This window comes from Cytophagaceae bacterium ABcell3 (assembly GCA_030913385.1).
In the GTDB taxonomy this organism is placed as follows: domain Bacteria; phylum Bacteroidota; class Bacteroidia; order Cytophagales; family Cytophagaceae; genus ABcell3.
In genome coordinates this window covers 1,848,601-1,906,271 of sequence record CP133159.1, presented here as the reverse complement: position 1 = coordinate 1,906,271, position 57,671 = coordinate 1,848,601, and the positions used below count along the sequence as shown (strand labels likewise).

The window sequence follows — 57,671 nt, the reverse complement described above, 5'->3', positions numbered from 1 at the left end:
TATTGCTTATAAAAAGATTAAAGTTTTCTCTTGTAAGATTATCATAAACAATAATCTGGGACACATCCTCTTTCTGGGACAGTTGATAAACCAACTCTGAGCCTATATAACCAGCTCCACCTGTTATCAGTACTTTCATTTTTTTGAGACTAATTCTGTATTAAGACCACATTCTGTTTTCTTGAGGCCAAACCAGCGACCTTCCCTGGCATTCCACTCAAGGTCAAATTTACGGGTACACGGCTCACATCCAATGCTAAAATACCCTTTTTCTTCTAATGGATGTCTAGGCAACTTATGTTCTTTAATATACATTTCCACCATTTTGGTGTTCCAGTCCAACATTGGGTGAAAACGAATGACATCATGAGGCGCTTTTTCTTCGATCTTAAAAGATTTACGAACCGAGCTCTGATCTGCACGCACCCCATTGATCCATACATCATGGTCTGCAAGTATAGGGTCCAACGGTTGAACTTTGTTAAGATAGCAGCAAAAATCAGGGTCGCTGGTAAACAACAACCTACCTTCAGCGTCTTTTTGCATATGCCTAGGTGTAGCGCTAAACACTTCCTTAATGTTTAACTTAAACATATCAGCTATTTGGTCCCGAAAACTAATCGTTTCCGGGAAATGGTAACCAGTATTAATAAAGTATACAGGAATAGTATTGTCTATCCTACTCAAAATGTGGAGCAGAACAATACTATGCGTCTGAAAAGAAGATGTCGTAAAGATCTTCTGATACTTTTGATTATAGCCGTTAATCTTATATTTTATTCCTTCGAAATCCACGTATCAAAATTTTATTTTACAAATATACAATTTTATATAGTTTTTAAGAACAAAAAGAGCCTTTTTATTATTTTTTCAAAATATTATTCTAAACTATTTTACGAGCAAGCGCAAAAAAACATGAGTTTTTTATGCACCGGATTGTCCTACTGCTTATTTTTGCGTAAATTTAAAAATTACCTGCATTGCAAAAGGAAAACAAAACATAAAAATTGTTTGTTCATAGCCTTAAATGAAAGTAGCAGTTTATAGAAAAGAACATTTTAATGCCGCACATCGGCTATACAATCCATCGTGGAGCAAGCAAAAAAACGATGAGGTTTTTGGCTTGTGCAACAATGAAAATTTTCATGGACACAATTACGAGCTAGTAGTAAAGGTGGTTGGCGAAACCAATCCAGAGACTGGCTATGTTATAGACATGAAATTTCTAAGTCGTTTAATTAAAGAAAATATCATAAACAGGCTTGACCATAAAAACCTTAACCTTGATGTTGTTGAGTTTAAAGACTTAAATCCTACAGCAGAAAATATTGCAGTAGTAATTTACGATATCCTGAAACCGAAACTAGGGCCAGACTACACCCTGAAAATAACGCTTTATGAAACCGAAAGAAACTTTGTTGAATACCCAGCTTCTTAAAAACTTATCTGTAGACGAAGTCGGAGACGAACACCTGCCAGGTTCTAAAGACACTCCTTTAAGGGCAGATGCTTTTGACATGGACGACGACGTAAAAATGGCGCTTATTGCAAAGCATTTCAGGGAAATCATGCATATATTAGGACTGGACCTAAACGACGACAGTTTACAAGGCACACCACAAAGGGTTGCAAAAATGTATGTCAAAGAGATTTTCAGTGGCTTAAACCCTGAAAACAAACCTGATGTAAAGCTATTTGAGAACAAATACAGGTACAATGAAATGTTGGTAGAAAAGGATATCACCTTTTACTCTAACTGCGAGCACCATTTTGTACCTATTTTTGGAAAAGCACATGTAGCTTATGTGTCCAACGGACATGTGATCGGTTTATCTAAGATCAATCGCATTGTGCAGTACTATGCTAAACGTCCTCAAGTTCAGGAAAGACTTACAGAACAAATAGCACAAGAACTCCGCGAAGTTCTTTGCACAGAAGATGTAGCTGTAGTGCTTGATGCTGCCCACCTTTGTGTGTCATCTCGCGGAGTCAATGATATAAACAGCAGAACGGTAACCTCCCATTACAGTGGCAAATTCCAAGAAGAAGCCGTCAAAAAAGAGTTCCTGAATTATATTTCATTATAATGATTCAGGCCCTTTCTTATTTGGGTCATCTTTTTTCTCTTTTTCATCATCCTCAGTTTCATCTTTTTGAGTGCCCTCAGGATATGCTACTCCGGGATAATATTGATAGTTCTCTTCTGATTCCGGAGTAGGATCATCTTTTTCAGGTTGCTCCTGCTTTGCTTCATCTGGATAATGAGGCAAATGAGGTTTATCCTTATTCCCTTTCTTATAATCTGCCATAGTCTTTTTTAATAAAAAACAAGGCCAACAGGGTAATGTTTTATGCGCCAAGCATAAACCTGATATATGCAATAGAACTTTCTATTACGTAGCAAAATAAATCAAATCAGTCGCTTCGCTAACGTTTGCGTCTAACCATAGCGCTGCTATGCTTTGCGATCCAAATGTGCTGATTTATTGTCATTTTACTCCTCATGACGAAACCTATCGCATAATTTAGGATAAAAAAAAGCGGAACTGCAAAAACAGATCCGCTTCATCGCTGTGCCCACGGGGAGATTCGAACTCCCACACCAGTTAAGGCACCACCCCCTCAAGATGGCGTGTCTACCAATTCCACCACATGGGCTCGCAAAAGGTCTGCAAATATAGTCCTAAATCTGATTTCTAAAAAATAAACCCATTCAAATTCTCTCATTGAATCAATAATTTTTCAAAAAAAATAAAAGCAGGAGAAATCAAAAAAATGAGCCTAAAAAGCTAACTATATGCCTAAGTGTCTGTTAACTTAGTAGTGGGTAAGAAAGAGGAGGAGATAGCAATGAAGATATATATGATATTTGTAGCATTTATGGCTACCACACATCTGATCAATGCTCAAAATATAGATTATTCTAAAATAAACCTGAAAGACTCAGGAAACAAACCATTATTTCAAGACAGCTCTTTAACTTCAGACAGCAAGGAGCTAGAAAAATGGCGCAAGAACACACCAGAAAGGTGTAGTCTGTTAAAGGATAAAGAGGGAAACTACATTAAAAAAACCAATAACTACTACAATGTAGTCAATTCAAAAGAACAGATAGAGGTCAGAAACACCAGCAAAAAGCTAGTAATTACTTACAAGACAGCATTAGAAAATTTTAAGTACGTAGAGAAAAACAACGGGCAGTACAAATACTCATACAAAATGAACAATGAAGGTGAGTACATAACCCTTAAAAGGTCTTACTCAGGCAAAATAAAATTTAAGGAGAATGCCCCTATAAAACCAACTAAAGCACAGGAAAAACTGGAAGCGAAAATCAATGAAGCAATAAGGTCGTGCCGGATAAACTGATTTCTCAGGAGTGCTCCATTACAGGTGCGCTTGAAAATAAGGCGCACCTTAACCACTTGTGTTTTTTTCAGCAAGCCAAGCGATACCCCTAAAAAATGATCGATTTATACCCTCTATAACTTAAATTATGTAACTTCACACCCAAATTTGACTAATCAATACGTTATCCCATAACGACTATAACTTTTATATCAAAACATGAAAAAATTTTATATTCTTTCATTAATACTGCTCTTTACAATTAATTATGGATATACCTCAGACTCCATAAACATATCTACCCCCTATCATTCAATACATAATCACTTAAAATACCTTCAAGACGAAACATTTCACCCAGAGTTAGCAGCAAAATCTTTGGACACAAAAAATTTACCGGATGAAGAAGCAGAAAACCTTGCAATAAAACTTAAACATATATTTGATGGAAGAGGGCACTATATCGAGTTAGAGGAGGTACCTAGGGAAGAAAAGTATATAGACACAACCACCAACAAAGCGAGGTTTTATCCTATACAGGAAGATAAAGACATTTATCTGATCAAAACAAAAGACGGTTGGAAATACTCTGCCCAAACAGTTAAGCTCATTCCTAAAAAACATAAGGAGCTACACCCTTTTGGCACAGAGCTCATTGTAGATTTGCTTCCCAAAAAAGGTCATAGAAAAATCATGGGACTTTACCTGTGGCAACATTTGGGAGTTTTTGTCCTTATACTTTTTGCTATTTTGACAAATTGGGCACTGCCACCGCTATTGCGAAAGTTCCTTTTCAAGATATTAAGAAAAACAGCAGATGATTCTCTAGACCTTAAGAAATATGGCCCTGTGGCCAAAATGGCTAGCTTATTTGTCACCACTTTGCTTCTTTCAATTTTATTTCCCGTACTACAACTTCCTATTACAATTTCAAAGAATGTAGTACTTCTGTTTAAAGGACTGGTACCATTTTTTGCGATGTTGATTGTCTATAGGCTCGTAGACTTACTGGGCATCTATATGCAAAAGATGGCCGAACGTACAGAAGGCACTTTGGACGACCAACTGGTGCCTTTGGTCAGAAAGTCGTTAAAAATATTTGTAGTTGTAACCGGTATTTTATTTACGCTACAAAACCTAAATTTCAATGTAACAGCACTTTTGGCCGGTCTGTCCATAGGTGGTGTTGCTATAGCATTGGCCGCTCAAGACACCATCAAGAACCTCTTTGGTTCATTGATGATTTTTTTAGACAAGCCTTTTCAGGCAGGAGACTGGATAACAAGCGGTGATATTGACGGTACAGTAGAGGAAGTAGGGTTCCGCTCTACCAGGGTGCGTACTTTTGGAAATTCTGTCATTTATATACCTAACGGTAAACTTGCAGACTCAACCATCAACAACCATGGACTCAGAAACTTCAGGAGGTTCAAAACTACCATAGGGGTAACTTATGACACCCCTCCAAAACTTATTGAGATATATGTAGAAGGAATAAGGAAAATAATTTTAGACCATCCGGAAACCAACAATAAAGTAGTAAGGATTTTCCTAAACGATTTTGACGATTCAAGCCTAAATATTTTGTTAGACACCTTTTTGGCCGTACCAGACTATATGTCCGAACTTCGTGTCAGGCAAGAACTGATGGTTGCCATTATAACTCTTGCAGACAAACTCGGCGTTAGATTTGCCTTCCCTACTCAAACACTTCATATAGAAGAGTTTCCAGGCAAACCTTCCCTAACGCCCGAATATGATTTAGAAGGGAAGATAATTAAAAAAGAAAAAGAGGAGAATAAGGCCGGAACCGTTTAGGTTTCCGGCACTTTTAACATGTCAGTATAATAATACAGTTGATGATATTAGCGCACCAGCTCTGTAAAATTATAACTTAAACCTACTCTTGCCCCTACTAAAACCCTATTTCGGGCGCTTATTTCATGATTGATCAAAGCGAAGAAAGGTTCTGCATACATATTCTCATCACGGGGATAATTTAACCAAACCGCAGAAAGCCCTGTTGACACTTGAAACCTAGGACTAAGGCTATACCTTACATTAGCAGCAAAAGTGGTCACGTTATTGGCACTGATCGCCAAAGGAGACACATTTCCTAACTCCGGGTTAAAGTAAAAGTTATTCCCCAGTGAAATCAGCGAGCCGAAACCAAAGGCTAACGCAAAAGGGTCTTCGTAACTAGCATTATAACTTCCTTGAAAAAATGAGTAAAACCGAGGAACCCCTAACTTAAAGGCCATATTTAAAGGGTATAATTCATTGGCTGACATCTCCACGGCCCGATACCCTCCTCGTTTCACTATTGATAAAAAACCAATAGGAGTTCCCCCAGACACCGTATCGGCCACATTGACAAAACCGATTTGCGCACCTTTCATCTCTTGACGTGCAATGTTTACAAAACCAAGCTGAAGGCCTTCTGAGTTGCCCAAAGTAGTGTTTACAAAACCAAACTTGGCCCCCAAGGCATTTCCCAATGTGGTATTTACATAGCCCACCCGAAGACCTTTTCCATCTTCCAGCGAAGTGTTTACAAAACCTATTTTTCCTCCCTCCGAATTTCCAGAAACAGTATTCACAAAGCCGACATTAAAGCCAGAAAAATCTCTGAGAATTGTATTTACAAAACCGACTTTTAAACCTGTAAAACCTTGGAGGGTCGTATTTACAAAACCTAACTGAAAACCTTTGTGGTTCCCTCTTGCCACATTTACAAACCCAAACAATGGATAGTTAAAATGGTCAGGTACTGAATTAAACGCCAAAGTGTATGCCACATACTCTCTTTTGACCACTGTATCATTTTGGGCTATGACATTGATGCTTTTGTGTAAAAACACCATAATAATCAAAACTGCAATTTTAATTTTCATATATGTTATGTAATGCTTGAGCCAAATTATGGAAACCTTTTCATAACCTAGCTAGAATAAACTTGATAAGCCAATTTTAGTAACTTTATATAAAAAATCCCCTTAGGTTTTAAACATTAACTTACATTGTCCATGGGAGCAAATTTCCATCTGTATACCAAACCATACAATGACACTCATCATATAAGAGGCATCTAAAAAACATAGGACATGTGCAAGCTGAAAAAATCTTAACCTAAAGTTCTAAAGTTTGCACATTTACGGCATAAAAGTTTAACTTAAATCAATATGGAATGAATAAGCATATCATCAAGCAACTACAAACTCTACATGTTAGCTTGATCTACCTTTTTATAAAAGTCTACCAGTTTTTTTGCTTCATTTTGCCAATTCCATTCTTTACGGGCCAATAATGTGTTGCTGGCCAGTTTGTCATAAAGCTCCTTATCGTCTAAAAGCCTTTTAACATTTTTGGCTATTTCAGAAGGATCTAGAGGGGTCAAAAGAGCTACCTCATGTTTTGCGTTTAAAATACGGTATTCAGGAAAGCCTACTGTCAGTTGAGGAATACCGGCATGTATATAGTCAAAAAACTTATTTGCCAATGAATAGTAATAACTTAAGCCTTTATTTTCTAACAATAGCACGCCTAACCAAGCATTGTTAATTTTTTTTGTTAATTCTTTAGGTGTTAAATATCCCGTAAAAACCACCTTTTCACTTAAAGAAAGTGCTTGAACCTTATCCCTTAAGCGTTCCATAATATCCCCATCACCACAGATCATTAGCTTACAGTCGAGAAACTGCATTGCTTCTATACATTCGTCAAGTCCCCTACCTTCATTGACCGCACCTGCATATACAATATAAGGATCCTCGATATCTTTAGCGACCTCTTTTTCACGCAGCGAGGACATATTCCGAATTACTTCAAACGAAACGTCATACTCTTTTTCGTAAAGCTGCTTTAAACTTTCATTTACAGTATAAGCAAATGTCAACTTAGGGACGATGGAGCGTTCCAGCAATTTCCACATCTTCTTTACCATAGGTCGCCCTACAACTTCTATTACCTCCGTAAAATACTCATGGGCATCATAGACCTGTTTTTTCCTTCTTAACTTAGCTACCCAATAACAGGGAAGTATCGTATCTAGGTCTATGGCACAAATAATATCTGTTCTAGTAAAAAGAAGCTTAAAAAATAAGCGAAAGTTATATTCCAAATAAAAAAGCTTGCCTTCAGAAAAAAACATGGGCATTCGCGCTTGCTTATATGGGCGTTTTTCAAGGGAAATGGACTTTTTTCTACGCCGACCAACCAGTAAAACATCGAACCCGTTCAAAGCCAGTGTTGAACAAATCCGATCCATCCGCTGGTCATAAGATAAATCATTCGTTACAGTAAAGACAATTCGCGACATTTCAGTGCAAATATGTCATTTTTTATACAATTCATCTTCATCAAATTACCAACATTTATTTTATATTTGTTGTAGACCGCAACAAACAATTCCTTAATGGAACTAATGGACAAATCAAAAGAAGAGTTGCTGCAAGAAATAGAAGCACTGCAACAGAGAAATAAACAGCTTGAATTTCTAAACAAGCACAAAGAGGAACTAGCCAAAGATTCGGAAACACAATTCCAGCAAGCAGTTGAAAACATGGACTTGTTGGCAATTACTTTTGACAGCAAAGGTCGTATATCGTTCTGCAACAAAGCCTTCTTAAAATTTACCGGTAAGAGAAAGGGTGAAATACTAGGGCGAAACTGGAGCGATATTTTAAACAAAGATATTGACAGTGAAAATGAGAAAGAGGAAATTTTTCATATTCTTGAAAAGGGCAATATTCTCAAAAAAATAAAAAGAACCATTTTTTCCAGTGACGGCTCATTGCGCACCGTCCGTTTTCATGTGGTTTACAAAGACGACCAAAACCCTGGCGTAACAGGCACTACCCTAGTTGGCGAAGACATTACAGAGAAGAAAAAGATTATCAAGTCTCTAAAAGAGGGCAACGAGCAACTTCAAGACCTCTTTGAAAATGCCAATGACCTTATTCAACTATTTAAGTTAGATGGAAAGATCATGCTGGTCAACAATGCCTGGAAAAACACCCTAGAATACACAGATGAAGAACTGAACAAGCTAAATTTCAGGGATATTCTTCATAAAGATTATAAAGAACAAACCTTAAAAATATTAGACAAAATACTGGACAAAGAACAGGATGATAAATTTGAAACTGTTTTAACCAGTAAAACAGGCCGAAATATCCATGTTATAGGCAGTGTAACTGTTAAATATGAAAATGACCAACCGGTTTCCTTTAGGGGTATTTTTCATGACAGTACCCATAGAATCAGGGCGGAGCGGGCTCAAAACCTATACTACAAAATATCAAACCTCACTATCAATAGTGATGACTTAAACTCCCTCCTATTTAACATACATCAGGAGCTTAAAACCATGATTGCGGTAAACAACTTTCATGTAGCCCTGTATGACAAGAAAAAACAGATCCTAAACTTCCCCTACTATGTCGATGAAAACCTAGGCGATAGACTTATGCCTACCCACCGTGCAGTAGGAAAAGGGTTAACAGAGTATTCCTTGTTCAGCGAAAAGGCCATATTCCTTTATGAAGAGGACATACTCAGGCTAGCTGATGAAAACATAGTTGAGCTCATGGGACCTGTGCCTAAAATCTGGCTGGGCGTACCGCTAAGGCTAGAAAATAGAACTATTGGAATCATTGCGGTAAAAAGCCACAGCGATAGGAACAAATACAAAAGACGGCATTTAGAGCTGCTGGACTTCATTTCAGGACAGATTGCCATTGCCATTGAACGTAAAAAAAATGAAGAAAAGATCATTGAGCAAACGGCAAGGCTAAATTCCATCTTCCAAAGTTCGTCGCACCTTATTTGGTCGGTAAACCGAAGCCGGGGGCTTACTTCCTTTAACCAAAACTACGCCGATGCCATTTATGAAAAATATGGCGAATACCCAGAAATAAACTTATCTTCTGATGAACCAAAAATCATGATGCTGTCTAACGACAATTATCATCAGTTCGTCAACCAAAGATATACGGAAGCATTTAAAGGGAACCCACAGCACTTTGAAACGCGCAGCATTGACAATTCGGGAAAGGAAATATGGCGAGAGACTTACCTAAACCCTATATTTTTACCAGACGGCCGTATTGAAGAAGTTTCTGGCATATCGCATGATATTACAGAAAAGAAAAACTGGGAACTCGCCATTCAAGAAAGCGAAGAAAAATTCAGGACTATTTTTGAATCATTCCAGGACATCTACTACAGAACAGATGTTTATGGACGCATTACCATGATAAGCCCCTCGGGATGCCAACTAAGTGGTTATGCGGAGGAGGACATTATAGGAAAACATATATCCAACTTTTACGTAAGCCCTAAAAAACAAACAGTACTGATAAGAGAATTGCTAAAGACAGGGACAGTAAAGAATTACGAAAACAACCTACTGATGAGAGATGGTTCGCTTGTCGAATTTATCTCTAACATCAGGCTAATCTATAATAAAGAAGGCAAACCAATTGCGGTAGAAGGTGTTTCCAGAGATATCACCTACCTAAAAAAAGCTTCGGACGAACTTTTGAAAGCAAAAGAAATAGCCGAAAGGTCGCTCAAAGTAAAAGAAAACTTCTTGGCCAACATGAGCCACGAGATCCGAACTCCTATGAACGGGATTATAGGAATGATTGACTTGCTTATAGAAACTAGCCTGGATCCAGAACAAAAACGCTTTGTTCAAACCATCAAAAAATCATCGGAAACCCTGTTGTCTATTTTAAATGACATACTTGATTTAAGTAAAATAGAAGCAGGAAAAATGCAGTTGCGCATTACCTCCGTAGCTATAGAGTCAACGATAGACAAATTGCACTCCATGTTTTACCAGCAGGCCAACTCCAAAGGCATAGACCTGACTGTAAAAATAGACGAGGATATACCAAAGTTTATTCTTGCTGATGAAACACGACTGTTGCAGATTCTCTCCAACCTTACTTCCAATTCAATTAAGTTTACAGACAATGGAAGCGTGGACATTTCCCTAAAGCTCAACGGTCACAAAGAAGGCACCTATACCATTAAGGCTGAAATTTCCGATACAGGTATTGGCATATCCGAAGAAAACCAGAAACTGCTTTTTGAGCATTTCAGCCAAATAGACAATTCGTCTACAAAGGCCTACGGAGGGACTGGCCTAGGGCTAGCAATTTCAAAAGAGCTTTGCCGAATGATGAACGGCCAAATTGGAGTAGTTTCCAAACAAGGAGAAGGTAGCACCTTCTGGTTTACATTCGAAGCTAAAGAAAGCAAACGCGTCATCACAGACAATGCCTCAACAGATGACTCTGTCGTTATCGCAAACAGGTTTGCCAACAATCAACCATATATCCTGCTTGTAGACGACAATCAGGTAAACCAACTTGTTGCTTCTGAAATATTAAACAAAGCCGGATGCTTGGTAGAGTTGGCACACAATGGTTTGGAGGCCATAGATAAAGTCAAGGCCAATGATTATGACTTGATTTTCATGGACATTCAAATGCCAAGAATGGATGGGATTACGGCAACGCAAGAAATCAGGAAAATGCTGAAAAAACGTCCCCCAATAGTGGCTATGACTGCTTATTCGATGCAAGAAGACAGGGAAAAGTTCCTTTCGAGCGGCATGGATGATTACATTATCAAACCTATTAAGGGTGAAAACCTCCTAGATAAAGTGTCTGAGTGGCTTCACACTGGATACCCAAACAAACCTGCCGACCAAACACAACAAGCTTACGAAGACGAAATACTCAACAAAGAGATATTCAACAAACTCAAAGCCTATGCCGATGCTCAAACTTTGTTCAAAATTTACAAACAGTTTGAAGATGACACTTATGAGCAACTTTGTGAGTGTAAAATCTCTGTTGAAACAGAAGATTTCAGTAAAATATTAAATATATTGCACACGCTCAAAGGAACCTCGGGTACTTTAGGCGTAAACAAGATAGAATCAATAGCAAAAAAATTAGAAAGCGACCTCAAAGCAGGCAACAACGAAAACTGCCACCATGATTTTGAAAAGCTTAGGTCAGCATTCGATGAATTTAAAAGTAATTATAAGAAGATAATTAACACATAATTTTTATGGCTACTAAAAAAGTACTTATAGCTGAAGACAGTTCTGTTATCCAAAACCTAACAAAGAAAATACTAGAGTTTCAGAACTTTAAGATTTATTCTGTAAAAAATGGCAAAGACGTTTTAAAAGCACTTGAAAAAGACAACTTTGATGTAATACTACTTGACATCAACATGCCTCAAATGGATGGTATGACCTGTGCAAGGGAAGTAAGACAAATGCCCGATGAACGTAAAAACATCCCTATAATTGCCATTACCGGAAATGCGAGAAACTATTCAGAGCAAGATTTTAAAGATGCTGGGATAAACGAATATTTACCAAAGCCTTTGGACTTTGATAAGCTGGTAGATGCTGTCAAAAAATGGGCTGGCATATAAAACATTACTATGGAAATAAAATACACTGCACATTTCCTTCATAAACTTGAGGACATTTTTGCAGAGTCAGAATACATCCTTAGATATGAGCGTGGAAATTTTCACTCTGGATATTGTATCCTAAAAGATACCAATATTGCCATTATCAATAAATTTTTAACTACAGAAGGAAAAATAAACTGCCTGATAGAGATTCTAAAATCTATCAGGCTAGACGCAGGAAAGTTAAGCGATAAAAACAAAAAGTTTTACTACGAGTTAACTCAGACCAAACTAGAACTTTGAAAGTAACCTTTTTAGGCACCGGGACATCTCAGGGCATACCTGTAATAGCATGTGATTGTGAAGTTTGTAAATCATTAGACTACAGAGACAAGCGTCTAAGAACTTCTATACATATCGAAGTTGATGGCAAAAGCTTTGTCGTTGACACAGGGCCAGATTTTAGACAGCAGGTTTTACGTGAAAGGATCAACAAGTTACATGCTGTCCTATTTACCCATGAACACAAAGACCATTTAGCTGGACTTGACGATATTCGTGCTTTTAACTACCACCAAAAAACGGACATTCCCGTGTTTGCTAGCAAGCGTGTTGCAGAACGGATTAAAGTTGAGTTTGCCTACGCTTTTTCTGAAATCAAATATCCTGGCGTGCCACAAATTTCCCTTAACGAGTTAAAGAACAAGCCCTTTGACCTATGTGGCGTTGACATAACCCCCATTGAGGTTCTTCATTACAAATTACCTGTTTTTGGTTTCCGCATAAAAGACTTTACCTACATTACCGATGCCAATTACATCGCCCCTGAAGAACTTGAAAAGATAAAAGGCTCAAAAGTAATTGTATTAAATGCTCTTCAAAAGCAAGAACATATATCCCATTATAACCTTGAGCAAGCAATAGAAGTGCTTACGCAATTGGAGCCAGAAAAAGCGTACCTTACCCACATTGCGCACAAGATGGGGCTGCACAAAGACATCAGCAAAGAACTCCCAGACTTCATTGAACTGGCTTGGGATGGCTTGAAAATTAACCTATAAATGATGTTTTGACAGATCTGCTTCTGTGACTCTTTACCAAGAAATGGGGGTACCCCTAAGCTCCCAAAAGAGCGTAATGGTAAACCCTTAGTTGGACTATAATGAAATATTACGCCCCCGTTGGGGCTTTCGGTATATAGACTACTACAAAGGGCTACCGCCCATTGTTATTTATTGCGCACCGTTGGCGCTAAAACATGTTCGTCTCCGTGGTTGCGTGATCAATATTCAATACTAATGCAAAAAGCTCCAAACGGAGCGAAATCAACAACTCAGGGGTGTGGCCCTGAGAAAATGGAATCACAAATTCATCCAAACCCCGAAGGCAGCGTAATAAGATTCTACGCTCACTATAGTTTGCAACTACATCTACATTTTAAGAAACAAAATCTTATCACCAACAGTAGCCGGCGCTAACTTTTTAAACATCAAACGAAGATGTCGCTGATCTAAAATAACGCAATTAAATTATCCTCTTTTTCAAATAACAAAGACTCTGGAAGAAGGTATAATTTAACGTAACTATTGAAAAAATAGATCAAACACCATTAGCTTCCCAAATCTCTTCAGAGAGTTTACAGAGGCACTAATAGTCATAAGAAATAAGTAACATCACATGTCAGGAAAAGGCCCACAAAAAAGCCGGTTTACAAGAAGTTTAAGCCTCACGGGAGCCTTGTCCATAGGGTTGGGCACCATGATTGGGGCCGGCTTGTTTGTCTTATCCGGGCCAGCCGCAGAGCAAACAGGCCCTGCCGTTACCCTCTCCTATCTGATTGCCGGATTAATCTGCCTGCCTATAGCAATGATAGTATCGGAACTGGCAACAGCCATGCCACAAGCCGGAGGAAGTTATCACCTGGTGATGAATACCATTGGCCCTATAGCAGGCACTATTGTAGGATTAGCCAATTGGCTAGGGCTCATGTTTGCCGGCGGGTTTTACCTGATCGGAATTGCTCAGTACCTCTCCGAATATATAAACATACCACTGTGGATCATAGTAGCAGCAACAGGAGGCTTATTTACAATTTTAAACGTTTTTGGAGCTCATTACACCGGAAGGGCGCAACAAATTATTGTGTTTGTTCTTCTGCTCATCCTCGCCTACTATATCATTTTTGGCTGGCAACAGGCTGACGCCTCCTTACGCGAACCTTTTATGCCGGAAGGCTTCACAAGTGTTTTAGGAACAGTAGGACTTATCATAGTTTCTTTCACAGGTTTTGAAAAAATTTCAACCACAGCCGGGGAAATTAAAAAGCCATCACGCAATCTCCCCATTGCCATTATCGGCTCTGTAGCAATTGCAACCATTTTCTATTTTCTTATTATGCATGTAACTACCAGCGTAGTTCCACACCATGAATTTGCAGCCTTCAAGGCTCCCCTTGTCGATACCGCCAGCAGGTTTCTGGACAGTCCTGCCGGTATCTTTATAATCTGGGCAGGAGCTTTATTAGCTATGGCATCATCATCCAATGCTGCTATTACAACCGCCACCCGCATCAACTTTGCCATGAGCCGGGACAGAGTGCTACCCCACTACTTTGACATCATACACCAGAAATTTGGCACACCTTACCGCTCGGTAATTATTACCGGCATCACTTCCATCGTACTTGCAGAAGTGGGCAACATAGAAGAGCTGGCCAAAATCTCTAGTGCTATGTTCATGGTTTCTTATGCCCTCATAGCATGGGGACTCATCCGAATGCGACGCTTACAACCTGACTGGTACAAGCCAGACTTCCGCGTCCCCTGGGTTCCGGTGCTTCCTGCCCTGGCTGGGTTAACAGCTCTTGCCGTCATAGGGTTTATGGACTTTATACCCCAAATTGCAGGAATAGCATTTGCTATTTTTGGTATTGGTTGGTACTACCTCTGGGTGCGCAAACACCACAAGAGGTAATAAGCTGTATGCTTGATATTGCAATTTCTTATATTTCAGACCTCTCCCCTTTCAGCAAGCAAACCTTTGTTTTATCCATTAATTATCGAAAACCTTAATGGGGTATAAATAAAATATTACGCCTCCATTGGGGCGTAGTAAGTTCGGTCATCTACTACAAAGGGCTACCGCCCATTGTTATTTATTGCGCACCGTTGGCGCTAAAACATGCCGTCCCCATGGTTGCGTGATTAATATTCAACTAATGCAAAAAGCTCAAACGGAGCGAAATGAACAACTCAGGGGTGTGGCCCTGAGAAAAAAAATGCAAGCTTAAACAAGCCCCGAAGGCGGTGCAATAGAAAATCTCTTGATTGGCAAAAAATGAGACATTGCTCCCAAGTTACGGCTTTATCAAGTTCAGTCATCCATTACAAAGGACTGTCGCCCATTGTTATTTACTGCGCACCTTTAGCGCTAAAACATGCCGTCCCCATGGTTGCTTTTCATGATTAATATTCAATACTAATGCAAAAAGCTCCAACGGAGCGGAATCAACAACTCAGGGACATGGTCCTGAGAAAGAGAATGCAAGCTCAAACAAGCCCCGAAGGCGGCGTAATAGAAAATCTCTTGACTGGCAAAAAATGAGATATTGCGCCCCCGTTGGGGCTTTAGCAAGTTCGATCATCCATTACAAAGGGCTGTCGCCCATTGGTATTTACTGCGCACATTTGGTGCTAAAACATACCGTCTTCGTGATTTGCGTTCCATTATTAATATTCAATACTAAACACAAAAAGCTCCAACGGAGCGAAATCAACAACTCAGGGGTGTGGCACTGAGAAAGAGAATGCAAGCTCAATCAAGCCCCGAAGGCGGCGCAATAGCTTATTAGCTAGGCAGTAATTTGCGCCTTTTTAATATTTTACGGTACCTAGAAAAAACAAAAACCCCAAAGCGCCGAAAGCCATAGAAAAAACTACTTTATCGTACCTCCTGACGTATTTACCTTTAATTTTCCTTTTTTCAGATAACAAATCTTCTTATTTTTACTTTCTACGCTTTATTTACTATGCAGGGGGTATGAGGAAAATACAATTCATTATTATAGCAGCACTTTGTTTATGGGCTACAGCTGTAGTAGCTCAGGAGTCGGAGGTTGACTCTGTCCGGAGTCAACTACATTATGATTCTGCACAGGTAAATTACAATAATGAGAATTATGAAGAAGCTATTCACCATTATGAAAAAGCCATAGAATATGATCCTCATTACGCTACGGCTTATTTAAAAAAAGCTGAAATACTATATAATTACAAAGAATTAAAAAGAGAGGCAAGTGAGATTTTTGATCTGGTACTTCGGTCGGATAGCAACAATGTAGGAGCACGTATTTATCGGGCAGAACATAATTACAATATTGATAATTATGAGCTGTCTTTGAGCGATATCAAATATGCGTTAAATCTGGATAGTACAAATTCCCGCTTATATGAGTTGGCTGCCTATAACTATTTCTTATTAAAAGAAGAAAAAGAGAAGGCTATCTATTACGGTTTAAAAGCTCAGGAACATGGATCAAGGGATCCTCACACATTTTATATTTTAGGTGCTAGCAGTTATATCTTGGATGAATATGAGAATGCAACCCTCTACTCTTTAAAAGCACTGGAGTTTGGTGCTACAAATGTTCGTTTATATTACATATTAGCATATAGCAATTTTACTCTAAAAAATTACAAACAGGCCATATCCTTTTTCACAAAATATATACAATCACAAGACGATGCTTTTTTAGGTCAAGCTTTATTATTAAAGGGGAAAGCATATGTTCTTTCTGGCCACTACGATTCAGGTATTGAAGACCTTCAATATGCTTTTAAGGAGTATTGGAAAGATAGCGATAGTGATAATGACAAAGTTGATATTTTTACATGTTTGGGAGATGCATACAAAGGAAAGCAGGAGTATGAAAAGGCTATTGAAAATTATATTAATGCTCTTGATTATTTGAACCGGATAGATAAAATCCAATTCATCAAGAGACGTGTTGTCCCTTTAGTAAATACTGCTGAGCTGTCAAAAGATACTTATGAGGAGCTAATCGTTATTAACGATCAATGGATAGATGAGACGTTGTCTGGCGAAATGGACTTCGTCGATTCCGCATATGTCAATGATACCTATTTTGTTAATTCAATGATTTGCTCCAAAATGGAAGCGTTTGAAAGGGCTTTGGTTTACATGGACAAATCGGTTGATTCTCAAAAACAGTCTGGTGATCCAAATGCGTATATACAAAGCTTATATGACAGGGTAAGGATAATGGTTTTCTACAGACCAGAAAATGAAGAAGAACACCTGCGTCCTGAGTATAAAGAATCTTTGTTAGGTGATCTTAAAGAAATTAGTCAATTGTATGGAGAAACACCGCCTGACGTATATATATTTAGGAGCATTATTCATTGGTTTTACTCAGACTATATAGCAGCTTTTGAAAACGTCAATAATTTTGTTAACCGGTTTCCGGACCAAACGAATGGTTACCTCCTTAGGGGTGGGTATAATATATATTTTGATTCACCACGTTACAATATGGTGGAAAAAGATATTGAAGCACTTAAAAAATTAGCTGATCGAGGTATAGATCTCGAGGAAGCTAACAATGCTATTAATTTGTTGAAACTTTGCTACCTGTCATGGAAAGGGGAGATGGATAAAGCATGTCAGTTAAACAAGGCTCATAACATATTGCCAAAGGAGGCACGTGAACCTTTATGTAATGGGAGCATTTCGAAGGAGGTGATTAGAGATCTGTTTTACATAACATGTCTTAAAATAATTTTGGATGCCACTATAAGTCATTAACATGCTACGTTATTCACTATTAATATTTTTTTCGTTTCTGTTTTTTGCTTCCAGTGCACAAACATTGGAAGTGGAAGGGATTGATATACGTCCATTTATATCAGATTTTCAATCCCAGCCAGAAATTATGCGTGAAAAATTCAAGAACGACACAATGCCTGACCCCGCAAGACACTATATGCAATGGGCATTGTTGGAGTACAATACAGGACACTATAAAAAAGCTATACCTCTTTTAAAAAAGGTGTACCAAAGCAACCCGGATATCTTTTTTGAACAGGCGATAGCATTGGCTTACTTTTATTCTGAAGATTATGAAACTGCCGTGTCATATATTTTGGATAGTATAGATACAGGCAATGAAATGTTGCCGCCTGACTCATATGGAATTATAGCCCTAAGTTATTTAAATATGGAGGAATATGAAAAAGCAGAGGATTACTTTTCAGAAGGCATAGAAAATCACCCGGACAACTTGGATTTACGCTTTGCGAGAGGGGAATACTATAATGTTATAGATAACTACGAAGCTTGCTTTGAAGAAATGAACTATTATTGGGACAACGGGGGAGAAAGATTGTACTCTATGATGCAAATGAGAGCTCGTTGCGCATTAGGTATGGAAGATGAAATCACAGTAGCCATAAGAGATCTTGAAAACTGTCTGAAATATAAAGATTCAAACGAAGACCGCTATTTTTTAGCTGTAGCATATGCCATGAACAATGATACAGAAGGCTTTTACAAACACTTTCATAAACTCCTTTATGCTAAAAACGCAGAAGTTTTTATGGAATTGTTTTTAAATGTTATACCTAACCACTTCAATGACAAGCCTGATTTTCTACTAAAGATAATAAACGAAATAGAATCCTTTGGAAAGCTTAATTTTAGTGGAGGCACGGTTATGGCCTGTCAGCTTCGAGCAAAATTATATGCAGAAAAAGGTGATACATTGAAAGCTGTTAAAGTTATTGACAGAGAGCTGGACAATGTACGTGGAGAACAGGAAATGTTACTTTATGGCAGCCGTTTATCATTGCTTATGGGCAGCGAAAATTATGAGAGCACCTTTTTAAAGGATTTTGATACACTACTAGAGCTAACTGATGATGATTGTGACAAAGCAAATTTATATGTTTTTAAAGCTAACCACTACCATCAGCGCAAAAATAAAACACTTTCCCTAGAGGCTATTAACGAGGCTATAGATTTATGTCCGGCAGATCCAAATTTATATTTTGCACGGTTGATGTTTCGGGCAGATGAGAATAGTGCTGAATCGGCATCCGACTTGAAGCATATAATGGGCTTAATGAAAAACAAGGACAGTTGGGAATATCATTTATTGAAAGCAGCATTGCTGGATATAGAGGGAGAAGACGGTATGGCATATTTTAAAGAACAGGTAAAGTCAGAAGATGTAAACCTTCCCGAACATGTCAAAGAATTCATACTAAGTGAAGGAGCGTCAGAAGTTGATAAAGACGCCGATTATATGCTGGATTTGCTTTTCGGAAAAGAGAGCGCTTTGCAGTAGAATACGCCACGAAACACACGCAATTTCATAGATGTTCCCCAGTGCTTTAATCCCGTAACTGGGCATATTGGAATTGCAACAAAAAACCGTACAAATAATTAAGCCCTTTTTTTGATTAATTAATGCCTGCCGCAGGGCTCCTCAAATCCTCCTATGATTTAGAAGAAAAATCATAGGAGGATTTCGAGGTTTATGCTTCTTTTACGCAGCACTTTTTCTATGAATATTATAAAATTCTTCAGGAGAAAGATATCCAAGAGAGGAATGTCTTCTGGTCCTGTTGTACCATATCTCAATGTATTCAAACAATCCCTTTTTTGCCTGCTTTATTGATTCATATTTCCGGTAACCAGTTTCAGATTTCAGGGTTTTGAAGAAGCTTTCAGCCACTGCATTGTCCCAGCAATTCCCTTTTCTGCTCATGCTCTGAGTAACATTTAGCTTACCAAGCTCATCCCTGAACTCTTTGCATGCATACTGCACGCCTCTGTCTGAATGAAAAACCAGCTCTTGAAAAACAGGTCTGTTTATCAGTGCCATCCTCCATGCAGGCACTACTGTTTCATATGCATGCATCGAAGTGGACATAGACCATCCTATTATTTTCCTATCATATAAGTCCATAATCATGGTCAGGTATAACCATGCCTCATTTGTCCGGATATAAGTTATGTCTGATACCCATGATTTTGAAGGGCTTTCAGGTTTAAAAGATCTATCAAGAACGTTAGGACTGATGCTAAATCCATGGTTTGAATCAGTTGTGCAGACTTTAAATTTTTTACTTACAACACTCCTGATTCCGTGGTCTTTCATGATCCTGGCAACCCTTGGCCTGGATACTGCAAAACCCTTTTTTCTAAGATCTAATGTAATTCTAGGACTTCCATAGGTACCATTGCTTAACTCATGCACTGTTTTGATTTCCTTTAGCAATATCGCTCTTTGTTGAGCCAGTTTGAGTTGTTTCTCCTTCTTCCACTCATAAAAGCTGTTCCTGGCAACATTAAATGTCCTACACATCTTTTCAACAGCATACTCTTTTCTATGATCCATTATGAATTGGTATATTTGCTGTCTCCCCTGGAAAAGATGCTTACCGCCTTTTTTAGGATTTCCCTTTCAAGCTCAGATTCCTTTAAGGCTTTCCTCAAGGCATGAATTTCTTTTTGTTCTTCTGAAAGGTTCTGTTTCCCATTTCCTGGAAAACTGGCAGCGCCATTCGTCTTCATTTCACGTGACCATCTCCTTACTAAATCAGGACCAATGCCTAATTCTTTCCCAACAGCGGTACTGGTCTTCCCGCTTAAATGCAGCTCTACAGCCATTGTTTTAAATTCGTGGTCATATGACCTTCTTTCTCTTTTACTCATCGTTCCAAATTTAAGAAAAAGAGCTTAACTTACTGTCCTATCAAATATATACATTCCATATCCTGACAATCCTCCCTCTCCCCTTTTACACTCACTATATACAGCAGATCATAAATATTACGCCCCCGTTGGGGCTTAGTAAGTTCGGTCATCCATTACAAAGGGCTGTCGCCCATTGTTATTTATTACGCACCTTTGGCGCTAAAACATGTCGTCTCCGTGGTTGCGTGATCAATATTCATACTAGTGCAAAAAAGCTCCAACGGAGCGAAATCAACAACTCAGGGGTGTGGCCCTGAGAAAGAGAATGCAAACTCAAACAAGCCCCGAAGGCGGCGCAATAGAAGGTTCCTCACTGGCAAAAATGAGATATTGCGCCCCGTTGGGGCTTTCGGTATATTGTCATCCATTACAAAGGGCTGTCGCCCATTGTTATTTATTGCGCACCTTTGGCGCTAAAACATGTCGTCTCCATGGTTTGCGTAATCAATATTCATACTAGTGCAAAAAAGCTCCAACGGAGCGAAATCAACAACTCAGGGGTGTGGCCCTGAGAAAGAAAATGCAAGCTCAAACAAGCCCCGAAGGCGGTGCAATAGAAAATCTCTTGATTGGCAAAAAATGAGACATTGCTCCCAAGTTACGGCTTTATCAAGTTCAGTCATCCATTACAAAGGACTGTCGCCCATTGTTATTTACTGCGCACATTTGGTGCCAAAACATGCCGCCCCCATGGTTGCTTTTCAAGATTAATATTCAATACTAATGCAAAAAGCTCCAACGGAGCGAAATCAACAACTCAGGGGTGTAGCCCTGAGAAAGAGAATGCAAGCTCAAATAAGCCCCGAAGGCGGCGCAATAGAAAATCTCTTGATTGGCAAAAAAAATGAGACATTACCAGGTTGGGCAAAAGAAACAACTTCCACATATTCTTTTTGAAAAACCTTTCACCCGAATGGTCTAAGCTTCTTTTTAATTAAATCTGAAACAACAGAGCCACTTAAATAAGCAATTACATTTTCATCTGCTTTATAAAAATGGTCATTGCTCCCTAAAATAGCCCTTTGAAGCACAGGAAAAACTTGTTCCATAAGCTTTTTTTCCTGATCGCGCAACATGGCGGAATATTCGTAATCCTGAGCCTTTACCGCCTTATTTTTTTCCTCAGAAATTTGTTGCATCTGCTTTACCAAAGGTGCGGTTTCTTCAGGAACTTTATCAGGGTCAATATCTTTCAGGTCAAGGGAAAATTCTTTAAAATGAAGCTCCTAATCCAAGCATTTATTGACTAGAGCACCTAGCTCTTTATAAACTTGAGAAGATGCACTTTTTTGATATTCGTCAAATAGCTTATTTAACTGATATACATAATTTTCTGTCATAACATAATATTAATGCAAAGACTTCAATTAGATAATTTATGAAAAACCCTTAAAAACAACTTCATAAAACTGTTTTCCGGAAACATCTACAAAAGGCCTGAACCCCTGTATATCATCTGCCAACTGAACCAACTGTTCGAGGTTAGGGATCGTAATCGCCTACTTTTAGCCTATTTTTTACCAACCTAGAGGGAACAGACCTAATTGGCAGCTTTGCAGTATTTACAAGAATTCTACTGTCATTAACGGCATTATTAAACTCATATCCATTAGGGAAAGACTCATGAATAACGCTATAAATACTATTGTTACTGCTATTCCTCACCAAAGCATTATAAAAATCATCTCCCCCTTGTATCAGCGATTTATACTCAGGCTTTTGAACCACCCTCAGATGCTCGACAGATTTATCCGGTTTTCCATAAGCAACAACAGCAAAATGGATATTCTCCCATGGAGCGGCACACTTCTCCACATAGGCAATTTCTGCCTCCGGGATTAAAATACCAGCATCCATCAAGTTGCTTAAGGCTTTATTCTGCACCCTGGCCACATAACCAATCTTCTTCCCCGCATAATAAATCGCAATAGCATGAGCGTCGTATTGGTTTTGAGGTTCGCGTTGCAACTCCAATGGTTCACCCGGCTGCATGACTTCTAGCAAGTCATCCGCTTTTTGATACTGAAAACCCTTTACAAAACCACTAAGGACATAGAGTTTCTTTCCTTTCTGATCCAGTGCGTCAGGACTGTCATACGCTTTGCTTCCGGCAGATACTCCCAACAGGCCTAAAAAGCCCATTAATTTCTTTAAAAATTCGCTTCGCTGCATAAACGTTTCTTTTCTCATAAAGAAAACATTTTGCCACGCACTGTATTTGCGTAGTAGGGATAAAATATGTTTTGCCCCTACTACAACAAAAAAATACCCAAAAAACTGAATTGTAATTATTTTGCATTTCCTAACAAACAGTCAGGATAAAACTGCATTCAACGATCTGCCACAATACCTTCCATCAATCTTCTTTGTTCCTGATACGCTTAAGCAAGCGTCTGCGCTTCTTTTCTTCTTCCTTAAACATCATGTTTTCAGCAAAATTTGTATATACTTCGATGGCGTCTGACATAGACCTGATCTGGATTCGCTCATTAACATTATGAATACTGTTCAACTCGTCCTGTTCACATATTGCAGGGAACAAGCCCATGACCGGAATATTTTTTGCCCTAAAAAAGTTATTATCTGTTGTGGCTGGGAAAAGCATTTCCACCACCAATGCATCAGGATATACCTCTTCTATCGCTTCTGCAAGGTTACCGAAGAGGTCCGGCGCATCTATTTGAGGAATAGCCTCTATTTCATAAAGTGTTTCAACTTCTATGCGTGAGTCTTTTAGGCTCCTTTTAATTTGTCTTATAAAGGCATTGGGATTCGTTCCAGGCATAAGACGGCAGTCCAAGGTAGCCCTTATTTCCTGAATGACTTGATTATGCTCAGGTTCAGGAACGTGAATATCCGTCAATGTAATGGTATTCGTAAAGAAAGACATAAGTTCAGGGTCTTTCCTTATTTCTTTTTTGATCAAAGGCCTAAAACAGAAAAAAGTCGCATTTCGCTGTACAAAACCTTTAAGTCCTTTTTCATACTTACCTAATTTTTTTAACCCCTTAGCGTTGAGAGGAGAAAATTTTATCTCTGGCTCTTCTTTCAACAAACGTTGCAGCGCAAAAATCATTTCCTTACCAGCATATTCATCAGGCGTGACTGAACCATGACCGGAGGCCTTCATGTTCATGGTCAGGTTCAAAGTAAGCTTAGTTTTTTCAATGGTTGAGATACCGAAAACAGGCTTCTCAGGCTGGCTTTTAATAACTCCTTTAAGCCCTCCCCCGCCTTCACCAAGCATAACCACAGGGTTCAATTTTCCTACAAATTGCTCAGAGATAGGTTTGGCCCCTGTAAAACCATCGGTTTCCTCGCCAGTAACCGGCAGCAAAGTAACATTAAAAGGTAAGTCTAAAGTATCCGCCCACTCCTTAATGTTGATCATGGAAAACAACTGCGAAATGGTCATTCCTTTACAATCAATCGCACCTCGCCCCCAAACCAGTCCATCGTGAATAGTACCTGAGTATGGAGGAAACTTCCAAGCGGACAAATCACCAGGAGGAACAACATCGATATGACTAAAGAATATTATATTAGGCTTCCCTGAAGACAAAGGATAAATAGAAGCTGCAAAATTATAGGCCGTATCCTCATCGATTAGTACCTCTGTAACAAAACCCTTTTGCTCACAAAAATCTTTTAGAAACAAAGCGGCCTCTTTTTCTTTATAGGTTTCAGAAGGATATTGAATAAACTTGCTCAACACTGTTGCATACTCAGGAATTTCATCCTGCCCTTGAGCATAGGTATTCCAAGGGAACAAAAAGAGCATGCAAGCAATTACAAAAGGTATTTTATTGGTATATGCTATCATTATTCAATTTTAACGGAAAGTTGTTTTGTAAAATTATGAAACATTAAAGTCCTGTGAAAATACGAAAGAGGCAAATCTCCTGTTTCCTGCTTTTAAAGTCTTATAAACAAAAAGTACCTTAAAAAGATTCAACCTATAACTAATTAATAATAAGCAACAACACAACCTGAAATATATTTTTGTTTCTAACAAACAACTTCTATCTTTAATTATGTAATAATAAAAAAAGCGTAAAAAGCTGTTTAAAGAGGTATCTCTATGCGACTTGAAGACGAAATAAACCAAAAAGCCTTTAAGAATCAAAGCGACAAAGCCTTAGTCAATATTATTTATACTTTTAACAATATTGATTACCAGCTCAAACGCTTTTTCAAAAAATTTGACTTAACGCCTCAGCAATATAATATACTTAGAATTTTACGCGGTTCCCACCCAGACCCCTGCTGCCTGTATGTCCTAAAAGATAGGATGCTTGACAAAATGTCGGATGCATCCAGAATAGTAGAACGGTTGCGCATCAAACAATTGGCCATGAGGTACAGGTGCGAAAACGACAAACGAATAGTCAATGTTAAAATCACCCCAAAAGGTACTGAGCTTTTGGCCGCAATTGATGAAAAACTTGATTTAATTATACAAGGACTCACTGAAAATTTGAGCAATGAAGAACTTAAACTCTTAAATCAGCTTTTGGATAAACTAAGAGGATAGTAAAATGAAGCACCTTTACACCCTAATTATATACATTTTATTTTTAACTCCTGCCTTTGGACAAAAAAGCCCCGACATTATTTATGGAGCGTTGTTTCACGAGGTGCAAATGCGGTCTCTTTTTGAAGATTCAAAAACTTTTGCCGATTGCATTCCTGTCCGTGACCCGAAAGCCATTGTTGAAGATTATAAAGAAAACAAGGAAAATAAAGATCTCAACCTCCATAGTTTTGTAAAGCAAAACTTCCGTTTGCCAGTAGCTGTAGAAGTAACCTACGAAGCCGATACTGCCCATACAGTTAAAGAACATATAGAGCAACTTTGGCAAGTATTGAAAAGAAAACCTGATATTGAAGACGGATCTAGCCTTATTCCACTTCCCTATTCTTATATAGTCCCTGGAGGTCGGTTTAGAGAAATTTATTATTGGGATTCCTACTTCACTATGCTTGGGCTGGAAGAGTCAGGAGAAGACAGCCTCTACTTTTCGATGCTCAATAATTTCAAGCACCTTATTGACCAATATGGTTTTGTGCCCAATGGCAACCGCACCTATTACCTTACAAGGGGACAGCCCCCTTTTTATGCACTGATGGTAGGCCATACCGCTGATAATTATGGAGACCAATATCTATTGAAACATCTTGAAACCCTCGAAAAAGAGTATAACTTTTGGATGAGTGGATCAGAAGGCATAGACACTATTGAGAGCGCATATAGAAGAATTATAAAAATGCCTGACGGTGAGATATTAAACCGTTATTGGGACGATACAACCAGCCCACGACCAGAGTCGTATAGAGAAGACGTCATATTGGCACAACAGTCAGAAAGAGATCCTAAAGACCTGCTCCGGAACATCAGGGCTGCATGTGAATCAGGCTGGGATTTTAGTAGCCGTTGGTTTGCAGATGGCAAAAACCTCTCCTCTATTCATATTACAGAACTTGTCCCCATAGACCTAAACTCGCTACTATATTATTCAGAAACTTTGCTTAGCAGAGGCTATGGTCTGGCAGAAAATACCGAGAAAAGCCGGTTTTACCATAACAGGTCTCAAAACAGAAAAGCAGCAATTAACAAATATTGCTTAGATACACTTTCAGGCATCTACCTTGATTACAACTTTGTAAGCAAAGCGCTTTCTGACAAAAAGACCTTGGCTTCTGCGGTTCCGCTCTTTTTGAACATAGCAGATACAATGACTGCAGAAAACACCTCTGTTTTTATTAAGGAACACTTACTGCATAAAGGCGGAGCTGTAACTACAACACTAGAAACAGAAGAGCAATGGGACAAACCCAATGGCTGGGCACCCTTGCATTATATGACTATAGAAGGTTTAAAAAATTATGGGCTTCATGAAAATGCCGAAGAAATAGCCAACCGCTGGATAGAAACAAACATGACTATTTTCAACCAAAGCCACAAATTGACAGAAAAATACAATGTTGTAAAACCCAATATAAAAGGAGGCGGCGGCGAATACCCCTTACAAGATGGTTTTGGCTGGACCAATGCAGTCCTATTAAAGTTACTTTCTAAAGAAAACTAGTCAACTCTAATTGGCAACCTAATCATACTACCTCATAAGCGTCACATTACTGGTCCGAGAGAACTCTTTACCATCGTGAAACTTGCCTTTGACAACATAGGTATATACGCCCATTGGATGGTTTTGCCCAGTCCACCCATTGCCACTTGCCTCATCAAAATCAGTAGTAAAATACACCCGCTCTCCCCACCTGTTGAATACTTCAAAAACGAACCCTTCTGAAGATATGTTTTCTCCAAATACTTTTAATGTCCTATTGTCTGGATTACTCGAAGCAGGAGCAAAAACATTAGGAACAAATAGTACACTTTTGGCTTCAATAGGCTTAAATCCCCGCACCAGCATCGTAGTGTCTACCTTTCCACATATATTCTCGGCTGTAACAGACATAGCAATTTGCCCGATATCATCATCCGAAGGCACATACACAACTGCATGATCATCATGATCAGTAAAAATACCGCCTCCGGTAGAACTCCACGAATAGACCAAATCATCCCCTACAGCTATGGCCTGCAATCGGTAATCTTGCTCTACATTGAACAAGGTATCAGCAGAAATATAAACGCCCAAAGGCGTTTCGATGTACCTAACATTCTTTTCAACTGTCGCAAAGCAATTGTTTACCGGTTCTGTAACAGTAAGCTGATACACCCCAGGTTCTGAAACCTCTTCACTATTGTCGTTGCCAAGAGCGGAATTAGTAGTAAGATTCATCCATTGAAATGATAAATCACCTACTTCATATTGAGCTTCAAGCACCACGGAACTACCTGTACAAGAAGAAGTGTCTGCGCCTCCCAAACTAACGAAAGGGGCGGGTATTAACTCTACCCAAGTAGTGTCAAAATAGCTACTGCAGTTATTGGCATCAATGGCCTGAAGGAAAAAATTGCCAGACACCTTAGGACGCAGCTCCTGCTCTAAGCCTTCATAAACAGTAGAATCATAAGCTGAAACCCAACGGTAGCTATATGGAGATACCGTTTCCTGAACAACAGTACCTGTTAGATCAACTGCCGTCCCTTCACAAATGGTATCATTAGCCCCAGCTTGAACGACAGGAGCAGGTATTAAACTTATATTGATAGAGTCTTCCGCTTCGCAGCCACGGCCGTCCACTGTACGCACACTAACATACCCTTCGTCTACAGGATTTAAATAAGCCACCCTGCTTTCAGTGGCAGAAAAATATGCTTCCGGCTCCCAATAATAGGAGTATGGAGATTGCCCTGCAGACGCAATGGCACTTAACTGAATACTATCATTTTCACACACATCAGCCTCACTTCCATTTTCGACTATAACCATAAGGTTAGAGACCTGAACACGGATTCCAGCTGAATCTTTGCAACCCAAAGCATCGAAAGCCCGTGCGTAAATGGTTCTTCCTGAAGTAAGGCTTACCGTTGGCGTCCTGCTTTCAGGGTCACTAACACCTTCAGCAGGCATCCAACTAAAAGTATAGTCTGAAGGGCTTTCAGGATCTTCACCTTTAACATTGGCCCCTAAGGTAATTTCCTGATTACGGCAAACTAGCGTATCGGAAAAAGCTACCTCTACTTTAATTTCAGGCCTGACACTCACATTTATTATCGAAGAGTCAGCACAACCTGAAGCACTACCACTATCTCTCACAACAACTTTATAAGCTGTACTAGAGTCAGGTCTTGCCAAAGGCTCAGCAATATCAGCTTGATCCAGAGATTCCGAAGGAGTCCATGAAAAATAATAAGGTTCTGTTCCTTCCGAAACGATGGTTGCGCTGAGCTGAACTTCACTACCAAAGCAAATGGTTGTGTCATTCCCAACATCTACTTTAGGAGCAGGGTTTACATTAACCTTAACGGTATCTGTAGCAGCACATGGAAAAGGGAATGGCCCTTGAGCGCGAAACCAGTATTCACCTGGGGAATCAACTGTAATACTTTCTGTATTAGCCCCTGTACTCCACATATACTGATACATACCTCCCTGAGTAGCCAAAGAAGTAAGAGTAACAGATTCGCCTTCACATATATCAATATCAGGCCCCAAATCAACCGGAGGAGATTCTAACTCCCACACATATATGGTATCAGAAACACTGCAACCATAAGAATCCTCTGCGACAGCTATATATTCAGCAGCGCCATCAGGAATATCACCTAAAGACAAAGTAGGTTCTGTACCTACAGATGGAGTAGAAATATCATTGATATACCAGTTATAGTTTGACAATGAAGGATCATCAGTGGCTTGTAATACCAAAGGGTCTTTCTTGCATTTAAAAATTAGATCCGGGTCATTATGAATGGCAAAAGGAGTTGACGGGTGATACCTCACATGTACAGTATCAAAATCCGTATTGCCTAACTGGTCCCTCACCCGCAACACCCACATTCCTGAATCAGTAGTGGGCAGGTTTCTAACATTAAGTGTAGGAGGTGGGTTGTAGGAAACATTTTGCCACTGGTAACCCACATTGGTAGCAGTCCCACAGTTGCTTCCATTAAGGTTGAACACAGTCCCCTTACAAATAGTAACACTTTTGTCGGTAATGGTATGGTCAGGAATGTCAATACATGCTTTAACAGCTTGCGCATAAGAACTTACCGAAGCCAAAAATAGCATCAGAAAAGCTGTTAAACCCCATATTTTCCTTAACATATCCATCCTAGAGTAAAAATAATTTATATCTTTAATATTCAATAATTCTGGAAATATACGAATTATTGTCTATAATAAGGCTAACTAAGTATACGCCTTTTGGCAGCCCAAGTTCTTCAGCGCTAAATGTGTAATTATGTTGCCCCGGGAATTGGTAACCATTTTCAAACTGTTTGACTGTTTGACCCAAGCTATTCCGAACTTCCAAAACAACATTAGCAGAACGTTCAAGCATGTAATTTATGTTAGTTTGCCCCTGGTAAGGATTGGGATATGCCTTAAAATTTAATGTTTCCGACAGCTCACTAGCAGTACTAGTACACAATTCCACCTTTATAGGTTGAGCGGCAGAAGCAGAACATCCATTTTCCGCAGTATAAGTATAAACAACTTCATGGCTACCTACCCCGGCACTATCCGGGTCAAACTTTTCTTCATCAATAACCCCTACACCTTTATAATAACCTCCCGTAGGTGTACCATGGGTCAAAATTACCAGTTCGTCATCATGACATACTTCATCCCATTCCTTCAAATAGTAAACTTCTGGGGAAGGGACAATATTAAAAGGTTCACTAATAAACCCACTCATTTGAGGACTGGTGGTATTAACCCTAGCGAGATAGTCTTCTCCTGGAGGATAATCGCTTGGATCTAGCCATACAATGGCCGTATCACTAGTTGTTCCTTGTATAGAAGCGACTGTCTGAAAGCCCCCCATATGATTTGTTACCTGAACAAAAAAGCGGTTTCCTTCCATAATATCACCGGTAACATTATAAGGAATCCTGACAGGCTGGCCACTACAAACCGGCCCTTCAATTTCTCCTACAGTGATAGTAACAGGGGTTAATCCTGGGTGATATTCATAGAAATCACCTCTTACTGCTTGGTCAGCAGAAGTACCCGTTCCAACATAACCTTTGTCCCCTATTGCAAAAGCTACAGCGCTCTTTACCGCTCCTCCTTTATAGTCGGCCTTATCCACCCACTCATTTTTCACAGGGTCAAATTCATAAAAGTCTTCTAAGTCACCTTCACTGTTATAACCTGTCCCCACATATCCCAAGTTACCAATAGCCATTCCAATAGCGCCTGCTCTTTCTACACCTAACAAGTCTGCTTTTTGCGTCCATGCGTCGGCTTCAGGATCATATTCCCACATATCTTTCAAGAAAACCTCACCATCAAAACCAGTTCCCACATATCCTTTATCACCTATAGAGAAGCCAACCGCATGCTCTCTAGCCACACCGGCAAAATTATTTTTAGCATTCCATGAGTTGTCAGTAGCATCAAATTCTATCAAATCATTACGTCTTTGGTTTCCATTGGTACCCGTTGCCACATAACCTTTATTCCCAACAGCAAAACCTACAGAGTAAAACCTTCTTAGGTTGTTTCCTCCAATATTTCCACTTCCAGCCCAGGTATTGGTACTTTGATCGTACACAAAGAAATCCCTGTTTCCGGTAGCACCAGAAGCCCCTGTTCCTACATACCCTTTATTTTCTATTACAAAAGCCGCTGCCAGACTTCTTGCAGATCCAGAGAACTCAGCTTTCTGGGTCCAAGTGTTGGTAGCAGGGTCATACTCCCAAAAATCGGTTCTGTCCACTGCACCATCAAAACCTGTTCCGATATAGCCTTTATCACCGATAGCAAAACCAACAGCCCCAAACCTGGAAGCCCCGGCAAAGTCCGCTTTTCTATCCCAGTAGTTCTGTCCCAATACCACAGTACAGGTGGCAAACATCAACAGATGAACAAGTAAGAACCTTCGTATGCAAGCCCATCCTTTATACGGATTTAAAACTGCCATAATATTCTCCCTTAGTTTATATTTTTTTTCTATAGCCTTCAAAAGGTTATCTTATCAAAGTTACTTTACCCTGCTCAGTTCTACCCAAATGCCTAAACTCCTCATATTTCGACTCGAACTTTACGATATAAGGGTAAACGCCAGGTGGCATTTCTTCACCTCTAAATGTACCATCCCAACCTTCTTCAGGGTCTTCTGTATAGAAGATTATTTCGCCCCACCTATTGAAAATAGTCAATGAGAAATGTCCAATATGGGCGCTATATAACCTAAACTCCCTATCTCTGGAATCCCCACCAGGAGCAAAAGCATTTGGCGAGACCATTCTCGGTGGACATTTGTCTTCCACCACCACACTATCTTCGGTTCCACAGCCATATTGGTTAAATACGGTTACGTAATATGTTCCATGTCCCAAGACCTCATTTTCCCTGGCAGTATTATCGTTAATCTCCCACAGGTATCTATGGCCTGGTCCCGCATCAAGGGTAAGTGCCCCATCTGTTTCAAAGCAATGCTTCTCCAAATTGCTCATATCCGGTTCAGGATACTCATGGAAGTCCACTCTTGCGGTATCGTGTGTAATACACTCTCCCTCCCCTAAACTATATATTACGGAATACCTACCAGGTTCGGTTACAGGTAAAGTTCCATCTCTTTGACTTAAAGGCTCTCCATTTCTGTACCACTCATACATAGACTGGTCACTTTGGAAATTTTGAGGTTGTGCGTTTAACCTGACTATATCACCTAAACAGGCATCAGTATCATCAACGTTGATTCTAGGAGGCGGATATGTAACAACCTCAATGTTTCTCGTTGATGCACAACCAAGGTTGTCAGTAGCTGTTACAGCATAGGTATCAATATGCCCTGGTGCATCACCTCCAACCACATTCACCGAGTGAGAATCTTCACCTGGCAACAAACTTCCATTTAATAGCCACCTATATTCGAAATCAGGATCTTCAGTAGTACTTATTGAAGAGTTAGACCCAACACAGAGCAGTTTATCTTCCGCCTCAAGTGCCGGTGGTGCTGTAACATCGCTAAAAGCAATCCTCATACATTCATTATGCGAAAACACTACCATATGCTCACCTGGTTTTTCAACCTCCAGAATCCTATCTACTTCCCTGAACAATAAAGTATCGTTTCGAAACCATTGATAACTACCGCTCAAACTGAAAGACGGGTTAGCGTCTATCTCCAAGCCTTCTTCCAGACAAGCATGAGCAGGAGGAGCTAGGTTTGGCGGGTCTACCACATTAACATCAACAGTATCATACACACTACACCCTTGCCCATCAGTTACCGACAAGACAAATGAGGTATCTTGACTAACGGTCACAACCACAATTCCAGATGTTCCAATAATCTCACCAGACATACTGTACCATCTATAGGTAGCATTAGGAACAGGTTGTGCCAATAAAAACGTTTGTTCACCACGGCAAATGGTCTGAGAACGTCCTGCGTCTGCCACAGGCAACTCAGTCACCACTACCGTCATTTCTTCACTCACAGGGTTACAAGTACCGTTACCCTCTGAAGTCAAGGTAATCTTTGCCTCTCCAGCAGCCATGTCTTCTTCTGAAGGATAATACACAGCATCTAAAGCGAATTCATTTGGAGCAAAGTAGCCACTTCCTGCAGTACTCCACCTACCACCAGTTGCATTATGCACAGAACCACTTATAGGTGCGCCGGAAAAGTCTGCACAAACCCTTCCCTCCCCAGTAGAAACTACCGGTGCAGGATTAATACTGACGGTGGTGGTAGTATAATACGTTTGACATGTACCATTTCCAGTAGTAGTAAGCGTAAATGTCACCTCCCGACGAGCAGTATCAGCTTCAGACGGCACATACGTAGTATTTAGGTGATTCTGTCCAGGGGCAAAACTTCCAGTACCATCCTCCGTTGTCCAGCGTCCTCCTGTGGACACAGTCACAGCGCCATTCAATTCAAATGCTTCCACATCTGCACAAACTGTTAATGGAGGCCCTGCATCTACAGTAGGCCTCGGCGTAAAGCGGATAAACACATCATCGCTATAAATTTGACAGCTACCAGTACCAGTAGTAGTTAGAGTCAGTCTTACTACACCTGCATCCTTATCTGCCTGAGATGGAATATACTCAGCTCTTCTGGTCATTGGATCAGGAGCAAAGGTTCCACTTCCAGATGTAGTCCAAAAGGCGCCAGTAGCTACTGTAGTACTTCCTTCAAGCTGAATACTATCTGCATCATAACATATACTTATGTCTTCACCAGCATCAACTGTAGGTGCCGGTGTAATTCTCACACGCATAGAAGCATTAACTTCATAACAAGATCCTGAACCAGTAGTGGTCAAAACAAGCCCCACCTGTCCAGCAGCAATATCCTCTTCCGATGGGATATATCTTGCATCAAGGGTTTGGGCATTAGGAACAAACCGACCTGACCCCGACGAGGTCCATTCTCCTCCGGTAGCCACAGTCACTGCGCCATTCAATTGCACAAATCCAGCATCCGCACATATGGTTTGGTTATTCCCCGCATCAACTGTAGGCGCAGGAGTAATAGTAATATCAACAGTTGAGGTTTCTGCATTACAATCACCATTGCCAGTTGAAGTCAACCTCAATGTAACAGTACCAGCAGCGATCTCTGCAGCAGAAGGCCTATAAACAGGGTTAAGAACATTTCTAGAAGGAATAAAAATACCAGTACCGCCAGTCCATCTACCACCTGTGGCCACTGTAACAGTTCCTGAAAGTTGTACATCAGCATTATTACCGCATACAGTCCTATTTCGTCCTGCATCTACTGTAGGCGCTGGCGTAATGGTAATTCTCATGTTATCCCTAACCGCATTACAAGTACCATTTCCAGTAGTAGTAAGGCTCAAGTTTACTTGGCCAGCAGCAATTTCTGAAGCAGATGGCGTGTAAACAGCGTCCAATGTTTCATTGTTAGGGCTAAAAGTGCCATTTCCGCCAGTCCATCTACCGCCAGTAGCAACCGTAACGGCACCGTCCAAAGCAACTTCAGCATTGTTGCCACACACCGTTACATTGCTTCCTGCATCAACTGTAGGCGCAGGAGTTATAGTAATAGTTTTCTGGTCTACCACTGGGTTACAAGTACCGTTTCCTGTTGTGGTAAGCGTAAGCACAACACTACCATTGGCCCTATCTTGAGAAGATGGGATATAGGCTCCATTCAGCGAATATGTATCTGGTGTAAATGAACCAGATCCGCTTGAGGTCCAAGCTCCGCCAGTGGCAACTGTAACATCTCCATTTAAAGCTACTTCATCTATATCAGCACAAACCGTTACATCATCGCCTGGATCAACGGTAGGCGCCGGTGTAATGGTTACGTTAATTGATGATGAGACAGGGTTACATATACCATTGCCTGTAGTAGTCAATGTCAATGTTACACCAGTAGAATTACGATCATCATCAGATGGTATATAAACTGCATTTAAATCATCTTCGCTAGGCGAGAAAGTTCCAGACCCTGTAGAAGACCAAACACCGCCAGTAGCCACAGTAACAGATCCGCCCAGTTGAACACCTGCAATATCAGCACATACTGTTCTGTTTTGACCAGCATTGACAGTAGGAGCTGGAGTAAAGTCAATTCTCATATTTCTAGAAACAGGGTTACAAAGCCCATTTCCTGTAGAAACCAATGTAAGTATGACCTGTCCCGAAGCTTTATCCGCATCAGAAGGGAAGTAAATAGCATTAAGATCTGTAGGGTCTGAGAATGTACCACTGCCATTGGTAGACCATTGTCCACCTGTAGCCACTTCTACATTTCCACTTAATTGAATTTCATCTCTATCACGACATATCACCATATTTTCTCCTGGGTCGACTTCAGGGATAGGCGTTATGGTCAAATCCATAACATCAGAAACAGCGCTACAAGTACCATTGCCTGTACTGGTTAATACCAATTCAACACTCCCGGCTTCTATATCTAATTGAGATGGATAGTAAGAGGCATTTAAGGCATTGGAACCAGGCGCAAAACTACCAGAACCTGAAGAAGTCCAAGAAGCACCAGATGCTACGGTTACATTACCATTCAATGCTACACTACCCACATCCCCACACACCGTTTGAGGGTCGCCAGCAAAAATGGTAGGCGCATCAGTGATGGTAATAACCACCTCATCATATACAGGCTGGCATAGGTCATTATCAATAGTAGTCAACCTCAGCGTTACAGAACCTGCCAGACTATCATCAGACGAAAGGTAATAAGTAGCAGCTAAGTCATTGACGTCTGAAAAAGTTCCATTACCTGAAACGACAGACCATTCACCACCACCGGCTACTTTTACAGAACCATTTAATGGCACACCACCAGCGTCTGCACATACAGTGACATTACGCCCAGCATTTACTTCTGGCGCAGGGTCAATGGTCACCCGCACATTGTCAAACACCTCATCACAGGCCACATTACCAGTAGTAAACAAGGTCAATATAACAAAGCCATCATCTTTATCGTCTTCACTAGGAATGTATGATGTGGCAGGATTTTCTGGGTCAGAGAAATATCCAGAACCAGAGGTAGACCACATAGCTCCAGGAGCATTTTCTGTTTCCCCATCCAACTGAATTTCATCAAAATCAGCACACACACTAAAATCATCCCCGGCATTTGCTCTTGGTCTAGGTAGATAAGTAACTACCATCGTATCTGTAACAGGAATACAATCTCCATTACCCGTAGTCCTCAACACCAATTCTATTTCACCATTATCAATGTCTTCTTCCGAAGGGATATAAGTTGCCTCCATGCTGTACTGGTTAGGCGTAAAGAAACCAGTTCCATTAGTTGTTTCCCACATACCGCCAGTAGCCACCGAAATAAATCCTTGTAACGGCACCTCTGGGTTAGTAAAACACAAGGTAGTATCTTCTCCGGCATTAACAACAGCAATAGGCGCAGGAGTAAAGCTCAAAGTCATTTCGTCATAAGCAGGAATACAAGGTTCCATTCCGGCGGTAGTCAACCTCAGCACCACAGAGCCCGCAATTGTATCAGCACCAGAAGGCACATAAAAAGCATCAAGATCTGTCTCTGAAGGATCGAAAGTTCCTGAACCACTGGTCGTCCATACACCACCTGGCGCATTGGCCACAGCACCACTCAACTGTACGCCACCACTATTGGCGCAAATCTCTACATCTGGCCCAGCATCTGCAGCAGGTGTAGGGCTTATATAAAGCGTAAGGTTATCTGAGTAAGCCTGACACCTTCCATTTTGAGTAGAGGTGATGGTCAACTCTACAGACCCATTAGCCCGATCATCATCAGAAGGAATATAAATTGGGTCTATCCTTGAAGCGTTAGGTGCAAAGCTTCCAGTTCCGGTAGTGGTCCAAACAGCACCGCCAGCATTTTCCACCATCCCATTTAACTGTACACCAGTATTGTCAGAACAAATCGACTCCGCACCTGCGTCCACTACAGGAACAGGCAAGATGGTCAATACCATTGCGTCAGACACAGGCTTACAGTCACCTTGTTCCAGTGTCTCAAGAGTCAATGTCACACTTCCAGCTTCCTTATCTTCCTCAGAGGGCTGGTATTCCGAAAGCACATTGTTAGCATCCGTAAAGGTACCAGTTCCAGAAGTTGTCCACCTCACCTGGCTTGCCACTGTCACAGACCCTGTCAAAGAAAGTATATCTTCATCGGCACAGGCTGTTTTATCAGGACCTGCACTAATAACTGGGGCTGGCGTAATGATTACTTCTATTGAATCATGTACGGCATTACAATTGCCATTATCAATAGTAGAAAGGGTTAATACTACCCTACCTGAGGCTGTATCCTCTGCGGAAGGAATGTAAGCAGTTGTCAAGTCATTAACATTTCCAAAAGTACCAGTACCGGAACTCGACCACTCGCCACCACCGGCACCACCAATAAAGCCATCAAGCTCAATCTGAGCGGTATCAGCACAAACAGTCAGATCAAGACCTGCCTCTGCCACAGGAGGATCTGCTATATATAGTGTAATCTCATCTGAAACAGCCTTACAGTCGCCGTTTCCTGTGGTAGTTATTGTTATGGTAATAAACTCTTCATTTACGTCACCACTACCTAAAGTATATGTAGTAATGGCATCTGCAGGATTTCCAAAATCACCATCTCCTGTAGTAGTCCATATCACACCACTTGCCACAGTAAAAGTACCTTCCAAATCAATTGTACCATTATTGGCACAAACGATAGCAGGCCCGGCATCTACAGTAGGCGCAGGCGTCAATATCAGTTCAAGAGAATCACTGACAGGAAAACAGTTACCATTTCCTGTAGTAGTTAAGGTAAGGGTCACCATTCCAGAGGTTGTATCTTCAGCAGATGGGTGATAAACAGCATCTAAAAGATCCCCATCGTCAAAAGCACCCGAACCTGATGTTGTCCACGTGCCACCATCAGCACCAGAAACCACTCCTGCCAATTGTACACCATCTGTATCCGCACATACCACTTGGTCATCACCAGCATCGGCAGTTGGCGGAGGAGCTATATTTAATATAATAGTATCAGAAACAGGGTTACAGTCACCATTACCAACAGAAGTAAGCACCAAAGTTACAAACTCCCGGCCTTCATCAGCAGCGCTTAAGGTATAGGTAGTAAGCAAACTGTTTTCATCACCAAAATCACCTGTACCATCAGGAGTACTCCAAACCCCACCCGAAGCCACTGTTATTGTCGCATCAAGATCAACAGAACCGGCATTGGCACATATAACTGCAGGTCCAGCATTCACATAAGGAGCCGGAGTAATGGTAATACGCATGGTATCTGTATCAGCGCTACAGAATCCGTTGTCCAGGGTTGTAAGCACTAAGTCTACATACCCAGCGGCAGTATCTGCTGAAGAAGGTATATAGGAAGCATTAAAATCCTCTTCATCACTAAATGATCCACTACCTAAAGAACTCCAGTTAGCAGCCCCCGTACTGGAATTGCCATCCAAAGTAACTACGGCATTATTGGCACATACCACCTGATCAGGACCAGCATCAGCAACTGGTATGTCTCCAAAGTTAATAATGATGGAATCAGAGACTTCCATACATAAGTCATTATCAATAGTAGTAATGGTCAAAATAACTGTACCAGAATCTCTATCGGCAGGGTCAACATAATAGTTGGTAATTGGATCTGATGGATCACCAAATGTTCCTGCACCAGAAGTAGTCCAAATAACTCCGCCAGCAATAGTATAATCACCATTTACAGGTATTATATCACTGTCAGCACAAACATTGGCCGCCCCAGCAGTTACTGTTGGGGCTGGGTTTAAGGTAATAACCTTATCATCAGAAACTGGCTTACACAATCCTTGCTCTGTAGTGGTATAGGTCAAAGTCACCTCGCCATTCTCATAATCATCTTCTGTGAAAGCATATGAAGCTCTAAACTTATTTGCATAGTTCGTGTTAAACGAACCTTCACCAGAGCTCGTCCATACACCTTCGGTCGCACCTGTTACATTAGCGGTAAAGATCATAAATTCATTATCAGAGCATATGGTGACATCATTACCAGCATTGACGGTAGGAGCGGGCTCAATAGTCAATGTCATCTGATCAGAAACAGGGACACAGTTTCCGTTACCTGTAGTCGTTAAGGTCAAAATCACTTCACCTTCCTCCCCTTCGTCAGGAATATAGGTGGTGTTCAAGGCATCAGGATCTGAGAAAGTACCGTTACCAGAGGTTGTCCAAGTACCACCATCCGCTATGGTTACAGCACCCGAAAGCTCTACTCCGGCCGTATCCGCACAAACAGTCTTATCGGGTCCCGCATTGGCAGTAGGCGCAGGCGTAACGGTAATACGCATTCTATCTGACACAGAAGCACATTCCCCTGTACCTGTAGTAGTCAAAGTCAGCTCGGCAAAACCGTTACTTCTATCTACCGCCGAAAGCCTATAAGAAGCGTTGAGCGATTCATTACTTGGCGTAAAGCTTCCTCCTCCAGAAGAAGTCCATCTACCACCAGTTGCAGTGCCGCCAACTGACCCTGAAAGTGGCACCTCTGGATTATTGGCACAAACTATTTGGTCTGTTCCGGCATCAGCGGTCGGCGGTGGAACAATGCTGATAAGAATGTCTTGCGTTGCCGCTTCACACCCACCGTTTTCCCTGGTAGCCACAGTGATAGTCACACTACCATCAGCCGCATCACCGGCGGAAGGTCTATACGAAGGGCTAGCTGAAGTTGCAGAGGGAGAAAAAGTTCCCGAACCACTCGTTGTCCATGTCACACCTCCGGCATTTTCAAAAGTAGCACTCAAAGGAACACTGGATGAGTTAGAACAAATGGTAGCAGATCCAGCATCCACAGTTGGTTGCCTTGAAAACCTAATAATAATATTTCTCGAAACAGCACTACAAGGCGAGTTCCCAACAGAAGTCAATGTAAGCGTGACCATATCTGCTTGTTTATCTTCAGCAGAAGGTATATACTCTGCATCCAAAGCATTGGCATCAGGAGAAAATGTACCTGTGCCTGTAGTCGTCCATAACCCACCTGAGGCATTCTGAACAGAACCATTCAATTGGATAGCAGAAACAGTCTCACAAACAGTTTGGTTAAATCCTGCACTTACTACAGGTTGAGGCTGAATGGTCAACACCATATTATCAGAAACAGGGTTACAAGTACCGTTTCCTGTAGTAGTCAACCTGATTACCACCTGCCCAGCTGCCACTTGAGCTGCGGTAGGTGTAAAAGTTGTACTCAAACTGTTCGGATCAGAGAAAGTGCCCGTTCCAGAGGACGTAGACCATACACCTCCTGATGCCACTGTGACTATACCGTTAAGGTTAACGCTTCCCCCGGCACATATAGTCCGGTTAGGACCTGCATTGACAGTTGGCGCAGGGGTAATATTTACCCGGATTTGGTCGGTAACCTCCTCACACAAACCGTTACCCTCTGAAGCTAATGTCAACCGGACATATCCCCTTTCTTTATCATTGTCTGAGAAAACATATGTGGCATTGATGTCAAAAGCATTAGGGACAAAGCTACCCGTTCCATCAGTAGCCCATCTCCCCCCAGAAGCATTGGCAACAGTAGCTTCATCTAACAGAATATCATCAACATCGGCACAAACTGTTACATCCGAACCTGCATTTACTACAGGTTTAGGCTGGAAGCTCATAAGCATATCATCAGACACCGCATTACAAAGACCATTCCCTGTAGTGGTCAGGGTAAGTGTAACATTTCCAGCAGCGGTATCAGCAGCAGAAGGCACATAACTAGCCCCTAACGTATTAGCATTTGGCGTAAATGTACCACTACCGGAAGTAGTCCATGCTCCACCAGTAGCAACGGTAACAGATCCGTTCAAAGATACTGAAGATACATCTGCACAAACATTTCTATCAGAACCTGCATTAACAGTAGGTGCTGGCGTAATGGTGACGGAAACATTATCAGTTACCGCATTACAGTCCCCCATACCAGTAGAAGTAAGGACAAAAGACACCCCGCCAGAAGCAATATCGCTATCCGAAGGCACGTAAACAGCATTCAAATCGTCTGGCCCTGGATTGAAAGTTCCTGTTCCGGAAGTTGACCATTCACCACCAGTAGCTACCGTAACAGAACCTTCAAGCTGAATTCCAGAAGCATCCGCACATATCGTTTGACTATTTCCTGCATCTACCACAGGAGCTGGTGTAATGGTAATTTCCATCTCATCCCAAACTTCCAAGCAGTTACCGTTATCGGTTGACCTTAAGGTTAGCGTTACCTGCCCCGCAGCGATATCATCACCCGATGGGTAGTAAACAGCGTTTGGATCATTGGCATTAGGAGCAAAAGACCCAGTCCCCCCAGACCAAACTACACCGCCTGCATTTTCAAAGCTTCCTTCCAATTGTACATCAGCATTATTAGCACACACAACTTGGTCGGCTCCTGCATCAACTACAGGGGCAGGAGATATATTCAACCTTACCTCATCACTAACAGGCGCACAGTTTCCATTGCCTGTGCTTGTAAGGGTCAGTAAAGCATAACCATTGTCAATCTCTGCCTGAGAAGGTGTGTAGGCAATTGATAGAGACTCTCTATTTGGCGTGAGCACACCTTCGCCTCCACTCCATTCTCCACCTTGTGCAATCGTGACAGATCCATTAAGATTAACAGTTGAATTGTTTGCACATATGTTTCTATCATTTCCAGCATTAACCACAGGGGCTGGTGTGATTGTAAATGTCACATAATCAGAAACAGGGTTACAAGTTCCATTACCTGTAGAAGTAAGCATAAGTGTAACAGTTCCTTCTTCGATCTCATCAGCAGAAGGCGTATAAACTGCATCCAAGGCAGAAGCATCAGGCGAGAAGGTACCTGCCCCACCTGACCATTCACCACCTGTGGCCACAGTAACAGAGCCATTCAGTTGAATGTCGGCATTATTGGCACATACGGCCATGTCATCTCCTGCATCAACTACTGGCACAGGAGTAATGGTCAATTCCATTTGATCTTCTACAGCATTACAAGTACCATTGCCCGTTGAGCGCAAACTAAGTGTAACACCTCCGTTGGTCACATCTGAAGCAGAAGGGTGGTAAACAGCATCTAGAGCAGAAGCATTAGGTGTAAAGTAACCTGAACCAGAAGAAGTCCATTGGCCACCACTAGCTACTGTCACTGAACCATCAAGCTGCACATCTTCTAAATCGCCGCACACAGTTAAATCTTCTCCAGCATTAACCACAGGTGCTGGTGTGATAGTTAAAGTCAGTTCATCTGTAACCGGGTTACAGTTTCCATTTCCAGTACTTGTAAGGGTAAGTACAACAGAGCCATTATCAATATCAGATTGAGAAGGTGTATAGGTTGCATTTAGACTATCATCATCATCAAAAGTACCTGTACCGCTGGTTGTCCACTGACCACCAGAAGCAACTGTAACAGCTCCGTTCATTGAAACCGTACCAGCATCAGCACAGACAGTAATATCACCACCCGCATCAACAGTAGGTGCAGGAGTAACTACTAGTTCAGTCCTATCATTAACAGGGTTACACATTCCGTTACCGGTACTTGTAAGCGTCAGCATGACCACACCAGCTTCCATGTCATCAAAAGAAGGCTCGTACATAGTACCTAAATCATTCGCATCAACAAAAGATCCACTTCCTGACGAAGACCAAACACCGCCATCAGCGTGTAAAACAGAACCATTTAACACAGCTCCTTCGGCATCAGCACAAATAGTCAAATTATCACCAGCATCTACTACCGGCACTGGGTTAATAGTTATTTCTAATTCATCCGTAACAGGATTACAAGTCCCATTTCCGGTGGTTAATAAGGTTAGCACAACACCTCCGGCAGCAGTATCCGCCGACGACGGATAATATCTGGCATCAAGAGTTGTGTTGTTAGGCGCAAAAGTTCCTGTTCCAGAAGAAGACCACCTTCCACCTGAAGCTACAGTGACCGAACCGCTTATAGCTACGTGAGCAGAGTCGGCACAAATAGTTACATCTTCTCCTGCATCGGATGTCGGAGCAGGCGTTAAAGTCAGACGCATGTTATCGGTGACCGGATTACAGGTTCCGTTCCCAGTGGTGGTTAAAGTAAAATCAACAAACCCTTGGTCAATATCTTCCTGAGAAGGTACATAAGTAGCATTCAAAACTGATGGGTCAGGGTCAAAAGATCCAGAGCCAGTGATAGTCCACAAACCACCTGTAGCGACAGTAACCTGTCCATTCAGAACAAACCCACTGATATCGGCACATCTGGTCATATTAGGCCCAGCATTAGCAGTCGGAGGCGGCGTAATAGTTAGTTCCATGGTATCAGATGTTGGAGAACATGCTCCATTACCAGTAGAGGTAAGCCTTAAAGTAACATGGCCGTTATCCTTGTCCGCTGCCGATGGCACATAAGATGCATTAACTGTATTGGCACCTGGGTCAAAAGAGCCAGTACCTGTCGTTGTCCATGTGCCACCAGATGCATTTTCTACAGAAGCATCCAATGACACGCTTGAGATGTCTCCACAAACAATCTGGTCTTGGCCAGCATTTACAATTGGGCCAGGTGGCAAGGAAATAGTAACAGTCGAAGACACAGGCGCACAAGGGCCATTTTCTATAGTAGTCAGTGTCAACGTTACAGAACCTGCCTCAATTTCAGCTTCTGATGGGGTATAAGTAGCATTATGCGTCTCCCTATTTGGAGCAAAAGTACCATTTCCGCCAGACCATCTAGCAGGCGAACCAGACCCTTCAAGCCTTACAGGGAAGTCATTGGTACAAACTGTTTTATCTGATCCGGCATCCACCGTTGGGATTTCAGTAAAGGTGATGTTTAATTGATCAGTAACTGGCAAACAAGATCCATTACCACTAGAAGTTAAAGAAAGCGTAACAGTGTTGCCTGGTGCACGGTCTGCATCCGAAGGAATATACTGTGCGTCTAAAGCTGAAGCATTAGGAGCAAAGCTACCACTTCCAGAAGTAGACCAAGTACCGCCATCGGCATACGACACCTCCCCATTAAGTTGAATTTCATTTACTGTTCCACATAACGTCTGATTACTTCCTGCATCAACAACAGGCGTCGGCACAACATTAATTCTTACAATATCAGAAACCTGATTACAGTTTGCATTTCCAGTAGTGACAAGATTTAAGGTAATTTCGCCTTCCTCCATTTCTGAAGAGGTAGGCGTATAAGTCGGGTTTAAAGAAGTTCTACTAGGGCTAAAAGAACCACTTCCGCCAATCCACATACCACCCTGTGCTACTGAAACAGTACCTGAAAGTTGTACAGCAGGGTTGTTCATACAAGATTCAAGATCCGGCCCTGCATCAGCGATAGGGGCTGGGGTGATAGCAATATCTAAAGTACTTTCAACAGGAAGGCAGCCTCCGTTTCCTGTTGTTCTTAAAACAAGCTGTACAGAACCGTTCTCACGTTCAGACTCGGAAGGTATATAAGTTGCATTGAGGGCATTCGCATTTGGTGAGAACGTACCCTCCCCTCCTATCCATTGACCGCCAGTAGCAATGGTAACAGATCCATCTAAAGATACGCTAGCATTATTATAACATACCGACTGAGGATCTCCTGCGTCGACAGTTGGAGCGGGGGTAAAGTTTACCTCCATTTGGTCTGAGACAGGCAAACAGTTACCATTGTCATCAGAAGTAAGTGTCAATGTGATGCTTCCAGACTCTATTTCCTCTGGTGTAGGCGAATAAACCGCACCTAGTGCATTAGGGCTTGGAGAAAAAGACCCATTTCCGCCAGACCATATACCACCACCTGCATTTTCTACCTCCCCTGCCAACTGCACATCTGGGTTATTGGAGCACACAGACATATCTGGTCCTGCATCTACAACAGGAGCAGGGGTAAAATTAATCCTGACCTCATCGGAAACAGGATTACAACCCGTACGAGAAGCAGTCAACCTTAAATTGACATATCCATTTTCCAGCTCCTGATCGGTTGGGTTATACACGGCATTTAAAGTATTGGCATTAGGCGTGAAGGATCCATTACCGCCAGACCAAGTCCTTGTTTGAGAAGCGCCAGCCACCGTTCCAGCAAGTTGTACCTGAGGATTATTCACACATATCTCCTGATCCGGCCCGGCATTAGGCACTGGAGGTGGCAAAAAGTAAATCCTTAAGGTATCACGTGCAGGCAAACAGTTGCCATTATCAGTAGTTTGTAAGATAAGCGCCATCAAAGGCATAGCAGTTTCTGCAGCCGACGGAACATAGGTGGCATTTAGGGTCGTATTATTGGGAATAAAAGATCCCATACCTCCAACCCATTCGCCTCCACCAGCTACAGTTACGGAGCCATTCAAGTCCACATTTGGGTTGTTGGAACATACTACAACCTGTTTATTAAGAACCCCAACATCAGCAGTAGGTGCTGGAGATATAGCAATGGTCATTTCATCATAAACAGGCTGGCAGGTACCATAGTCATTTGAAGTCAACCTTAAGGTTACTTCTCCGGCATCTATTTCATCTTCAGAAGGTGTATAAGTAGCATCCAACGCTTCTGCGTTAGGGCTGAAAGTCCCATTACCGCCAGACCAGCTAGCTCCATCAGCAAGTGTTACCGCACCATTTAATGTTACCTCTGCATTATTAGCACAAACCATTTGATCCGTTCCTGCATCTACGGTAGGGGCAGGGGTGATTGTATGAGTAACAACCGAAGTAACTGCGGCACAATTATCATTGCCTGTAGTTCGAAGCGTAAGCTCAACAGATCCTGAAGAAATTTCACCAGAAGATGGTGTATAAGTAGCATCTAATGCTTGGCGATCGGGACTAAAAGAGCCGTTGCCTCCAATCCACTCGCCACCAGCAGCTATTGTTACCGCTCCATTTAAGCTAATATCTGAATTATTGGCACAAACCGTTACGCCGGTACCAGCGTCAGCCGTTGGGGCAGGTGTAATGGTGATATTCATAATGTCTTCCACAGGCAAACAGTTTCCATTGCCAGTAGACCGTAGCGTCAAGCTTACCGTTCCGTTCTCAATTTCATCTTCTGAAGGGGTATAAGAAGCAGACAAACTTGTTCTGCCAGGGTTAAAAGTTCCAGCCCCTCCAACCCATTCTCCTCCAGATGCTCCCGCAACTGTACCATTAAGTTCTAAAGAAGGGTTGTTCGCACAAACAGAGCGATCATCGCCGGCATCTACTACAGGAGCAGGCGTAATGGTAATGCTCATATTGTCACTCACAGGGTTACATCCGCCGTTCCCTGTTGAAGTCAACGTAAGTTGAACAGTAGAAAGGTCATTTTTTTCTTCCTCAGAAGGTGAATAAGTGGCATTTAATGTGTTTCTATCAGGACTGAAAGTTCCATCGCCACCGGTCCAGGCACCACCAGTTGCCCCTGAGACAGCACCACTCAAAACAACATCTGCATTATTGGCACAAACCGTTCTTGAAGAACCTGCATCTATTATTGGCGCTGGATTAATAGCTATACTATAAGATTCTTCTACAGGGTTACATAACCCATTGTCGACAGACCTTAAAGTTAAAGCTACCGTTCCGGCAGATATTTCTCCATCGGAAGGGGTATAGCTAGCTGTCAAATCAGATCTATCTGGACTAAATGTCCCATTTCCTCCAACCCATTCACCTCCACCAGCATTTTCAATACTTCCATCCAAGGCTATCTCAGCATTGTTGGCGCAGACTTCAGCGGGTGCGGTAAACTCAACGACAGGTGCTGGTAAAATAGTTATTACTACCGTATCCCTTTCAGGAAGACAGTTCCCATTGCCAGTAGAAGACAAGACAAGACTTACACTTCCATTTTCAATATCAGCAGAAGATGGTGTATAAGTAGTATTTAAAGAAGATGTACTTGCAAAAGCACCTGTACCACCAGACCATGCTCCTCCTGTAGCCCCAGATACGGTTCCTGATAAACTTACCGTTGAGTTATTGGCACATACAGTCTGATCATTTCCAGCGTCCACTATTGGTGCATCTGTATAGGTGATGACCATTTCATCATACACCGGCGCACAGTCACCATAGTCAGCAGTCAACCTTAAGGTAACACTCCCATTCTCAATATCCGTTGAAGAAGGCATATACACCGCATTCAGTGCATTTTCGCTAGGAGAAAAAGTTCCACCATCGCCACCGCTCCAGGTCACATAATCAGGCATAGAAGACTGACCGTTTAACGTCACTTCTGCATTATTGGCACACACAGACCTATCAGATCCGGCATGTACAGTAGGTGCAGGCGTAATAGTGATTTCCACCTCATCAGAAACAGGGTTACATAAACCATTGCCTGTAGTCGTCAAAGTCAAAACTACAGTACCCTGCTCGATTTCATCCGCAGAAGGTGTATAAGAAGTAGTCAAACTATTTGCGTCAGAGAATGTACCATCTCCGCCAGACCAAACCCCACCTGAAGCAACAGTCACCTCGCCTGTTAACTCAACGGTGCTGTTATTGGCACACACCGTCACGTCTTCCCCTGCGTCAACAGTTGGCGCTTCTTCGAAACTTATGGTAGCCGTACTTTCTACAGGCGTACAAGATTCATGACCATGCCCTCTCAGCGTAAGTGTTACAGACCCAGCCGTTACTTCATCTTCACTGGCGGTATAGGTAGCATTGATTGTGTTACGGTTAGGAAAAAAAGTACCGTTGCCCCCCACCCATTCAACAGACTCCGTATTTTCGGAAGTCCCTGCCAAGCTAGCTACAGGGTTGTTTTCGCACGAAACATAAGGGCCTCCCGCCATCACTTCAGGAGCTGGTGCAATGGTTTGAATTAACGTATCCCTTTCAATTGGACAAGGTTCATTACCAACGGTGCTCACCACATGCTGTACAGTACCGGCCTCAATTTCGGCAGCCGTAGGTGTGTAGACTGGGTTTAATTCATACTCCGAAGGGTCATAAGTACCATTTCCGCCACTCCACACTACCCCAGTGGCAATTTCCACGGTACTGCTCAATTCTACACTAGGATTGTTTTCACAACTAGTCACATCTGGCCCTGCCTCTATCTCTATAGGCGAAGGATTGGCATGAACAGTAACGGTAGCCGATACCGGAGGACAGTTGGTTTGGTCTGTAACTGTTACCGTGTAGGTACCTTCCCCTACATCAACACTTTGTGTATTAGGACCATGATCCCAAGAATATTGATAAGGCGCAAGTCCCCCTTGAATTTCGGCAGTCAAAGTAGCATCGCTTCCTCCAAAACAAATTACAGGGTTTGCGGGGTTAATATATGCTTCTTTCTCTGAAACAAAATAAGCTGTAGCATACTGAACAACCTCATCTCCAGCACATCCTCCTGCAGGCACCCCTTTAACCTCATAAACCACAGAGTCAGGATAATTTTCTTCGGCAGTAACAGTAGGAGAAGTACAATTGCTGGTACAGCTTAGGTAATGATCATATTCTCCCCTTGCTCCAGGAGACACCGAAGTCCATTGAACAGTATTTCCTTCATAACCCTCCACTACCAGTTGACCGACACATCCATCACTCACATAAGCAGGCGGAGAAACGGTAGGTTTAGCAATAGAGCTCACAGAATAAGAGTTAGCATTATTTCCAGGTTTACAAAAAGTGATATAATGCGGTCCTTCACCACTAACACATAGTGCCTCTCCAACTTCTACCGGAGGCCCGCAATCTACCTGATAAAACATTGACCCAGTAGGTTCAGCGCCAGAAGCAATATCAAACCGTAGTCTTTCCGCATCCTCATGAAGCGTCACAATGAACTCAAGACAGTTATTACTACCCCCACAACACCTACCGTTCCGGCTCACATTAGGGCTTTCCCAGTCTCCATCCGGATCATTGGAAAGATCCACTGTAAAAGAAGGTGTACTTCCATTACAGCTAGACTGTGCCAATAAGACAGAGTTTGACCCTGCCAGTATGATTAGCAGCAGACAACCTAAAACGATATTTCTGATGAAATGCATTTAGTATAAAAATGAATAAATCCGGTTTTAACTATTGTACGATGTACGGCAAATTCCTTGTAAAGGTTGAGGGGCGTCCTTGTACTTATTAAAGAAAATAGTACACCATAACCACACAAAAAGCACTTATTTCACTTGAGAGAAGAAAAGATTAATAAACTGTTTATCAACATACAAAGATTTTATTTCACAAAACAAACCAAGCATTTATCTATCATTTATTGCACATAAGTAAAGCTGCTATTATTTTTTTTCTGATAGAAGAACAACGCCCAGAATACAGTCAAACCTTTATAAGTAAAATTCCGTACACTGACAGACCTGACTGTAAAAGACTCATGAATAGACTCTTTATATTTTTATTTTGGCACTAACAGTCTTTAGCTCTTTTAGTCAAGATGTACAATTCAGCCAGTTCTATGCAGTACCGACACATTTGAACCCTGCTTTTGCCGGTAGTGCCCATATGAGCAGGGGCATATTTCACCAAAGAGTGCAATGGCCCGCATTGGACGCAAGATATATTACGTCTTTGGCTTCTACAGACTTCTGGTTCCAAGAGTACCGAAGTGGCGTTGGCATTTATGCCATGCAAGACTTTCAAGGGCAGAACAACATAAGCTCTACAGACATACATGTACAGTATGCCTATGAAATTCCTGTGAATGATCTACTAACCATACGTACAGGCTTGCAGGGAGGATATGTCTCCAGAACTTTGAATTATTCCCGCATGACCTTTCCTGACCAGTTTACAAACGATGGACTGTCCCCAGGTTCAGTAAGCCAGGACATGCTACCTAACGGGCGAAACCAATTTGTCGATATAGGGTCAGGGGTGATGTTATATAATGACAATTTCTGGTTTGGGTATTCAGCATTACACATGAACCGTCCTAACCAGTCTTTTCTTGACGGGGTTAGTCGATTGCCTGTAAAACATGCATTTGTGGCAGGTTATAAGTTCCTACTTAATCACTCAAAATATAATAGTTCTGTATATAAAACCCGTCCATTCTCCATCACCCCAACAGTACATTATAAATTTCAAGGCAAATCTGACCAAGTAGACCTTGGGGTTTATGCACTATATGATCAAGTAATTGCAGGAGTTTGGTACAGAGGGATACCTGTTAAACAGTACCTGCCAGACCTTCACAATAATGAATCAATGGTAGTATTGTTTGGATATAAATTTGACAACATCAGCATCTCCTATAGCTATGATTTTGTAGTTTCCAGACTATCTAGGGCAAGAGCAGCAGGAGCTCATGAGCTTAACATCACATATCTTCATAAAAGAAAAAATAGGAAAAAGCCAATGAAAAGATTACCCTGCCCATCTTTTTAATAACCAAAACATTACAGACAAACTCTATTTTTTTTGTGAAGTTTGGGAATTATTTTTTCTGTTTCCTAGTTGAAATCAGCAATTAAATCCAAATTAAAATCTTATGAAAATTTTCAAAAGTGCACTAGTAGCTTCCGCTTTTATGTTCATGTTTTCTGCAGGTACATCAGAAGCAGCAACAAATAACTCCTTTGAAACAACCTCTACTTCAATAGAAGCTACTTTGGGAGGCAAGCCTTCTAAGCAATTAAAGAAAAATGCAAAAAAACATAAGCAACTGGCCAAAACAAACCGCAGCCAAGCAAAGCTTCAGAAAAAGCAAGAAAAGCTGAACAAGCAAAAAAGAACACTTGACAAAAAAGAGAATAAAATCAAGAAAAACACAAGATAAGCATATATCTATCGTGTTTTTTGAGAGCATGATATATGTAAAAGGCCAACACAGAAAGAAGCTATACCACCCTAGGTTTAGCTTCTTTTTTATTTAGGGCGCGCTGAAAAACGCCCAAAATATTGATCTGTATATATTTGTATGAAAAATAGGAGGTATAGGTGCAAGGTTTTTTCGGTTATTTCTTATTTTTCCGTGCACAATAAATTGAGAAACTTTTAATCCAATACTTTTTTGGGCTAGCCACAAGCGCACAATCTACTTTATGGCCTTACATTCGAAGTATTCCAATACGTCTTCATGTAAGGCCATGCGTATCTTGCACACTTGTGACTTTTTCAGCAGGCCCTATTTAACCTGAAATAAAATATGCATTAGAACCTTCTATTGCGTGACAAAACAACTTCAAATCAGACGCTTCGCTCTTATTTGGTTTTAACCATAGAACCAATCCACCAAAAACCTGCACACCTTTGCTCTTTTGCACTTAGCCAAACCCTGATCCGCAATTTGGGTTATCTTTAAAAAACAACTTATGTCCATTTATACAGGTCAAAAAAGGTTTAGAGATAGAAAGGATGCCGGACAACAACTAGGCACATTCTTGAAAGAATATGAGGGAAACAATGCTTTAGTACTAGGCATTCCACGTGGTGGGTTAGAGATAGCATATTATGTAGCACAGAGATTAAAAGCAGAGGCTTCACTGGTCATATCCAAGAAGCTACCTTATCCAGGCCAGCCAGAGTTAGCTTTTGGTTCAATTACAGAAGGCGGGTATTCTTGGATATCTGAAGCAGGCAAAAAGCAGCTGAACAAAGAAATAATTGACAGAGCTACTGAAGAACAGCAAAAAGAGATCGACCGGAGAATTAAAGAGTACAGAAATGGCCAGCCTCTACCAGACATGAAAGGTAGAACGGTAATTATTGTAGACGATGGTATTGCCACCGGAGCGACTTTAATACCAGTCATCCAGTTGTGCAGAGATCAGTCTCCTGAAAAAATCATTGTAGCCGTACCGGTAGCCGGGAAAGGCGACCTTGGGGTAATTCCCAAACTTGCAGATGAAGTAAAGGTACTGGAGCAACCGGAGCTTTTTTATGCAGTGGGCCAGGCCTATGAAAACTTTAGGAATATGAGCGAAGAAGAGGTTTTTGACATACTTCAAAAGCTCAATGCCTAAGTTATAAATATGAGTTATTGAAACCAATAACTCATATTTTCCTATATTTCAACCTCAAACTATTAGAGACTACGGAAACGGAACTAAAAGCCATAGCAGCACCCGCGACCATTGGGTTCAATAAATAGCCTGTAAAAGGATAAAAAAGCCCCGCAGCAATTGGTATGGCGATAACATTATATATAAAAGCCCAAAACAAGTTCTGTTTAATGGTTGCCATGGTATGAGAAGAGAGCTTCAAGCTCTTACTCAACAAAGATATATCAGAAGACATCAAAGTTATCGCAGCCACATCCATCGCAATATCAGAACCTTTGCCCATAGCAATGCTCACATCCGCCCTTGCCAATGCTTGGCTGTCATTAATGCCATCGCCAACCATAACCACTGTCTCCCCTTGACTTTTCAACTGCTGAACAAATTGTTCTTTTCCCCCTGGCAACACTTCAGCAATTACATTATTGCTATCTATACCCGCCTCTGCCGCTATTTTATCAGCCGTACCTTTATTGTCACCTGTGAGCATATACACCTTCATTCCTCGGAGCTTTAGTCGGGCAACTTCTTCCCTTACCCCTTCTTTTAATGTATCAGCAAGCGAAAAAACAGCCATTACCTCCACATCATTGCTAAAGTAAACCAAAGAATTCCCGGCACTTTCCTTTTCTGCAGCAAAAATCTCTAGTTCCCGGTCCACTTGAATGTGGTGAGATCGCATTAACTTTTCATTTCCGGCAAAAAACTTTTTACCTCCATAATAAAAGCCTATACCAGCACCAGGTAAATTCTCAAAATCAGAAATAGCTACAGGTTTTGCATGAGAGAGACCTTTTGCCAATGCCTCTGCGAGCGGATGTCCTGAAGACAATTCAGCACTTAGCAGTACACCTTCTAGTTCTGTAGTGTCTTCGATCCCGCTTTTCCATATAGAACCACTTATTTCAGGCTCCCCTTTCGTAATGGTACCTGTTTTATCCAAAACAACAGCCGTTGCTTTTTTAGCTAACTGCAAAGTTTCTGCATCACGTATTAAAATACCATTTTCGGCACCTTTCCCAATACCCGCCATAATGGCTGTAGGAGTAGCAAGTCCGAGCGCACAAGGGCAAGCAATAATAAGTACGGTTATCAAAGAAAGTATGGCATAAGTAATATTGTTCTCAACATCAGCACCTAGCCATACAAGAAAAGTCAGGACAGCGATGGCTAACACGATAGGCACAAATACTCCCGCTACTTTATCAACCAGTTTCTGTACAGGCGCCTTGCTCCCCTGCGCTTTTTTTACCATCTCAATAATTTGAGCAAGAAAAGTTTCTTGCGCAGCTTTTTCTGCCCTGAACACAAAACTTCCTTTTTGATTTAAAGTCCCAGCAAAAACATGATCACCCTTGACTTTTTCCACAGGTAAAGGTTCGCCAGTAATCATACTTTCATTGACAGCAGAATAACCTTCACTTATTACTCCGTCAATAGGTATTCTATCACCTGGCTTTACAGCAATCAAATCTCCGGGCATAACATCTTTTATAGAAACTGTCAATTCTTCACCGTTTCTTATTACCCGAACAGTTTTTGGCTGTAAACCCATCAGCTTTTTAATAGCTTCAGAAGTACCGGCCCTTGCCTGCTCTTCCAAGTAGCGCCCCAACAGAATAAAAGCAATTATCACCGCCGCTGCTTCAAAATACACGTGAGGCTCTAACCCACGCGAAAGCATAAAGTCAGGAAAAATAGTATTGAACGCACTATAGATAAAAGCTATACCAGTGCTCAACGCCACTAAAGTATCCATATTGGCACGCAAATATTTTGCTTGCTTAGCTGCATTTACATAAAATGCTTTACCTGAAACAAATAGTACGGGAGTGCTCAGAACAAACATAATCCATTCTGCATAAGGAACAGAATGATGGAAGAACATACCAATTACAAATACTGGGAAAGAAAATATAAAAGCAAAAAGAGTCTTTCGCTTTAACTTTTGCAAAGCCAGCAACTTCTCTTCTTCTATAAGCTCTGCTTCTGCCTCCGTTTCCATATCAAACCCCACTTTTTGTAGAGCCTGGCGCAATTCTCCCGGTGACACTTCTTCAGGGTTATATTCTACCCCTACAGTATGAGACGCAAAGTTTACTTTTGCACTTACTACACCTTTCTGAGCTCCTAAAATCGACTCTACACTACCAGCGCATGAGGCACAAGACATACCCTTTACAGGAAAACGCTCACTTATGTTTTTATCTACAACTTCCATAATTTATCCTATCCTTTCCCCCTCTAAAAGCTAGCAGACAGTCCTGCTATTATAGGGTTTTACAAAAGAACAGAAGAAAGTTATGAAAAGTGTTACAGAATTAGTTCAAAGATTTATAAGATTAACTGGAAGGAAAAACTCGTTTTTATAATACTAAGAAAAACTTTGTTTCTATTGCTCATCTTTAGGTATTCCCACCGTATCTAAAGGTTTCCGTAGGTTCATTTTCTCTGTTTTGTACTTTGAGGGAGAAACGCCTGTCACTTGCCTAAATTGATTGCTCAAATGTGCTACGCTGCTGTACCCTAACTTCCAAGCCATTTCACTTAAAGTCAATTCATTATAAACAAGCAACTCTTTCACCTTTTCTATTTTTTGAAGAATAATGTATTTTTCAACAGTAATATTTTCAGTTGCAGAAAAAATACTGCTTATGTACTGGTAATCTTTACCTGTTTTTTCAGCTAAATAATCTGAGAAATTCTGATGGGCGGGCACATTAAACTTTTGGACTGCTTCTATAACTAAAGTTTTCACCTGTTCAACCAATCTTTCTTTTCTATCCTCAAGTAATTCAAAACCTACATTTTCCAACACAGTTCTAATGTGATTGATGTCTGGTTGCTTTTGGTCACACAACACAGCTTCTCCTAAAGTAACCTCCTCACATGTATAACCTGCTGCGGTCAATTCATCACGCACTACCTTAATACAGCGCGGACAAACCATGTTTTTTATTGAAAACTTATATTTAGTCATGGACATAATATTTAAGGCCGAATGAACTTCGGCCTTAAATTACAAATTTTAATCTATTTAACTTACCTGAATTTTCTTTGCTTCTTTCTTTTCTTCTTTTTGAGTCTTAGGTATGTTTATACAAAGCAAACCATCTTTGTACGTTGCATCAATCTTCTCTACATTGGTATTTTCAGGCAAGTTAAAAGAACGCTCAAAAGAAGAGTAGCTAAATTCCCTTCTGGTAAACCTTTCGTCTTCTTCTTCATGCTTTTCTTCCTTCTGTACAAACACAGACAAGATATTATCCTTTACATCAAGCCTAAAATCTTCTTTGTTTAAACCAGGTGCTGCCATTTCAACCTTAAAGCTATCTCCGTTTTCCTTAACATTGATAGCTGGTGAAGAAAGTACCATATCCTGGCCTGCTGCTTTAAACCTGTCATTGAAGAAATCGTCAAGCATTCCAGACAACACTGTAGGCTTATATTTAACTAGCATAACAACCTCCTTTCTTTTTTCCTCTAATATATAAACAAAGAGGTCAGCGAAAAATTCCCACTAACGAAGCGATCAACAAAAAAATCAAGAACAGCCAAAAAACGAGGCCAATAGAAGCCTCAGAGGTATCAGCCTTATTATAGGCCTTAGATCGCCCTTCATCCTTAGGCAGCTTTTCCCCGGCATGGCCAGTAGCCTTAGCTATAGCAACCAAAAGCAATGAAGTGAGCAAAGCTGCTACCAATCCCGGTATCCAATAAACCCCTACAATGGGCACGCCAGCAGGCCTGACCAAACGAATAGAAACCATTGTGACCAAAAAAATGACCAACATAAATACCCAAAAAGTGCCTATAGTCCCTTTTACCTTAAACAAGGTCAAAAAGACCACCGAAAACAACAAAGAAATAACCAGTGCGAAAAGTATCTCCATCCAAAGCATAAGCAATGTCCTTTTTCAAAAATTAACCTTAGGACTACTTAAATGTTACTTTAAAAACAGAACATTAAAAGGAAACGCTATGGCATATCAAGATCCTTGGACATATACCAATGAACCAGTAGTTAAATCTTACCGGCCACTAAGCAATGTGACAGACCTAGATGCATTAATGGACAGAATAGGCGATGCCAAATATGTCCTTCTGGGCGAGGCTTCTCATGGCACCCATGAGTATTATACTTGGCGAATGGCCATGACCAAAAGGCTAATTGAGGAAAAAGGTTTTTCTTTTGTAGCAGTAGAAGGAGACTGGCCAGATTGTTACGAAATCAACAGGTATATTAAAGATTACCCAGACACACCAGAAAAAATCAGCCAGGTACTGTTAAACTTCCGCAGGTGGCCATCATGGATGTGGGCCAATTGGGAAACTGCTGCACTTGCAGAATGGATGAAAAACTTCAACAAAGAACAAAAGCAAAAAGTAGGGTTCTACGGATTGGATGTTTACAGCCTCTGGGAAAGCATGAACAGCATTGTAAACTATTTAAACCAAACTGATCCACAAACAGCCAAACTTGCCAAAAGGGCGTTTGCTTGTTTCGAGCCTTATGGAGAAGAAGGACAGCAATATGCCAAAGCCACAAAAGCATCACCTGATAACTGCGAAAAAGCCGTACAGGAGCTATTGACAACCATAAGACAAAAAGCTACTTCTTACAATCAAGACCCTGAAGCTCCGCTAAATACCGAGCAGAATGCCATGGTAACGGCCAATGCCGAAAAGTATTACCGCCTAATGATGTCATGGGGGCCAGAGGCATGGAACATGCGCGATATCCACATGACTGACACATTGGACCAGCTTATGAAGTTCCATGGCCCTGATGCCAAAGCCATCGTTTGGGAACATAATACTCATATTGGCGACGCACGGGCTACAAACATGAGCCGTGATGGCATGGTCAATGTAGGGCAACTTGTCAGAGAAAGACATTCCGCAGACGGCGTTGTGCTGGTGGGCTTTGGAGCATACAAAGGAGAAGTGGTTGCAGGTCGAAGCTGGGGCGCCCCTATGGAGGTAATGCCAATACCTGAAGCCAAAACAGGGAGCGTAGAGGAAATCCTGCACAGAGAAAATCCGGGAAACAAGCTCCTAATATTTGAAGACCGAGAAATTAAAAACCACTTTAACAAAAAACTTGGGCATAGGGCTATAGGTGTAGTATATCATCCAGAAAGAGACGCTGGAAATTATGTATCTACCATACTGCCATCCAGGTATGATGCATTCCTGTATTTTGAAAACACACGGGCTTTGCATCCACTGCATATCAAACCTGATGGCAACCTTATTCCGGAAACTTATCCATTCGCTTTCTAAACCTAAAACTATGACAACAATAACCAGCATTTCAGAAAAAGTGGAAGACATCTTGAGAGATGAGGCACCCTACCTGTTGGAGCATATTTGCACCACAGTACCTAAAGAAAAGCTTCATGTACCTGGGCCGGACTTTATAGACAGGGTATTTCTAAATAGCAGTCGCCCTGCGCAAGTATTAAATAACATGGCCCTATTGTACAATTCAGGACGGCTGGGCATGACCGGCTATTTATCTATTCTGCCAGTAGATCAGGGAATAGAGCATTCCGCAGGAAGTGCTTTTGCACCTAACCCTATTTATTTTGACCCTGAAAACATTGTAAAATTAGCCATTGAGGGAGGTTGCAATGCTGTAGCCTCTACTTTCGGGGGGCTTTCTTTGCTGTCAAGGAAATATGCCCATAAAATACCTTTTATAGTAAAAATAAACCACAATGAACTTTTAACATATCCCAACAAGTATAACCAAATTATGTTTGGGAGCGTCAAGGAAGCGTGGAATTTAGGGGCTGTAGCCGTAGGCGCAACAATATACTTTGGAAGCGAAGAGTCAAACAGGCAATTGCAGGAAGTGGCTGAAGCTTTTGAATATGCGCATGAACTAGGTATGGCCACCATATTGTGGTGTTATACTAGAAATAAAGCATTCTCTAACGGGCAGGATTACCATACTGCGGCAGACCTCACGGGACAAGCCAACCATATTGGTGCTACCATACAAGCCGATTTTATCAAGCAAAAAATGGCCAAAACA

At 41.2% G+C, this 57,671-nt stretch carries 35 protein-coding genes and 1 tRNA gene (2 of these 36 only partly in view); 18 read left to right on the top strand and 18 right to left on the bottom strand.

Annotated features, from left to right (window positions below):
• Both RCC89_07730 and RCC89_07725 read right to left on the bottom strand, forming a co-directional pair.
• Positions 1 to 139 carry the 5' portion of an SDR family oxidoreductase gene (locus tag RCC89_07730; protein WMJ73050.1) on the bottom strand. Its footprint begins 800 nt before the window's first position, so only the first 139 of its 939 coding nucleotides appear in the window; the start codon lies at positions 137 to 139; the stop codon falls past the left edge of the window.
• Positions 136 to 795, bottom strand: a complete 660-nt coding sequence (locus RCC89_07725) for a phosphoadenylyl-sulfate reductase (protein ID WMJ73049.1) — start codon at positions 793 to 795, stop codon at positions 136 to 138. The genes RCC89_07730 and RCC89_07725 overlap by 4 nt, the downstream gene beginning before the upstream one ends.
• A gap of 232 nt (positions 796 to 1,027) precedes the next feature.
• Here RCC89_07725 and RCC89_07720 point away from each other — a divergent pair, with 232 nt between their 5' ends.
• The gene (locus tag RCC89_07720) at positions 1,028 to 1,438 is read left to right on the top strand and encodes a 6-carboxytetrahydropterin synthase (GenBank protein ID WMJ73048.1); all 411 of its coding nucleotides are present in this window, start codon (positions 1,028 to 1,030) and stop codon (positions 1,436 to 1,438) included.
• The gene (gene folE, locus RCC89_07715; protein WMJ73047.1) at positions 1,398 to 2,087 is read left to right on the top strand and encodes a GTP cyclohydrolase I FolE; all 690 of its coding nucleotides are present in this window, start codon (positions 1,398 to 1,400) and stop codon (positions 2,085 to 2,087) included. Before RCC89_07720 ends, folE begins: the two co-directional genes overlap by 41 nt.
• Here the strand turns inward: folE and RCC89_07710 are convergent.
• Positions 2,082 to 2,309 (bottom strand): hypothetical protein, encoded by a 228-nt coding sequence (locus RCC89_07710; protein WMJ73046.1) that lies wholly within the window; start codon positions 2,307 to 2,309, stop codon positions 2,082 to 2,084. The two genes, folE and RCC89_07710, sit on opposite strands and share 6 nt — an antisense overlap.
• Positions 2,310 to 2,574: 265 nt before the next feature.
• Positions 2,575 to 2,658: transfer RNA gene (locus RCC89_07705), tRNA-Leu, on the bottom strand.
• 147 nt (positions 2,659 to 2,805) lie between these two features.
• Between RCC89_07705 and RCC89_07700 the strand changes: the two genes are divergently transcribed.
• Positions 2,806 to 3,369 carry a hypothetical protein gene (locus RCC89_07700; GenBank protein ID WMJ73045.1) on the top strand — a complete coding sequence of 188 codons (564 nt, stop codon included), beginning with the start codon at positions 2,806 to 2,808 and terminating at the stop codon, positions 3,367 to 3,369.
• A gap of 198 nt (positions 3,370 to 3,567) precedes the next feature.
• Positions 3,568 to 5,166, top strand: a complete 1,599-nt coding sequence (locus tag RCC89_07695; GenBank protein WMJ73044.1) for a mechanosensitive ion channel family protein — start codon at positions 3,568 to 3,570, stop codon at positions 5,164 to 5,166.
• 47 nt (positions 5,167 to 5,213) lie between these two features.
• Here RCC89_07695 and RCC89_07690 read toward each other — a convergent pair whose 3' ends face one another.
• Together RCC89_07690 and RCC89_07685 are read right to left on the bottom strand one after the other, a co-directional pair.
• Positions 5,214 to 6,242, bottom strand: a complete 1,029-nt coding sequence (locus RCC89_07690) for a hypothetical protein (protein ID WMJ73043.1) — start codon at positions 6,240 to 6,242, stop codon at positions 5,214 to 5,216.
• Between the two features lie 326 nt (positions 6,243 to 6,568).
• Complete coding sequence (locus tag RCC89_07685) at positions 6,569 to 7,666, bottom strand: glycosyltransferase (GenBank protein WMJ73042.1); 1,098 nt, start codon at positions 7,664 to 7,666, stop codon at positions 6,569 to 6,571.
• A gap of 96 nt (positions 7,667 to 7,762) precedes the next feature.
• Between RCC89_07685 and RCC89_07680 the strand changes: the two genes are divergently transcribed.
• The 7 genes from RCC89_07680 (at position 7,763) to RCC89_07650 (ending at position 19,156) form a co-directional block, all read left to right on the top strand.
• On the top strand, positions 7,763 to 11,431 hold the full coding sequence (locus RCC89_07680) for a PAS domain S-box protein (protein WMJ73041.1): 3,669 nt from the start codon (positions 7,763 to 7,765) through the stop codon (positions 11,429 to 11,431).
• 5 nt (positions 11,432 to 11,436) lie between these two features.
• Positions 11,437 to 11,811, top strand: coding sequence for a response regulator (locus tag RCC89_07675; protein ID WMJ73040.1), 375 nt, complete (start codon positions 11,437 to 11,439; stop codon positions 11,809 to 11,811).
• Between the two features lie 9 nt (positions 11,812 to 11,820).
• Positions 11,821 to 12,096, top strand: coding sequence for a hypothetical protein (locus tag RCC89_07670; GenBank protein ID WMJ73039.1), 276 nt, complete (start codon positions 11,821 to 11,823; stop codon positions 12,094 to 12,096).
• Positions 12,093 to 12,854 carry an MBL fold metallo-hydrolase gene (locus RCC89_07665; GenBank protein WMJ73038.1) on the top strand — a complete coding sequence of 254 codons (762 nt, stop codon included), beginning with the start codon at positions 12,093 to 12,095 and terminating at the stop codon, positions 12,852 to 12,854. The genes RCC89_07670 and RCC89_07665 overlap by 4 nt, the downstream gene beginning before the upstream one ends.
• A gap of 616 nt (positions 12,855 to 13,470) precedes the next feature.
• The gene (locus RCC89_07660) at positions 13,471 to 14,766 is read left to right on the top strand and encodes an amino acid permease (GenBank protein ID WMJ73037.1); all 1,296 of its coding nucleotides are present in this window, start codon (positions 13,471 to 13,473) and stop codon (positions 14,764 to 14,766) included.
• Positions 14,767 to 15,831: 1,065 nt separating this feature from the next.
• Entirely contained in the window at positions 15,832 to 17,616 is a 1,785-nt protein-coding gene (locus tag RCC89_07655) for a tetratricopeptide repeat protein (GenBank protein ID WMJ73036.1), read from the top strand.
• A 1-nt stretch (position 17,617) separates the two neighbouring features.
• Positions 17,618 to 19,156 (top strand): hypothetical protein, encoded by a 1,539-nt coding sequence (locus RCC89_07650; protein WMJ73035.1) that lies wholly within the window; start codon positions 17,618 to 17,620, stop codon positions 19,154 to 19,156.
• A 201-nt stretch (positions 19,157 to 19,357) separates the two neighbouring features.
• Here RCC89_07650 and RCC89_07645 read toward each other — a convergent pair whose 3' ends face one another.
• The 5 genes from RCC89_07645 to RCC89_07625 form a co-directional block, all read right to left on the bottom strand.
• On the bottom strand, positions 19,358 to 20,212 hold the full coding sequence (locus RCC89_07645) for an IS3 family transposase (GenBank protein ID WMJ73034.1): 855 nt from the start codon (positions 20,210 to 20,212) through the stop codon (positions 19,358 to 19,360).
• Complete coding sequence (locus tag RCC89_07640) at positions 20,212 to 20,529, bottom strand: transposase (GenBank protein WMJ73033.1); 318 nt, start codon at positions 20,527 to 20,529, stop codon at positions 20,212 to 20,214. Before RCC89_07640 ends, RCC89_07645 begins: the two co-directional genes overlap by 1 nt.
• 947 nt (positions 20,530 to 21,476) lie before the next feature.
• Entirely contained in the window at positions 21,477 to 21,710 is a 234-nt protein-coding gene (locus tag RCC89_07635; GenBank protein ID WMJ73032.1) for a hypothetical protein, read from the bottom strand.
• Between the two features lie 343 nt (positions 21,711 to 22,053).
• On the bottom strand, positions 22,054 to 22,761 hold the full coding sequence (locus RCC89_07630; GenBank protein ID WMJ73031.1) for an HIRAN domain-containing protein: 708 nt from the start codon (positions 22,759 to 22,761) through the stop codon (positions 22,054 to 22,056).
• 166 nt (positions 22,762 to 22,927) lie between these two features.
• Positions 22,928 to 24,394, bottom strand: coding sequence for a M20/M25/M40 family metallo-hydrolase (locus RCC89_07625; GenBank protein WMJ73030.1), 1,467 nt, complete (start codon positions 24,392 to 24,394; stop codon positions 22,928 to 22,930).
• A 258-nt stretch (positions 24,395 to 24,652) separates the two neighbouring features.
• On the opposite strand from RCC89_07625, the gene RCC89_07620 reads away from it, so the two are divergent.
• Positions 24,653 to 25,105, top strand: coding sequence for a MarR family transcriptional regulator (locus RCC89_07620; protein ID WMJ73029.1), 453 nt, complete (start codon positions 24,653 to 24,655; stop codon positions 25,103 to 25,105).
• Between the two features lie 4 nt (positions 25,106 to 25,109).
• Positions 25,110 to 26,660: an alpha,alpha-trehalase TreF gene (gene treF, locus RCC89_07615; GenBank protein WMJ73028.1), complete on the top strand. Its 1,551-nt coding sequence runs from the start codon at positions 25,110 to 25,112 to the stop codon at positions 26,658 to 26,660.
• A 27-nt stretch (positions 26,661 to 26,687) separates the two neighbouring features.
• On the opposite strand, the gene RCC89_07610 is transcribed toward treF, so the two are convergent.
• The 3 genes from RCC89_07610 to RCC89_07600 are packed head-to-tail and all read right to left on the bottom strand — an operon-like array spanning position 26,688 to position 48,664.
• Entirely contained in the window at positions 26,688 to 29,309 is a 2,622-nt protein-coding gene (locus RCC89_07610) for a gliding motility-associated C-terminal domain-containing protein (protein WMJ73027.1), read from the bottom strand.
• Between the two features lie 31 nt (positions 29,310 to 29,340).
• The gene (locus RCC89_07605; GenBank protein WMJ73026.1) at positions 29,341 to 31,131 is read right to left on the bottom strand and encodes a kelch repeat-containing protein; all 1,791 of its coding nucleotides are present in this window, start codon (positions 31,129 to 31,131) and stop codon (positions 29,341 to 29,343) included.
• A gap of 46 nt (positions 31,132 to 31,177) precedes the next feature.
• Positions 31,178 to 48,664: a gliding motility-associated C-terminal domain-containing protein gene (locus RCC89_07600; GenBank protein ID WMJ73025.1), complete on the bottom strand. Its 17,487-nt coding sequence runs from the start codon at positions 48,662 to 48,664 to the stop codon at positions 31,178 to 31,180.
• 364 nt (positions 48,665 to 49,028) lie between these two features.
• Between RCC89_07600 and RCC89_07595 the strand changes: the two genes are divergently transcribed.
• The 3 genes from RCC89_07595 (at position 49,029) to RCC89_07585 (ending at position 51,592) form a co-directional block, all read left to right on the top strand.
• Positions 49,029 to 50,015 (top strand): type IX secretion system membrane protein PorP/SprF, encoded by a 987-nt coding sequence (locus RCC89_07595; GenBank protein ID WMJ73024.1) that lies wholly within the window; start codon positions 49,029 to 49,031, stop codon positions 50,013 to 50,015.
• Between the two features lie 103 nt (positions 50,016 to 50,118).
• Positions 50,119 to 50,406 carry a hypothetical protein gene (locus RCC89_07590; protein ID WMJ73023.1) on the top strand — a complete coding sequence of 96 codons (288 nt, stop codon included), beginning with the start codon at positions 50,119 to 50,121 and terminating at the stop codon, positions 50,404 to 50,406.
• Positions 50,407 to 50,941: 535 nt separating this feature from the next.
• Positions 50,942 to 51,592 carry a phosphoribosyltransferase family protein gene (locus RCC89_07585; GenBank protein WMJ73022.1) on the top strand — a complete coding sequence of 217 codons (651 nt, stop codon included), beginning with the start codon at positions 50,942 to 50,944 and terminating at the stop codon, positions 51,590 to 51,592.
• Positions 51,593 to 51,623: 31 nt separating this feature from the next.
• Here the strand turns inward: RCC89_07585 and RCC89_07580 are convergent, their stop codons facing one another.
• From RCC89_07580 to RCC89_07565, 4 genes are all read right to left on the bottom strand, one after another.
• On the bottom strand, positions 51,624 to 53,849 hold the full coding sequence (locus RCC89_07580) for a heavy metal translocating P-type ATPase (GenBank protein ID WMJ73021.1): 2,226 nt from the start codon (positions 53,847 to 53,849) through the stop codon (positions 51,624 to 51,626).
• A gap of 171 nt (positions 53,850 to 54,020) precedes the next feature.
• A complete protein-coding gene (locus RCC89_07575; protein WMJ73020.1) occupies positions 54,021 to 54,608 on the bottom strand; it encodes a helix-turn-helix transcriptional regulator in 588 nt (195 codons plus the stop codon).
• A gap of 57 nt (positions 54,609 to 54,665) precedes the next feature.
• The gene (locus tag RCC89_07570; GenBank protein WMJ73019.1) at positions 54,666 to 55,088 is read right to left on the bottom strand and encodes an Hsp20/alpha crystallin family protein; all 423 of its coding nucleotides are present in this window, start codon (positions 55,086 to 55,088) and stop codon (positions 54,666 to 54,668) included.
• A 43-nt stretch (positions 55,089 to 55,131) separates the two neighbouring features.
• Entirely contained in the window at positions 55,132 to 55,521 is a 390-nt protein-coding gene (locus tag RCC89_07565) for a hypothetical protein (GenBank protein WMJ73018.1), read from the bottom strand.
• Positions 55,522 to 55,609: 88 nt separating this feature from the next.
• Here RCC89_07565 and RCC89_07560 point away from each other — a divergent pair, with 88 nt between their 5' ends.
• Both RCC89_07560 and RCC89_07555 read left to right on the top strand, forming a co-directional pair.
• Positions 55,610 to 56,914 carry an erythromycin esterase family protein gene (locus tag RCC89_07560; GenBank protein WMJ73017.1) on the top strand — a complete coding sequence of 435 codons (1,305 nt, stop codon included), beginning with the start codon at positions 55,610 to 55,612 and terminating at the stop codon, positions 56,912 to 56,914.
• 10 nt (positions 56,915 to 56,924) lie between these two features.
• Positions 56,925 to 57,671: the 5' portion of a class I fructose-bisphosphate aldolase gene (locus RCC89_07555; GenBank protein ID WMJ73016.1), read on the top strand. It continues 324 nt past the right edge of the window; only the first 747 of its 1,071 coding nucleotides appear in the window; the start codon lies at positions 56,925 to 56,927; the stop codon falls past the right edge of the window.

Bases quoted from the DNA above. Each gene is read 5' to 3' on its own strand.
- RCC89_07645 (WMJ73034.1), bottom strand. From the start codon at position 20,212: ATGGATCATAGAAAAGAGTATGCTGTTGAAAAGATGTGTAGGACATTT.
- RCC89_07720 (WMJ73048.1), top strand. From the start codon at position 1,028: ATGAAAGTAGCAGTTTATAGAAAAGAACATTTTAATGCCGCACATCGG.
- RCC89_07635 (WMJ73032.1), bottom strand. From the start codon at position 21,710: ATGCAACAAATTTCTGAGGAAAAAAATAAGGCGGTAAAGGCTCAGGAT.
- RCC89_07690 (WMJ73043.1), bottom strand. From the start codon at position 6,242: ATGAAAATTAAAATTGCAGTTTTGATTATTATGGTGTTTTTACACAAA.
- RCC89_07575 (WMJ73020.1), bottom strand. From the start codon at position 54,608: ATGACTAAATATAAGTTTTCAATAAAAAACATGGTTTGTCCGCGCTGT.
- RCC89_07710 (WMJ73046.1), bottom strand. From the start codon at position 2,309: ATGGCAGATTATAAGAAAGGGAATAAGGATAAACCTCATTTGCCTCAT.
- RCC89_07685 (WMJ73042.1), bottom strand. From the start codon at position 7,666: ATGTCGCGAATTGTCTTTACTGTAACGAATGATTTATCTTATGACCAG.
- RCC89_07570 (WMJ73019.1), bottom strand. From the start codon at position 55,088: ATGCTAGTTAAATATAAGCCTACAGTGTTGTCTGGAATGCTTGACGAT.
- RCC89_07560 (WMJ73017.1), top strand. From the start codon at position 55,610: ATGGCATATCAAGATCCTTGGACATATACCAATGAACCAGTAGTTAAA.
- RCC89_07640 (WMJ73033.1), bottom strand. From the start codon at position 20,529: ATGAGTAAAAGAGAAAGAAGGTCATATGACCACGAATTTAAAACAATG.
- RCC89_07610 (WMJ73027.1), bottom strand. From the start codon at position 29,309: ATGTTAAGGAAAATATGGGGTTTAACAGCTTTTCTGATGCTATTTTTG.
- RCC89_07695 (WMJ73044.1), top strand. From the start codon at position 3,568: ATGAAAAAATTTTATATTCTTTCATTAATACTGCTCTTTACAATTAAT.
- RCC89_07670 (WMJ73039.1), top strand. From the start codon at position 11,821: ATGGAAATAAAATACACTGCACATTTCCTTCATAAACTTGAGGACATT.
- RCC89_07605 (WMJ73026.1), bottom strand. From the start codon at position 31,131: ATGGCAGTTTTAAATCCGTATAAAGGATGGGCTTGCATACGAAGGTTC.
- folE (WMJ73047.1), top strand. From the start codon at position 1,398: ATGAAACCGAAAGAAACTTTGTTGAATACCCAGCTTCTTAAAAACTTA.
- RCC89_07660 (WMJ73037.1), top strand. From the start codon at position 13,471: ATGTCAGGAAAAGGCCCACAAAAAAGCCGGTTTACAAGAAGTTTAAGC.
- treF (WMJ73028.1), top strand. From the start codon at position 25,110: ATGAAGCACCTTTACACCCTAATTATATACATTTTATTTTTAACTCCT.
- RCC89_07600 (WMJ73025.1), bottom strand. From the start codon at position 48,664: ATGCATTTCATCAGAAATATCGTTTTAGGTTGTCTGCTGCTAATCATA.
- RCC89_07630 (WMJ73031.1), bottom strand. From the start codon at position 22,761: ATGAGAAAAGAAACGTTTATGCAGCGAAGCGAATTTTTAAAGAAATTA.
- RCC89_07675 (WMJ73040.1), top strand. From the start codon at position 11,437: ATGGCTACTAAAAAAGTACTTATAGCTGAAGACAGTTCTGTTATCCAA.
- RCC89_07565 (WMJ73018.1), bottom strand. From the start codon at position 55,521: ATGGAGATACTTTTCGCACTGGTTATTTCTTTGTTGTTTTCGGTGGTC.
- RCC89_07585 (WMJ73022.1), top strand. From the start codon at position 50,942: ATGTCCATTTATACAGGTCAAAAAAGGTTTAGAGATAGAAAGGATGCC.
- RCC89_07590 (WMJ73023.1), top strand. From the start codon at position 50,119: ATGAAAATTTTCAAAAGTGCACTAGTAGCTTCCGCTTTTATGTTCATG.
- RCC89_07625 (WMJ73030.1), bottom strand. From the start codon at position 24,394: ATGATAGCATATACCAATAAAATACCTTTTGTAATTGCTTGCATGCTC.
- RCC89_07680 (WMJ73041.1), top strand. From the start codon at position 7,763: ATGGAACTAATGGACAAATCAAAAGAAGAGTTGCTGCAAGAAATAGAA.
- RCC89_07655 (WMJ73036.1), top strand. From the start codon at position 15,832: ATGAGGAAAATACAATTCATTATTATAGCAGCACTTTGTTTATGGGCT.
- RCC89_07650 (WMJ73035.1), top strand. From the start codon at position 17,618: ATGCTACGTTATTCACTATTAATATTTTTTTCGTTTCTGTTTTTTGCT.
- RCC89_07580 (WMJ73021.1), bottom strand. From the start codon at position 53,849: ATGGAAGTTGTAGATAAAAACATAAGTGAGCGTTTTCCTGTAAAGGGT.
- RCC89_07620 (WMJ73029.1), top strand. From the start codon at position 24,653: ATGCGACTTGAAGACGAAATAAACCAAAAAGCCTTTAAGAATCAAAGC.